At 48.8% G+C, this 57,215-nt stretch carries 63 protein-coding genes and 1 pseudogene (2 of these 64 only partly in view); 29 read left to right on the forward strand and 35 right to left on the reverse strand.

Annotated elements, in window-relative coordinates:
- From IPP66_21290 to IPP66_21320, 7 genes are all read left to right on the forward strand, one after another.
- A protein-coding gene (locus IPP66_21290; protein ID MBK9927815.1) for a nucleoside deaminase crosses the window boundary here: on the forward strand, positions 1-260 show its 3' portion. Its footprint begins 214 nt before the window's first position; only the last 260 of its 474 coding nucleotides appear in the window; its start codon lies beyond the left edge, outside the window; the stop codon is at positions 258-260.
- Between the two features lie 87 nt (positions 261-347).
- A complete protein-coding gene (locus tag IPP66_21295) occupies positions 348-764 on the forward strand; it encodes a nitroreductase family deazaflavin-dependent oxidoreductase (GenBank protein ID MBK9927816.1) in 417 nt (138 codons plus the stop codon).
- Positions 765-825: 61 nt separating this feature from the next.
- On the forward strand, positions 826-1,689 hold the full coding sequence (locus IPP66_21300) for a helix-turn-helix transcriptional regulator (GenBank protein ID MBK9927817.1): 864 nt from the start codon (positions 826-828) through the stop codon (positions 1,687-1,689).
- A 152-nt stretch (positions 1,690-1,841) separates the two neighbouring features.
- Complete coding sequence (locus tag IPP66_21305) at positions 1,842-2,315, forward strand: hypothetical protein (protein MBK9927818.1); 474 nt, start codon at positions 1,842-1,844, stop codon at positions 2,313-2,315.
- Between the two features lie 95 nt (positions 2,316-2,410).
- Positions 2,411-3,061 carry an HAD family phosphatase gene (locus IPP66_21310; protein ID MBK9927819.1) on the forward strand — a complete coding sequence of 217 codons (651 nt, stop codon included), beginning with the start codon at positions 2,411-2,413 and terminating at the stop codon, positions 3,059-3,061.
- Between the two features lie 21 nt (positions 3,062-3,082).
- On the forward strand, positions 3,083-4,165 hold the full coding sequence (locus IPP66_21315) for an AlkZ family DNA glycosylase (protein MBK9927820.1): 1,083 nt from the start codon (positions 3,083-3,085) through the stop codon (positions 4,163-4,165).
- Positions 4,162-4,737, forward strand: coding sequence for a DUF1211 domain-containing protein (locus IPP66_21320; protein ID MBK9927821.1), 576 nt, complete (start codon positions 4,162-4,164; stop codon positions 4,735-4,737). Before IPP66_21315 ends, IPP66_21320 begins: the two co-directional genes overlap by 4 nt.
- A 3-nt stretch (positions 4,738-4,740) precedes the next feature.
- On the opposite strand, the gene IPP66_21325 is transcribed toward IPP66_21320, so the two are convergent.
- A complete protein-coding gene (locus IPP66_21325) occupies positions 4,741-5,550 on the reverse strand; it encodes a tyrosine-protein phosphatase (GenBank protein ID MBK9927822.1) in 810 nt (269 codons plus the stop codon).
- Positions 5,551-5,678: 128 nt separating this feature from the next.
- Here IPP66_21325 and IPP66_21330 point away from each other — a divergent pair, with 128 nt between their 5' ends.
- Genes IPP66_21330 through IPP66_21340 form a run of 3 tightly spaced genes read left to right on the forward strand, consistent with a single transcriptional unit; the run spans position 5,679 to position 7,163 of the window.
- On the forward strand, positions 5,679-6,206 hold the full coding sequence (locus tag IPP66_21330) for a DUF1697 domain-containing protein (GenBank protein MBK9927823.1): 528 nt from the start codon (positions 5,679-5,681) through the stop codon (positions 6,204-6,206).
- Between the two features lie 21 nt (positions 6,207-6,227).
- Entirely contained in the window at positions 6,228-6,818 is a 591-nt protein-coding gene (locus IPP66_21335; protein MBK9927824.1) for a hypothetical protein, read from the forward strand.
- Positions 6,819-6,824: 6 nt separating this feature from the next.
- Positions 6,825-7,163: an STAS domain-containing protein gene (locus IPP66_21340; GenBank protein MBK9927825.1), complete on the forward strand. Its 339-nt coding sequence runs from the start codon at positions 6,825-6,827 to the stop codon at positions 7,161-7,163.
- 332 nt (positions 7,164-7,495) lie between these two features.
- Here the strand turns inward: IPP66_21340 and IPP66_21345 are convergent, their stop codons facing one another.
- Entirely contained in the window at positions 7,496-7,795 is a 300-nt protein-coding gene (locus IPP66_21345) for a hypothetical protein (GenBank protein MBK9927826.1), read from the reverse strand.
- Between the two features lie 310 nt (positions 7,796-8,105).
- Between IPP66_21345 and IPP66_21350 the strand changes: the two genes are divergently transcribed.
- A complete protein-coding gene (locus IPP66_21350; GenBank protein MBK9927827.1) occupies positions 8,106-8,636 on the forward strand; it encodes a transcriptional regulator in 531 nt (176 codons plus the stop codon).
- 130 nt (positions 8,637-8,766) lie between these two features.
- Positions 8,767-9,117, forward strand: a complete 351-nt coding sequence (locus tag IPP66_21355) for an STAS domain-containing protein (protein MBK9927828.1) — start codon at positions 8,767-8,769, stop codon at positions 9,115-9,117.
- Between the two features lie 108 nt (positions 9,118-9,225).
- Here IPP66_21355 and IPP66_21360 read toward each other — a convergent pair whose 3' ends face one another.
- Together IPP66_21360 and IPP66_21365 are read right to left on the reverse strand one after the other, a co-directional pair.
- On the reverse strand, positions 9,226-9,363 hold the full coding sequence (locus tag IPP66_21360; protein MBK9927829.1) for a hypothetical protein: 138 nt from the start codon (positions 9,361-9,363) through the stop codon (positions 9,226-9,228).
- A 105-nt stretch (positions 9,364-9,468) separates the two neighbouring features.
- Positions 9,469-9,723: a hypothetical protein gene (locus tag IPP66_21365; protein MBK9927830.1), complete on the reverse strand. Its 255-nt coding sequence runs from the start codon at positions 9,721-9,723 to the stop codon at positions 9,469-9,471.
- Positions 9,724-9,976: 253 nt separating this feature from the next.
- Between IPP66_21365 and IPP66_21370 the strand changes: the two genes are divergently transcribed.
- Complete coding sequence (locus IPP66_21370) at positions 9,977-10,486, forward strand: GNAT family N-acetyltransferase (GenBank protein MBK9927831.1); 510 nt, start codon at positions 9,977-9,979, stop codon at positions 10,484-10,486.
- A 54-nt stretch (positions 10,487-10,540) separates the two neighbouring features.
- Here IPP66_21370 and IPP66_21375 read toward each other — a convergent pair whose 3' ends face one another.
- The 13 genes from IPP66_21375 to IPP66_21435 all read right to left on the reverse strand — a co-directional run bounded on the left by IPP66_21375 (position 10,541) and on the right by IPP66_21435 (position 25,634).
- Positions 10,541-10,930, reverse strand: coding sequence for a DUF302 domain-containing protein (locus IPP66_21375; GenBank protein ID MBK9927832.1), 390 nt, complete (start codon positions 10,928-10,930; stop codon positions 10,541-10,543).
- Positions 10,931-11,052: 122 nt separating this feature from the next.
- Positions 11,053-12,552 carry a LysM peptidoglycan-binding domain-containing protein gene (locus IPP66_21380; protein ID MBK9927833.1) on the reverse strand — a complete coding sequence of 500 codons (1,500 nt, stop codon included), beginning with the start codon at positions 12,550-12,552 and terminating at the stop codon, positions 11,053-11,055.
- 218 nt (positions 12,553-12,770) lie between these two features.
- Positions 12,771-13,430: a DUF4276 family protein gene (locus IPP66_21385; GenBank protein ID MBK9927834.1), complete on the reverse strand. Its 660-nt coding sequence runs from the start codon at positions 13,428-13,430 to the stop codon at positions 12,771-12,773.
- Positions 13,427-14,530, reverse strand: coding sequence for an AAA family ATPase (locus IPP66_21390; protein ID MBK9927835.1), 1,104 nt, complete (start codon positions 14,528-14,530; stop codon positions 13,427-13,429). Before IPP66_21390 ends, IPP66_21385 begins: the two co-directional genes overlap by 4 nt.
- 68 nt (positions 14,531-14,598) lie before the next feature.
- A complete protein-coding gene (locus tag IPP66_21395; GenBank protein ID MBK9927836.1) occupies positions 14,599-16,956 on the reverse strand; it encodes an ATP-dependent helicase in 2,358 nt (785 codons plus the stop codon).
- A gap of 188 nt (positions 16,957-17,144) precedes the next feature.
- Positions 17,145-17,555 carry an IS200/IS605 family transposase gene (tnpA, locus tag IPP66_21400; protein MBK9927837.1) on the reverse strand — a complete coding sequence of 137 codons (411 nt, stop codon included), beginning with the start codon at positions 17,553-17,555 and terminating at the stop codon, positions 17,145-17,147.
- Between the two features lie 39 nt (positions 17,556-17,594).
- Positions 17,595-18,395: an ABC transporter permease gene (locus IPP66_21405; GenBank protein MBK9927838.1), complete on the reverse strand. Its 801-nt coding sequence runs from the start codon at positions 18,393-18,395 to the stop codon at positions 17,595-17,597.
- On the reverse strand, positions 18,392-19,183 hold the full coding sequence (locus tag IPP66_21410) for an ABC transporter permease (protein MBK9927839.1): 792 nt from the start codon (positions 19,181-19,183) through the stop codon (positions 18,392-18,394). Before IPP66_21410 ends, IPP66_21405 begins: the two co-directional genes overlap by 4 nt.
- The gene (locus tag IPP66_21415) at positions 19,180-20,070 is read right to left on the reverse strand and encodes an ABC transporter ATP-binding protein (protein ID MBK9927840.1); all 891 of its coding nucleotides are present in this window, start codon (positions 20,068-20,070) and stop codon (positions 19,180-19,182) included. The genes IPP66_21410 and IPP66_21415 overlap by 4 nt, the downstream gene beginning before the upstream one ends.
- 203 nt (positions 20,071-20,273) lie before the next feature.
- Positions 20,274-20,975: a hypothetical protein gene (locus IPP66_21420; protein ID MBK9927841.1), complete on the reverse strand. Its 702-nt coding sequence runs from the start codon at positions 20,973-20,975 to the stop codon at positions 20,274-20,276.
- A 116-nt stretch (positions 20,976-21,091) separates the two neighbouring features.
- Positions 21,092-22,456: a hypothetical protein gene (locus IPP66_21425; protein MBK9927842.1), complete on the reverse strand. Its 1,365-nt coding sequence runs from the start codon at positions 22,454-22,456 to the stop codon at positions 21,092-21,094.
- Positions 22,457-22,475: 19 nt separating this feature from the next.
- Positions 22,476-23,276 carry an alpha/beta hydrolase gene (locus IPP66_21430; protein MBK9927843.1) on the reverse strand — a complete coding sequence of 267 codons (801 nt, stop codon included), beginning with the start codon at positions 23,274-23,276 and terminating at the stop codon, positions 22,476-22,478.
- A 9-nt stretch (positions 23,277-23,285) separates the two neighbouring features.
- Positions 23,286-25,634, reverse strand: a complete 2,349-nt coding sequence (locus IPP66_21435; GenBank protein MBK9927844.1) for a hypothetical protein — start codon at positions 25,632-25,634, stop codon at positions 23,286-23,288.
- On the opposite strand from IPP66_21435, the gene rplU reads away from it, so the two are divergent.
- The 8 genes from rplU to IPP66_21475 all read left to right on the forward strand — a co-directional run bounded on the left by rplU (position 25,634) and on the right by IPP66_21475 (position 31,195).
- Positions 25,634-26,107, forward strand: a complete 474-nt coding sequence (gene rplU / locus IPP66_21440) for a 50S ribosomal protein L21 (GenBank protein MBK9927845.1) — start codon at positions 25,634-25,636, stop codon at positions 26,105-26,107. The two genes, IPP66_21435 and rplU, sit on opposite strands and share 1 nt — an antisense overlap.
- A gap of 11 nt (positions 26,108-26,118) precedes the next feature.
- Positions 26,119-26,379 (forward strand): 50S ribosomal protein L27, encoded by a 261-nt coding sequence (gene rpmA, locus IPP66_21445; GenBank protein ID MBK9927846.1) that lies wholly within the window; start codon positions 26,119-26,121, stop codon positions 26,377-26,379.
- A 4-nt stretch (positions 26,380-26,383) separates the two neighbouring features.
- Positions 26,384-26,851 (forward strand): 50S ribosomal protein L31, encoded by a 468-nt coding sequence (rpmE, locus tag IPP66_21450; GenBank protein MBK9927847.1) that lies wholly within the window; start codon positions 26,384-26,386, stop codon positions 26,849-26,851.
- A 158-nt stretch (positions 26,852-27,009) separates the two neighbouring features.
- The gene (locus IPP66_21455; GenBank protein MBK9927848.1) at positions 27,010-27,579 is read left to right on the forward strand and encodes a thymidine kinase; all 570 of its coding nucleotides are present in this window, start codon (positions 27,010-27,012) and stop codon (positions 27,577-27,579) included.
- A gap of 63 nt (positions 27,580-27,642) precedes the next feature.
- Positions 27,643-28,200: a hypoxanthine phosphoribosyltransferase gene (hpt, locus tag IPP66_21460; GenBank protein ID MBK9927849.1), complete on the forward strand. Its 558-nt coding sequence runs from the start codon at positions 27,643-27,645 to the stop codon at positions 28,198-28,200.
- Between the two features lie 9 nt (positions 28,201-28,209).
- A complete protein-coding gene (locus IPP66_21465) occupies positions 28,210-29,862 on the forward strand; it encodes an HD domain-containing protein (protein ID MBK9927850.1) in 1,653 nt (550 codons plus the stop codon).
- Complete coding sequence (locus IPP66_21470) at positions 29,859-30,392, forward strand: ribonuclease H-like domain-containing protein (protein MBK9927851.1); 534 nt, start codon at positions 29,859-29,861, stop codon at positions 30,390-30,392. The genes IPP66_21465 and IPP66_21470 overlap by 4 nt, the downstream gene beginning before the upstream one ends.
- Positions 30,393-30,430: 38 nt before the next feature.
- Entirely contained in the window at positions 30,431-31,195 is a 765-nt protein-coding gene (locus IPP66_21475) for an alpha/beta hydrolase (GenBank protein ID MBK9927852.1), read from the forward strand.
- Between the two features lie 99 nt (positions 31,196-31,294).
- Here the strand turns inward: IPP66_21475 and IPP66_21480 are convergent, their stop codons facing one another.
- On the reverse strand, positions 31,295-31,723 hold the full coding sequence (locus tag IPP66_21480) for a response regulator transcription factor (protein ID MBK9927853.1): 429 nt from the start codon (positions 31,721-31,723) through the stop codon (positions 31,295-31,297).
- Positions 31,724-32,035: 312 nt separating this feature from the next.
- On the opposite strand from IPP66_21480, the gene IPP66_21485 reads away from it, so the two are divergent.
- On the forward strand, positions 32,036-34,867 hold the full coding sequence (locus tag IPP66_21485; protein ID MBK9927854.1) for a pyruvate, phosphate dikinase: 2,832 nt from the start codon (positions 32,036-32,038) through the stop codon (positions 34,865-34,867).
- A 128-nt stretch (positions 34,868-34,995) separates the two neighbouring features.
- On the opposite strand, the gene IPP66_21490 is transcribed toward IPP66_21485, so the two are convergent.
- The 9 genes and pseudogenes from IPP66_21490 to IPP66_21530 form a co-directional block, all read right to left on the reverse strand.
- The gene (locus IPP66_21490; GenBank protein MBK9927855.1) at positions 34,996-35,421 is read right to left on the reverse strand and encodes a DUF1761 domain-containing protein; all 426 of its coding nucleotides are present in this window, start codon (positions 35,419-35,421) and stop codon (positions 34,996-34,998) included.
- An 80-nt stretch (positions 35,422-35,501) separates the two neighbouring features.
- Positions 35,502-36,911: a pyridoxal-phosphate dependent enzyme gene (locus tag IPP66_21495; protein MBK9927856.1), complete on the reverse strand. Its 1,410-nt coding sequence runs from the start codon at positions 36,909-36,911 to the stop codon at positions 35,502-35,504.
- Positions 36,912-37,008: 97 nt separating this feature from the next.
- Positions 37,009-38,526 (reverse strand): annotated as a pseudogene (moeB, locus tag IPP66_21500) (molybdopterin-synthase adenylyltransferase MoeB).
- Positions 38,527-38,627: 101 nt separating this feature from the next.
- Positions 38,628-39,152: a DsrE/DsrF/DrsH-like family protein gene (locus IPP66_21505; protein ID MBK9927857.1), complete on the reverse strand. Its 525-nt coding sequence runs from the start codon at positions 39,150-39,152 to the stop codon at positions 38,628-38,630.
- A 9-nt stretch (positions 39,153-39,161) separates the two neighbouring features.
- Positions 39,162-39,389 (reverse strand): sulfurtransferase TusA family protein, encoded by a 228-nt coding sequence (locus tag IPP66_21510; protein MBK9927858.1) that lies wholly within the window; start codon positions 39,387-39,389, stop codon positions 39,162-39,164.
- Between the two features lie 33 nt (positions 39,390-39,422).
- Entirely contained in the window at positions 39,423-39,833 is a 411-nt protein-coding gene (locus tag IPP66_21515) for a M67 family metallopeptidase (GenBank protein ID MBK9927859.1), read from the reverse strand.
- Entirely contained in the window at positions 39,833-40,783 is a 951-nt protein-coding gene (locus IPP66_21520; GenBank protein MBK9927860.1) for a cysteine synthase family protein, read from the reverse strand. The genes IPP66_21515 and IPP66_21520 overlap by 1 nt, the downstream gene beginning before the upstream one ends.
- A 275-nt stretch (positions 40,784-41,058) precedes the next feature.
- Positions 41,059-41,331: a MoaD/ThiS family protein gene (locus IPP66_21525; protein ID MBK9927861.1), complete on the reverse strand. Its 273-nt coding sequence runs from the start codon at positions 41,329-41,331 to the stop codon at positions 41,059-41,061.
- A 90-nt stretch (positions 41,332-41,421) separates the two neighbouring features.
- Complete coding sequence (locus IPP66_21530) at positions 41,422-43,503, reverse strand: elongation factor G (protein ID MBK9927862.1); 2,082 nt, start codon at positions 43,501-43,503, stop codon at positions 41,422-41,424.
- A gap of 132 nt (positions 43,504-43,635) precedes the next feature.
- On the opposite strand from IPP66_21530, the gene IPP66_21535 reads away from it, so the two are divergent.
- The 3 genes from IPP66_21535 (at position 43,636) to zwf (ending at position 46,503) form a co-directional block, all read left to right on the forward strand.
- A complete protein-coding gene (locus IPP66_21535) occupies positions 43,636-44,202 on the forward strand; it encodes a class I SAM-dependent methyltransferase (protein ID MBK9927863.1) in 567 nt (188 codons plus the stop codon).
- Between the two features lie 6 nt (positions 44,203-44,208).
- A complete protein-coding gene (gene pgl, locus IPP66_21540; protein MBK9927864.1) occupies positions 44,209-44,970 on the forward strand; it encodes a 6-phosphogluconolactonase in 762 nt (253 codons plus the stop codon).
- Between the two features lie 72 nt (positions 44,971-45,042).
- The gene (gene zwf, locus IPP66_21545) at positions 45,043-46,503 is read left to right on the forward strand and encodes a glucose-6-phosphate dehydrogenase (protein ID MBK9927865.1); all 1,461 of its coding nucleotides are present in this window, start codon (positions 45,043-45,045) and stop codon (positions 46,501-46,503) included.
- 48 nt (positions 46,504-46,551) lie between these two features.
- Here the strand turns inward: zwf and IPP66_21550 are convergent, their stop codons facing one another.
- The 8 genes from IPP66_21550 to IPP66_21585 all read right to left on the reverse strand — a co-directional run bounded on the left by IPP66_21550 (position 46,552) and on the right by IPP66_21585 (position 53,102).
- Positions 46,552-47,100: a methyltransferase domain-containing protein gene (locus tag IPP66_21550; GenBank protein ID MBK9927866.1), complete on the reverse strand. Its 549-nt coding sequence runs from the start codon at positions 47,098-47,100 to the stop codon at positions 46,552-46,554.
- A gap of 1 nt (position 47,101) precedes the next feature.
- Complete coding sequence (locus tag IPP66_21555) at positions 47,102-47,677, reverse strand: ComEA family DNA-binding protein (GenBank protein ID MBK9927867.1); 576 nt, start codon at positions 47,675-47,677, stop codon at positions 47,102-47,104.
- 10 nt (positions 47,678-47,687) lie between these two features.
- On the reverse strand, positions 47,688-48,062 hold the full coding sequence (locus IPP66_21560) for a GNAT family N-acetyltransferase (protein ID MBK9927868.1): 375 nt from the start codon (positions 48,060-48,062) through the stop codon (positions 47,688-47,690).
- Positions 48,063-48,171: 109 nt separating this feature from the next.
- Positions 48,172-48,786: a CPBP family intramembrane metalloprotease gene (locus IPP66_21565; protein MBK9927869.1), complete on the reverse strand. Its 615-nt coding sequence runs from the start codon at positions 48,784-48,786 to the stop codon at positions 48,172-48,174.
- A 26-nt stretch (positions 48,787-48,812) separates the two neighbouring features.
- On the reverse strand, positions 48,813-50,294 hold the full coding sequence (locus tag IPP66_21570) for a hypothetical protein (GenBank protein MBK9927870.1): 1,482 nt from the start codon (positions 50,292-50,294) through the stop codon (positions 48,813-48,815).
- A 49-nt stretch (positions 50,295-50,343) separates the two neighbouring features.
- Positions 50,344-50,874 carry an SET domain-containing protein-lysine N-methyltransferase gene (locus IPP66_21575; protein MBK9927871.1) on the reverse strand — a complete coding sequence of 177 codons (531 nt, stop codon included), beginning with the start codon at positions 50,872-50,874 and terminating at the stop codon, positions 50,344-50,346.
- Between the two features lie 473 nt (positions 50,875-51,347).
- Entirely contained in the window at positions 51,348-52,169 is an 822-nt protein-coding gene (locus tag IPP66_21580) for a M55 family metallopeptidase (GenBank protein ID MBK9927872.1), read from the reverse strand.
- An 18-nt stretch (positions 52,170-52,187) separates the two neighbouring features.
- Positions 52,188-53,102: a DUF4870 domain-containing protein gene (locus tag IPP66_21585; GenBank protein MBK9927873.1), complete on the reverse strand. Its 915-nt coding sequence runs from the start codon at positions 53,100-53,102 to the stop codon at positions 52,188-52,190.
- Positions 53,103-53,253: 151 nt separating this feature from the next.
- On the opposite strand from IPP66_21585, the gene IPP66_21590 reads away from it, so the two are divergent.
- The 4 genes in view from IPP66_21590 to IPP66_21605 are tightly spaced (at most 49 nt apart) and all read left to right on the forward strand, a layout consistent with a single transcriptional unit that may run on beyond the window.
- The gene (locus tag IPP66_21590; GenBank protein ID MBK9927874.1) at positions 53,254-54,381 is read left to right on the forward strand and encodes an acyl-CoA dehydrogenase family protein; all 1,128 of its coding nucleotides are present in this window, start codon (positions 53,254-53,256) and stop codon (positions 54,379-54,381) included.
- Between the two features lie 41 nt (positions 54,382-54,422).
- Positions 54,423-56,486, forward strand: a complete 2,064-nt coding sequence (locus tag IPP66_21595) for a hypothetical protein (protein ID MBK9927875.1) — start codon at positions 54,423-54,425, stop codon at positions 56,484-56,486.
- Between the two features lie 49 nt (positions 56,487-56,535).
- Positions 56,536-56,979, forward strand: a complete 444-nt coding sequence (locus IPP66_21600; protein MBK9927876.1) for a hypothetical protein — start codon at positions 56,536-56,538, stop codon at positions 56,977-56,979.
- Positions 56,945-57,215, forward strand: partial view of an acyl-CoA carboxylase subunit beta gene (locus tag IPP66_21605; GenBank protein ID MBK9927877.1) — the 5' end (the start) only. It continues 1,280 nt past the right edge of the window; the window shows 271 of its 1,551 coding nt (coding positions 1-271); the start codon lies at positions 56,945-56,947; the stop codon falls past the right edge of the window. The genes IPP66_21600 and IPP66_21605 overlap by 35 nt, the downstream gene beginning before the upstream one ends.

The following is a 57,215-nucleotide window of genomic DNA, read 5'->3' on the forward strand; positions in this document are numbered from 1 at the left end:
AATTGTCCGTGTGTACGCTGTACACCAGCACTGAACCTTGTGCCATGTGTGCAGGCGCGATCTATTGGGGAAATGTGGGTCGGGTCGTCTATGCCTTGAGCGAAGTAGACTTATATGAGATCGTCGGTCCCTCGCCCGATCAGTTGGTGCTTTCGAGCCGCGAGGTATTCAGTCACAGCCAGAGAAGTGTCGAGGTGGAGGGCCCTGCAACCGAACTCAATGCAGAGGCGCGCGCGGTCCATGCGGGGTTTTGGAGATAAACTCTGACAATCATCTAATCAATTGCCCGTAACAATCTCAGTGTATGCTTCGTCAATAGGGAGAAACTATCCATAAAGGAGAACTACATGAGCACACCCAACGATTGGAATCAAGCGATCATCGAGGAATTTCGAGCCAATGACGGCAAGGTCGGCGGTCGCTTTGAAGGTAGAACCTTACTTCTTTTACACACCACCGGGGCCAAGAGTCGCGAACCGCGCATCAATCCAGTAGCGTATACAACCGATGGAGACCGTTTTGTCGTCATTGCATCCAAAGGCGGCGCGCCGAACAACCCCGATTGGTATTACAACATCGTCGCCAACCCCCTGCTCACCGTGGAGGTGGGTACTGAAAAATTTCAAGTAAAAGCAACCGTCACAGAAGAACCAGAGCGGACTCGCTTGTACGATAAGATGGTGGAGGTCATGCCCGGCTTTGCTGAATATCGAGAAAAGACTTCGCGCGCCATCCCTGTGATCGCGTTGACTCGTGTGAACTAAACCGTACACATCTCCTCCGTCAGTAGGATGCAAACACAGACGATCTCGTTATACTTAATACATGAAAACTTTAGATACATTGAGCCAGCGTGAAAAGCAAGTCACCGACCTGTTAATGCAGGGCATGAGCAATAAACAGATCGCGCTCACGCTTGGCATCGCCGAACGGACCGTTGAATTCCACCTGAACAATATTTACGCAAAGCTCATGGTCGGCTCGCGTATGGAGTTGGCGCTTCAGCTATGGAAAGCTACAGGTGAAAGGAACAGCGGTCAGGTGGAATCCACAGTTGTTTCAACAGAGGAAAATCCCCATAATGACAGTCAGCCCGATGCAAAAGCGCGTTGGGCAAAAACCCTAAAGAGCACTGTATCGCTCATCAAAAAGGAGACTGTCATGACCATCAAGATCATTCTGGAAGACTTGGGCAGCTATTTCCGCAAGCGCCCGCTTTTGACCGGCGCGCTCACTGTCCTCGTCGCGAGCTTTGCCGTCTATTTACTTATATTCGAATATGGCTTGTACTTCCCCATCTCATATCTTCTCCTGAGTTTGTCCCTCGGGCTGGGAAGTTTATATCTCGGCCTTTCATGGAACAGAATAAAGAACGGCGAATACAAAGTGAGATTTGCCGTCGTACTCACGATCATCTTGATCCCTTTGTTCATCATGGCAGTGGACTCGATCCTGCTGTACACGGTCGGAAGAAATATGACGGAAATACAATTGGACTTGCCGGGTCTTTCCAACCGAGCGGTCTGGTTCACCTCAACCAACGGGGGTACATTCCTGAGCCTTCACCGCTCTACTACGAACGACGAACTTTGGCTGATCGGTTTCTTCCTTTATATCTTTCTACTGGCAATGGCCGGAAATCTCGCTGGCAGGTTGCGCACCAAAAAACAAAACCCATCGCCAGCGTGATACATGATGTAATCAAATCTCCCGCCCACTACGGCGGGAGATTTTTATTGACAGATTGCAGATAAAGCAGTGATACAATACAAACAGACTAAGGGGAGTCTGTAAACAAGCAACACGTTTCATAATAATTCATACTACAAAGAAAGAATCACATGCACTCAATCATGACCATCGCGATCATCAGCGATCGCAACACGAGGGCGGGCGAGCTCGTTGTCGCGGCTTCTACAATACTCACTATGACTTACCTCATGGTAAAACCTGTCTCATCTGATAAATCTTGCAGAGACGAATTCATCAATGCCTGCCGGGCTGTAGTTCCCAATGGGACGCCGAAAAAGTATGTGGCAAAGATCGCAAATCCAATATCTGTTAATGCCGAATTCGCAGACTTCTGGCTGGCCTTCGATAAAAAAGGCGAAAAACTCGCAAAGCAGATCATTACGGCTTCAGGCAGATCAATGGACGAAGGGACATATGATTTCCCTGGCATGGTCCACCTGTTTGAGCACGAAGTCCCTGATACCCCCAAGAGCGGTGACATCAAAGCATGGGTCAGCTTACTTGCTGAGCAATTAGAGCCCTGGCGGGAAAAGATCCAAAAGATGCATCTGGCTTACACCTAGCCCTCCATTTATCCAATTTTCACAATACCTAATGATGACTTCCGTTTTCGTTTTACAACGAGATGGGAGTTTCTTTCCTATAGAATCACGCACTTATGAATACAAAACCTTTTGACCTTGTCATTTTCGATTGTGACGGCGTGCTTGTGGATAGCGAGCCGATCACGAATACAGTCTACATGCAAATGTTACGTGAGTATGGACTGGAAGCGAATGCCGAAGAATACCTGCGTGAGTTTTGGGGTCAGGCCATGACCTACAGACTCGATGTCACGTCACGCCAGTTCAATTGGACACCGCCCGAGAATTTCCTATCCGTTTTTCATGAACGGCTTGTTGAAATGAATCTCAGAGAACTGAAACCCGTGGTAGGAATCCGCGAACTGATTCAAAGTCTGACCGCTCCCTACTGTGTGGCATCCAATGGGCATCAGGAGGAGATCGCCACACGCTTGAAAGCCACACATCTCACAGATCTATTTGTTGGCAAAAAGATATTCAGCGGCATGGAAATGCCTCATCCCAAACCTGCGCCCGATGTCTACCTCGCGGCGGCCAAAGCCTTCAACCTGCCGCCCGAACGATGCGTCGTCATCGAGGATAGCATTCCCGGTATCACAGCCGGCATCCGCGCGGGGATGAAAGTCTACGGGCATGCGGCCTTTACAGCAAAAGAAACATTACGTCAGGCAGGCGCAATTCCCTTCGGCTCGATGCCCGAACTACAGAGAATTCTTAGCGCATGAGAGTGTTACAATCTCGCACATATGGACGCTATTCACACAAGACTCTTCAATCAAGGACTGATCAGCACAAAGTTTCATACGATCGGTGAAGTGGTCAGCGCATTAGGCGCCGTGCAAGCACAGGACTACGCCGGTGCCAAATGGGCTTTGGGATTACGCCTTAAGGACTCCACCGATTCAAGCATTGACCAGGCCCTGGCAGACGGTTCTATCCTACGCACACACCTGCTCCGCCCCACCTGGCATTTTGTTTCGCCGACAGATATCCGCTGGCTCCTCATGTTGACGGCTCCGCGTGTTCATGCAGTCAATGCGTTCATGGCTCGCAAACTCGAAGTGGACAAACCCACGCTCAAGAAAAGTTATGCAGTGCTGGAGAAGTCGTTACAAGGAAATCAATACCTCACTCGCACAGACATTGGCTACGCGCTCGAAAAATCAGGTGTCAAAAAAGCGGATGGTCAACGCCTTGTCTACATTATGATGGCGGCTGAATTGGATGCTCTGATTTGCAGTGGGCCAAGAGAAGGCAAACAGTTCACATATGCTCTTTTAGATGAACGCGTACCCAAGGTCCCGGAAATGAAGCGTGAAGAAGCGTTGGCAGAACTCACGAAACGGTACTTCTCCGCGCGCGGACCAGCCACTTTGCAGGATTTCACATGGTGGTCAGGTTTGACACTCACGGATGCAAGGAATGGCATCGAGATGGTCAAATCACATTTGACGAGTGAAACAATCAATAATCAAGCCTATTGGTTTGCAGAAACAAAGTCACCCACCAGCAAGCGCTCCGAGACCGCCCACTTGCTACCGAATTACGATGAGTTCATTGTGGGATACACCGACCGAAGCTTCATCTACAACACGACGCACGATAAAAAATTGGACGACCGTGGAAATGTCCTTTTCCAAAACACCATTGCGGTTAACGGCCAGATCAAAGGTACATGGAAGCGCACCGTGAAGAAGAATGAAGTCCTTGTGGAACTTACTCCATTTATAAAATTTTCCAAGGCTGAGGTACAAGCTGTGGCAACTGCAACAAAAAAATACGGAGACTTTCTCGGCTTGCCAGTTAGAACTACAGGAGTAGATGCGTGAGTAAAGGAAGGCTCGAAGCGTTCAGTGATGGCGTGATGGCGATCATCATCACCATCATGGTATTAGAGTTGAAAGTCCCTAGTGAAGGGACTTTGTCTGCGTTGACGCCATTGGTGCCCAAAATATTGAGCTACATATTGAGCTTTGTCTTCCTCGCCATTTACTGGAACAATCATCATCATTTATGGCAGGCAGTGGAAAAGGTCAACGGCGCGATCCTTTGGGCGAACATGCATTTGTTGTTCTGGCTGTCGTTGATCCCTTTTGCAACAGGCTGGATGGGTGAAAATCATTTCGCCACCATGCCTGTTGCGTTATATGGGATCGTTCTATGGATGTCGGCATTGGCATATTTTTTGAAGGTACGCGCATTGATGGCTTACCACCCCAGCGACTCGGTATTAGCCGCCGCGATTGGCGAAGGCAAAAAGGAACGTGTTTCGCTCGCTCTTTATACGGCCGCCATCCCTCTCGCCTTCGTGGCATCGTGGATATCGCTTGGGTTGTATGTGACCGTCGCCGTCATGTGGCTCGTCCCCGATCAGCGCATCGAAAGAAAATTCACAGCTTAAGCGTTACTCCAAATACACCAGCTTAAGTCGTTCAATATCTTCCTCGCCAAGACCCAGTCCATCACGAATGTAATTGTCGAAAGACCCATACTCACGGTCAATGGCTTCAAATGCGGCAGAGAGATAGGATGGATCTGCGGCTAAAAATCCCTTTACTTTTTCGAGGAGCAACTTCCCCCACATCAATCGAACAAAGAGCAAATTCCATCGATACCCAGGGATCAGGTATTGGTTCGTCAACAGGTAATCTTCCATGATGGTCTCTTGTGAGACGCCCAACATCCGCAGAAGGATCGCTGAGGCAAACCCTGTGCGGTCCTTGCCCGCAGAACAATGGAACAGGACGGGTTTTCCTTGTGCAGAAAACACTTCCTGCATGAACTTCTTCATCTCGGGTGTGAAGCGTGTGCCCAGTTCGATATTCGTCTGGATCATATGCTTGTACGGATCGGTCTTCTTCAGGCCTTTCGCCATTTCCTTGTTTGAATTATGCCAGGCTTCTGTACTGCTATCCAAAATGGGAATCTCAACCTGACGGATGTTCATGCCAACAGGCAGACGGTCAGAACGATTTTCTTTCTCCCAACCCGCCCGGAAGTCTATGATCCGATCAAGAGACAGGGTTGATAGAAGCTTTTGGTCGGCATTGGTTAAGGTATGCAGCCCATCAGAACGATACAACATGCCCCAACGAAGAGTTTTTCCGTTCGCTGTTGGGTAACCGCCCAGATCGCGAAAGTTCTTTGCACCCGAAAACGGCAGGCGACGATTTTTGGTATTAACCGCTTTGGCGGTCATTTTTTTCTCAAACATCCTCATACACTCCAAAATAGTGATCGAGTAAAGCAGATTTCCTATTCTATATATCAAATTAACAGGGTATCATGTCGGGACAAAGATCGACAACAGACGGAACATTTTACCAATTTACAAGGCAAACAGTGAATCGGTATATTGCTTTTCTACGCGCCATCAACGTTGGCGGAAATACAATCGTCAAAATGGACGTCCTTCGGGGACAGTTCGAGGCGTTGGGATATACAAATGTCCAAACGTATATTCAAACAGGCAATGTGATCTTCGAGTCAGACGAGAAAGATACGTCCGTATTGGAGGGACAGATCGAACGTCAGTTGGAAAAAGGTTTGGGGAAGAGTATCCTGCTTTTCGTGAGAACGATGCGCGAACTTGAGCCGATCGCGAAGAAGCCTCCGTTCGATCCAAAAGAGAACGAGACGTTGCACATCGTCTTCTTAAAATCAAAGCCCACTAAAAAGTTGGAGCAGGCACTGGCATCCTTCAATAGCAAGGCCGATAAATTTCTCATCAAAGGCCGCGAGGTGTACAATTTGAGGCATGACCGTGATGCATCGGTATTCTCGAACAATTTTATCGAAAAGACTCTGGGCATTGCAGGCACCACACGAAATTTAACCACGGTTCAAAAGATCGTGGAAAAATATTACTAATTATCCAAGGAGATAAGAAATATGACTACTGAAAACACAAAAGGAAATTGGCTTGGCTCGAACCTGGCTCTTGGTTTACTTGTAACTCTGCTAAGCGTATTCACTGCCCTGACAAATTATTCAACCTACAAAGCGGGCAATGAGGCTTCAGACCTCAAAGCCGAAGGGGATAGGCAACTTGCCAATTCGAACACAGAATATATCAGCGCTTCACAATTCATTATTGTTGATTACAACATGTACGATAATTATTATGTAAACGTGGATGTAGATGACACCAAGGCCGAATATTACCAGTCACAGTTCTCAGATGACTTAACAGCCAGCGTGGGCCGCGATGACCCCTTCGACGATCAATATTACGATGCGATGTACAAGGATGCTGAGGACTTGTTCAACGAAGCATTTGCCACATTCGACCAGGCTCAAGTTCTTGATGATAAAGAAGGCGGCTTCCAATTCGCCATGTTGATCTCAGCGGTCGGCCTATCATTCGCCGCATACGCCTCCCTGCTGGAGGAAAAGAATCGCTTGCGAAGTGTCTTTGCTGTTCTTTCCATCGTCGCATTCGTTCTGAGCATTATTCAATATGTCACCATCGTGCTTGGATAAGCATCCATGAAGCTCGACTATACCGAACTAGAGAGTGGCATTCGCCTGATCAAACTCAGCGGCAGGCTCGATATGAACGGCACCTACAGCGTGGAGGTTCAATTTGTGAACCATTGCAGTGGTGGGAACGTCCGCATGATCGTGGATCTTTCGGATGTGAGCTTTCTCTCGTCGGTAGGAATCCCCATGCTGGTCAACAATGCCCAAGCGGTCACAAGTCGGGGCGGTAAATTCGTTCTCCTCCGCCCGCAGGAAAGTGTGGCCAGCGTGCTGGAATTGGTCGGCGTTACACAGGTCATCCCCATTTACAACGACCTCCATATGGCCGTTGCCAGCCTAAAATAGAGAGGTTCAACAGCCAAACAAAACTGTTGACAAATTATATATAATTTTGCGGTATAATGACGACATACAAATAGAAAGCGGATACCCCCGCTTTAGGAGCTCAACATGTATACCGCATTACTTTTCATTCTGCCCCTTGCTTTGATCTTGTGGGCTTTGTCCAAAACAACCGAAAAAGTCCTTGCAATTCGACAGGGTCAACGCGAAGAAGGCAAAGAACCGTTCGTTTACCTATAACTATAGGCAAATGCACAACCAAAAAGGCTTCGGATATTCTCCGGAGCCTTTTTCTGTTTAAAGTGAATGGGATGCGGAACTTGCCCGCCTCTTTCTTAACTGGCAGTTGATTTCGGCATGGACGGCTTACCGCCATCTGCCTGCCTGCTCAACATCTTTTGCGTCACCCGCATCTTGATCTCATGCTCCACCCAAAAGCGATTGATCTCCTCGCAGGCGCGTTGACGGGTATACCCGTACTTCACCTGGAGCATTGTGGCGAACCTGTCATACTTGACCTCGGCCTTATCCACACGAACAAGGTCGTGCTCGGCGATCAGATTCCATCGCGCAATAGACTGGCCGCGAATGACCTTTTTCCAGTTCTTATCGAATATTACTTTAGTAATTGCCATGGGAACCTCCTTCACGAATGGCACACGTACAACTTGATATATTATTAGGAGTTCTCATGATTTCGTTTCCGTACATTCGTGCAATTTCCCCAGCAACCAGGTAAAACAAAATTTTCAAACTCGAACTGCATTCATTGTACTACGTCCTGCGCACAAAAGCAGGATTCTCGTTCAGCGAATTACAAAACCGAAATTGACAAACTTGTTACGTCCACGATCCAAGCACATTGACCCGAAAGAATTGCACAAAATCACTCCCGTGCTATACTTGATTCAAGCTCAAGAGTGAACACAAGAAAAGGATTTAATCATGAACAAGAACATTGTCCTTACACTCACAGGACACGACCGGGTCGGGATCGTCAAAGAGATCGCCAATGTGCTGGTTAAACATGGAGGAAATGTAGAGAACAGCCGTATGGCACGCCTCGGCGGGGAATTTGCCATGCTGGCATTAATTGCTCTCGAAGAGAAGGACTTGCCCGCCCTTGAAGCAGATTTTCAAAAGCTACGCGGCGAGGGATTCCAGATCACGCTCCTCCCCACCGAGACTGAACACGCCAAGAAATATGCAGGTTGGCTCCCCTACCAGATCGAAGTGCTGGGCGCGGACCACGAAGGCATCATCTACGAGATCGCTCAACACCTCGCTCAACAAGGCATCAACTTCGAAGACGTGGAGACGACAACCGCTCCCGCCCCCATGAGCGGCACTCCCATCTTCAAGATGCAAGCCACTGTCCTTGTGCCGCCCAACCTACCCTTCAACAAATGGAGCGACGCACTCGAAGAGATCGGCGATAAACTGAATGTCACTGTCGAAGTGACGATGGTGAAGTAAACAGAATGGTCTCAAGGATACAGATCCAAGAGGCCATTTTTTATTCATCAAAACCATAACCTGTTGTTAACAACAAAATGCAGGGATATTAATATAATTGCCCAACATTTCTCAGCGAACAGGTATATACATGGACTTACAGTATAACGAAACGAATGGAACACGCATTATCAAACTGACTGGCAAGCTCGATATTATCGGCACGGGGGCCATCGAAACAAAGTTTGCAGGATACTCCGCAGGAGAACACACTCACATGCTCGTTGATCTTTCCGATGTAGATTTTCTTGCATCCATCGGCATTCGTCTGTTGGTGTTGACTGCCAAATCCATCGCGAGTCGTGGCGGCAAAATGGCGCTGGTCAACCCAACGTCTGATGTGAGAGGCGTGCTGGAAGTGACAGGTATCCCTGCCATCATCCCGATCTATTCCGACTTGGAATCAGCTCAAGCTGGCATTTCATCTGAAAAATTTGCTTAGAACCTTCATAAGCCTAAAGTTATTTTCGATTCGCTCGTAAAAATCAAAAACGGTCTCGCGGACAGTACGTCTCGAGACCGTTTTTGATTTCATTGTTTTGTTCAGCGATTATGCAGGGCGCTTACGCTTGTTCGCATCATTTCCAGGGACACTTGCCTTGCGGGCTTCCTGCTTTACCAAACGATTGTGTTTGCGCTGTCCCTTTGAGGGACGTTTGGGCTTGGTCTTGGTTATTGGTGTGTTCAATTGACTTGCTCCTTATGTATTTTGATTTCTAAATCCATATTCAACCGAAAGAAGGGCTCTCCAACTTTGGCTGGATTTCTTTTCTCTTTTTGAAAAACAACTCTCTCAGGCTTTTCTCCAATTATTGCTAGCCTGAATGGTCTCCACTAGAGTTTTTTGTTTTCCGTACATTGTGCTCGTTTCCAAAACCTGGATCTCTAGATTGCGGCAATCGAGGCAAAGAAAAGCCTCTGTTTGAAACAAAGCAGGGAAGTTATCCTCTGCGAGCATTTGAAGGACGACACCGTCCTGATGCCAATCATTGTTCGTGTTCTTATACACATTGACCGAGCCGCACTTGGAACATTTTCTTTCTTGCATGGGAATCTCCTTCAAACTACTTAAACCTGCTCGACCTGTCCAACATAGACAGGGTGGGTACCATACTGGTTTTTTGGAAAATAGTATGTGTTGCTTACAAGCGATGATCCAACTCCCCCACATGGATAGGCAAGTACCAACTAGTGACCTGATTTCATTGTACTACTTTAATTGAATAAAGATAGGATTTACATATAATCGCAAATGGAAATGAGTTGCGTTATCATTCGAACATCAGGAGCCAAACCCCAATATGAACCCGATCAAAACTGAAAGACTTACTCTTCGCCCTTTAACTTTAGACGATACAGAATTCATCATTGAATTGTTGAATGAACCATCCTTTATTCAAAACATCGGTGATCGTGGCGTGCGGACACTCGCAGACGCGGAGAAGTATCTCGAAAACGGACCCATCTCCAGTTACGCAAGAAACGGATTCGGATTGCTGGCTGTCACACTGAAAGATACGAGTCAGCCCATCGGCATGTGCGGATTGATCAAACGCGACTCTCTGGAAGATGTGGATATTGGCTACGCGTTTTTGCCAAAATTCTGGTCGAAAGGGTATGCGTTTGAATCCGCACAGGCTGTGATGAACTACGCAAAGGACGTTGTGGGATTGAAGCGCGTGGTTGCCATCGTTGACCCAGCGAATGCAGGCTCCATCCGTCTGCTTGAAAAGATCGGGATGACCTTTGAGAAAATGGTGAAACTGTCAGAGGATGATATCGATTTGAAGTTATTTTCAATTCGCTTATAAAACCAAAAACGGTCTCATGGACATCACATCCTGAGACCGTTTCTTTTTATAAGATCACAACGCGGCGATCACTCTCTGTAACTTGGCTTGGACTTCCACAGCGATCGGCTCCAAATCTGGATTTTCAACCTGTGACATCGCCACAAGCGGATCCACCGCCGCGACCTCTGTTTTTCCATCCCCAACATCCCGCACAATGACATTGCACGGCAGATAGAGACCAATATGCTCATCGGCCTGTACAGCCTTGTGTGCGAATGGCGGATTACATGCCCCAAGGATCTTATATGGCCGCATGTCAACATCCAGTTTCTTCTTGAGCGTTCCCGCCATATCGATCTCCGTCAAAACACCAAACCCCTCTTTCTTCAACTCTTCCGTTACTTTTGCAACTGCATCATTAAATGACAGTTCAATCGTTGTGTTGAAATAGTATTTAGACATTGTGCCCTCCACTTATGATTATACAAGAGTTAGAACAAAACGGTCTCGTGGACTTCACATCCCAAGACCGTCTTTCATCCTTCTGTCTTCATCATTATTCTACATATATCTCAATACCATTTTCACGGATACGGAACACAAAGCATCTGTCCAGTTTGGATATAGCGTGAATCGCTGAGCTTATTAGCGACAGTAATTTCTTTAACCGTTGTGGAATATCGCTCAGCCAACCTAAACACATTATCTTTTGGTTGAACAGTGTAGGAAAAACCGTTTTCGATTCCTATATGCTTGCAACACGGAACATTTATCCTCACTAATTGATTTACTACAAACATATCTTGATTGACACGTCTATCACTGTTTCGAATATCGGATTCTGAAACATAAAACCAAGATGCGACGCTCTGTACAGTATCACCTGATTGAATTACATATAAGCAATAATCTAGCGAATCACTCGCATTTGTTGAGTTTATTGGAACAAGTGTTGCAGTAGCGATATTTTCCGCAGGTGCCGCCACTGTTATAAGAGACATTGAAGTAATTGTGGGTGTTGGAATTAAATCCTGTAACAATGGCTCACCCAGCGAAGTTTGTATGAACGTAGGAGAGGGAGTTGGAAGTATTTTTGGTATAAACCACGTAGGTTTAAATACAGTTATCAAACAAACTATCATCAACAATAAAACAGCACCAAAAACAACAGGTTTATATATATCAGGAAGAACAGTTGGAGGAGCTTCCACGACTGCTTTTAGAATTGTTCCACCCGCTAACGTAACCAGACTAAGTCCGAGAGTGCCAGCTATAGTACCAGCCATCACACCAGCCACAGCAAGCTCTAAAGTTGCATCGAAAACCATTCCTTTCCACTCGTCTTTCATGTAAGCTAACGTAAACCATCTTAGAAACTCTCTACTAGATTGGATGATGTTGCTATCTGATTTCTCGTGAAGTGCAACATGTCCCTTCCAATCCGAAACGATTTTAAAGGTTTCTTCATCTAAAGACACAGACCTGCGGCGAGGGGTCGTAACATCTGCCACCCCAATCGATTGCGCATGAAATACTTGGGAGAAATATTGATCGTAAAGAGGATGGACAGGGAGATTTAACTCGCGAGTATAAATTTGCTGTAAGCGCAATTGTTCTTCATGCGAAAACGATCCAATAAAATCATATCGCCTAATTGGATATTCTGAATCATCGCTCTTATATTCTGGCTCATTTATATCTTCGGGCAGAGCAGATTTTGGCACAATATCAATCAGTGAAGAAAATTCTTCAAAAAGCTTTTGAGTGATTCTCCAAGCTTCACCTCTTACTTCATAGTCGCGACTATTAACCAATCTAACTATTCGCGAATCAGTAATCTGTTTTGCCCTATATTTATTAATTGTTTTTACCAGTAACGCATAAATAAACAAGAATAATATTGGACTACCTACCCTCGAATCTCGAAGCATTTGCACAAGTGCGCTCGGAACTTCAAGAATATGGTCGCGGATTGATGCGCTCTCCTTTATTTTGTTTGTATCAAGAAAATCAAGGATAAAAAGCGACAGGTCTAATAATATTGCTTGTCGTGGGGTATTGTTTGAAGTCTGACTTGGTTCCATTACACCTCTCCTAACCAGCCCTAATACGATGAAACAGTGAATTTATATTAAATTTATACTCCCAGCCCACAAAACCCAAGTAACAAGTGTAATAAACTTAACCTGACAAACTTTCTCAGCCTCCCATAAAACGGGTATTAATCAACGAGGCCATGTCACCAACCTCGGCATGGCTTTACAAAAACGGTCTCGCGGACATTACATCCTGAGACCGCTTTTCATCCTAGCCCTTCCAACCAAGTAAGCCACGAATCAAAATGTGGGCATTCTGCGCGTATTAAATCTAATCCAATTCCTAATACAGCAAGAGTACCGTACAAAGGTTTTTCATATTTTGGATATAGTTCAATTATTCGTTTTGATGGCGCAGTCTGCGGATTATCATTAATATCCTCTGGCGTAGGAAAACCATCTCGAATTCTTTGAATCTCGTTTGTTAAGTCCCTTTCTGGAAAAAGTTCTGCTGTTCGTACTGGTTCTACAAACAAGAAGGCTTCGAATTCATGAACCTGGAGATGAGGATAAAAACGTGGCGAGTTGATATCCTGCTGGAATGCTTGTTCAAGGTGTAATGCCTTATCTCGTCCGTTACTTTTCGGACGAGTATCTTGACCAGGAAAGTTTTTTGGTAAGTGATACAAATCATAAAGAGTGGTCACGGCTACTACATTTGTGTCTCGCAAGAGACGCATAACTTCGTTTTTTGTTTGTTCATACGACAAAACCCCACCTTTAAATTTCTGCCCTTGTTTCACACGATGAGTTGTAATAACTACTGGATTTAAATCAACATTGAAATTCCAAAGATGCTTGCGAAGAACTTCACGGACAAAGGTTTCTTCTGTTTGACCCTCTGCTGAAACCAATACACGATTCATCCTGGGCGTCCTCCAAGTACATTTTTCTCCCAGAGATCACCCATGCCATAATCATCTAGCCAACCTTCAAGGTCACTTTCCGCAAGCCGTCTAAACGTGGATTGCTGATTTAATCGATCTACGACAACAATATCATCTGGGTTAAATTGATTAACAAGTGGCACAGACTGCGTTGAGACAATTACCTGCGTTTCTGATGCTGCGCTTCGTAACAAGGAAGCCAACACAGTAATTGCATAAGGGTGTAATCCCAACTCAGGCTCATCAATCAAAATTGTGGATGGTAATTTAGGCTGTAGCAACAGTGTTGCTAAACACATAAAACGGAGTGTACCGTCAGATAATACGTTAGCATTAAAGTATTCATCTGATCCAATCTCACGCCATTCCAATTGAATTCTCTCGGGATTGAATGGATCAGGACGTAAATTAAAATCATCAAAAAATGGTGCTACTAAACGTATTGTTGAAACTATTTTTCTGTAGTAAGGCTCTTTGGTTTCTCGTAATAAATATAAAAAGGCAGCTAAATTAGAAGCATCTGACCTTAAGGCACTATTATCATTTAGGTTTCCGCTTTGTTTGACTTTTGCACCTGCGCTTGTATCGTGAAAGTGATAGACACGCCAACTCTGTAATGCACGTAGCACATGATCTGCAATTGTCATATGGTTAATTTCACGAGAAATTTCAAGCATTCGAGTTTCACGATGTCCACTTCCTAAACCTTGTCGATATGGCTGTAAGTACTTGGATTTATCGTGATACCAAACTTCTTCAGAACCAAAAATGAGTGTGTCGCCCGAAGCGGGAAGAAGATTGCAGTTATAGCCATTATTTCCAAATTTCAAATCGATCTGAAGAGATTCGCTTGTTTTACGACCAAAATAGAGCAAGCTATCAGCCCCACCCTGTTGGCTAATAAAAACTTGCAAATTTTCTTCAACAATCTGGTTAATAAGCTTAAAGGCGGAGATGAAATTGGTTTTTCCCGAACCATTTGCTCCAATAAGAATATTGAGAGCTGCGAGAGGAAAATCCTTCAACTCACGGATTGACTTATAGCCTTGAATACTTATAGTTTCCAGTGGCGTTTTCATATAATTTCTCTTTATCGTAGGTTATGTTAATTCTACCTGTATTCTACCTGCTTTCAAAAGAAAGATTGTTAGCCATTATTCCCTTCCCACCACCCCATCAACTCGCTCAGCGGCAAGGATGGTGTCGCATCACCCTGCCTGCCTGAATTCCACGTTACGATCAGATCCCTCTTCGCACGCGTGATGCCCACGTAGAAGAGGCGCAGGCGTTCCTTCACATAATCCAACCGCGAGCGCAATGTCGCTGTGCCTTCCTCGTACCAGTCATATTCACTCGACGACTCGAGCGCGGTCAACTGCGCCAGTGCCTCCGCTTCGAGATTCAAACCGCTCCGCACGAACCAACGCTCCGAAATAAAACGGTCATTCGGCATGTTCGACGGGAAGTCATAATTATTGACCGACATCAAATACACGCGGTCCCACTCCAGTCCCTTCGCCTTGTGCATCGTCGTCACCACCACCCGTCCGCGATGCCGTTCGGGGTCAAAGCCCGAATCGTCCGACGAGAAACCGATGAAGCGCCGTTCGTTCTTCGCGATCACCGCCAGTTCCGACGTCAACTCCGGCAGGCGCCAATCCGCGTGATCGTCCGCCACCTGTCTCAGCACCAGCGCCAGTTTATGCGCCAGCGCCAGATCCGACGCTTCGCTGAACACATCCTGCGCCAGCGTCAGCACCAACTGATCGATGGGCAGAGTCACCGCATTCAACCATCTCTGGACATTGACTCGGAACGCGCTTAATTCCTGGATGACTTGCGCCGCCTCTGACTCACCGATACCTGCCAGCCAATCATTAGCATTTTGTGGCGCGATGAAATTTTCCACATCAACGATCTTGCGCAACAGAGTCGATGTCATTGCGAGGAGCGCACTTTGCGACGAAGCAATCTCCTCATCGTTGGATGTCGTTGCGAGCGCACTTTGCGAAGCAACCCCCTCCTCGTTGAGATTCTCCTCACCGACAGGAGATTGCTTCGGGCTACGCCCTCGCAACGACATATCCTCACGCCAATCCCTGCGCCACACCTCATACGCCTTCGACAACTTCCGCGCCGATTGCGGGTCCGCCAGATACGACAACAACAAATTCAACGATCCCGCTGCCGCCCGCGTCTCAGACGTGGAAGAGATCAACTCGATCGGCTCGATGCCTTTCTGCCGCAGCGCATTGACCACTTCCACGCCACGGGCGTTGCGCGGAACAAGCACAGCGATGGTCGGTTTATCGTCATCAGGAAAATCCCAGATCGAATCGACATATCCCTTAATAGACTTGACCACTGCTTCCATTTCTTCATCGGGCGTATAGCGCTTGCTGATGAACTTGATCCCCTCTGGGTCATCAGGCGGATTCTGCTGCGGGTCACCTTCAGGCACAGGCACGATATGCGGCACCGATAACGCCGTCTGCACATTCGGGTCAGGATGCGAAGTCATCACCCAGTCAATGAGATGATTTGCAACAGCCAGCACCGAAGGCTGCGACCGCCCCGACTCGGGCATGTCCGCATGATTGTTGTTCTTGATGAAGTCACGCAACAGATCTGGGTTGGCGGTTGTGAATGTTTCAAAGATGGCTTGATTCGGATCTCCAACCCGCACCCAGTTATCTTCACCGCTTGAAATCAATTCAAGAATTCTTTGTTGGGTCATACTTGAATCTTGTGCTTCGTCCTCAAGAATAAATTTGTAGCGGTAACTCAATCTGGCGCGAAATTCTTCGTCGCTTTCGAGCAAGGTCAACGCCAAACGGATGAGGTCGTCGAAGTCCACGGCGCCGCGATAGGCGAGGGCGCGTTGATAGTCCGCGTAGATGCTGTAGCCGAGTTCCGCTAAAGGCAACGGGGCAGGAGAAGCGTCGAGTTTGGCACGCAGGCTTTCGGGAGTCAGGAGGCGATCTTTGGATGAACGGATAAAAGCTAAAGCGAGGGAATCCAACAAATTGGGAAGTTGATCACGTTTGACCCAATCCCTTTTGGATTGATCCATGGCAGGGTCGAGATAATCATCCAGCGAATGCGACGCCAGCCACGCATTGACCGACTCGCGGCGGATGAAGCCCGCCTCACGCTCGTCGATGATGCTGAAACGCTCCTCAAGCCCCACGCGCGCCGGCTTCTCGCGGACGATGTCATGCGCCAGCCCATGCAATGTGCGCACGCGATATTTGTACAGCGCCTGCAATGGGTTATCGAAGAAACGTTTGATGCGCGCTTCGAAATTATCCACCGCCGAGTTGACGAGCGTAACGATGAGCACTTCCTGATCGTCGCCAAGCGCGCCGCTTTGAATGATCTGCGCCGCCAACGCCGAGAGAATATGCGTCTTCCCCGCACCAGGGACCGCGGCAATACCGAGCCGCCCGCCGTTGTAGCGGAGGATGTTTTGTTGAGAGGGTCGAGGAGTGAAGGTAGGTGTCATGTGTTGGCTGCTTCTTCAATAGGGTGATTCTACCCTGCAAACCCGCACGGTGATAAACCACCGTGCTATTCGTACAAAGCCCGCTAAAGCGGACTGGATATGGGCGAGGCGACTTCAGTCGCCTTCGTATGGATAGCCGTGGGGTTTATCCCACGGCGGGCAATGCCGAGGCGAGAACAACGTCCACGCTAGGCCTCATCCATCCTCTCCATCGCCACGATCAACGTCCCGTCGGCGTGGTGATGTTTCTGATTATGAATATATCGTACCACTGAGGCGAGATTCCGTTCGCCGAAAGACAACACGCCATATTCATCCTGCCAATAAAATTCAAAATCAGGTTTGATCACATGATTGACGAAATGCGAGCTGTTTCCTTTTACGTCGCCGATAAATTTCGCGGGGGCTATCTTTGGCGGAACGGAAACAGCGAGATGCACATGATCTTCGATCCCACCGATGGCATGGACAAATCCACCCATATCGTGTGCCTTTGCCGCGATAACACGATAGAGTTCAGGCTCGAAAGCGGAATCAATGAGCGGCAATCGATTCTTTGTGCTCCAGATAAAGTGATAGTAGAGTTTCCAATACGGCATATGTTTGACTCTCCCTAATAACAATCCGCTTATAAATTGCTATAAATTATCCAATGTCCCATAGATCATACTTCTCCTTTCCAGGATGCGGAACATACCGTACCCTATCACAACATAAAGAAGCCCGATCAAGATCTCGCCCTGGAGCAAAGGTGCAACGGTAACCCAATCGGCACCGTTGAGAGCAGCGCGTGCCGCCGCGATACCACGCGTCATGGGCAAGCTATAGGAAATGACTTGCAGGAATCTCGGCAAAGAACTCACTGGGAAGTTGGCTCCCACAAGAACATACAACGAAAGTGCCAGCGTGGAAGTGATCATCCAACCATCGCGGCTGACGAGCGAGATACTGCCCATGATGAATCCCATGCCACTGGTTGCCAGGGTGGTTATCAATACGCAGAGTAACACTAACCAGAAGTTGGCCCCAGACATATCCAAGTGAAAGATCAGGATGGCGATAGGCAAGGCAAAGGCAACAGTGACGAAACTGTCCAGGATGTGAAACAGAGCGCGGCCAAGAAAAAGAGGCGCCCTCGGAGCGGGACTTCCTAAAAGATAAGATAAAGCTCCAAAGGCTTTCTCATTGCCGATCGTCATGGAAATCCCACTCAGGCCATTCGTGGAAGGGATCAACAGGATATTGCCAACAACGATATAGACTGGATCGTTCAATCCGACATAACGCCCCATATAAACAAAGAACACCATCGCAAAGAAGCCGAAGCCAAACTTGCTGACGAAATAATTGAAGGGCGCACTCCAGGCAAACAGAGCACGATAAGCAACCCATGCCTGAATGAAATACAAACGAATATAACGAGTGATCGTACGCATCATATCGAACTCATTTCCCCGGTCACACGGATACGATCATGGACCTTACCATCCAGCCAACGCGTAACAAGCCAGAGGATGAGCGTAGTAAAGAGAGAGAGCGCCCACTGAATGGAATAGGAATGCAAGTCACCCGTTCCTGTAAGGGCCGAATTCATCGCTTCCAAAGCCCAACGGATCGGGAAGATGACCGAGATGGATTGCATCCATTGCGGCAAAATTTGAATAGGGTACATGAAACCACATACGATAGCAACTGGCATCTCGAGAAACTCAACCATCGAACCTGAAAGCCGAGACCACACAAGAAAGTTCGCAAAGAAAATACCCAACGCCCACATTCCCAGCAAGATCAATAAAAAGGATACGATGGCTGCCAGCAAATTCGCGTCTGCCAATGAATAATGGAAGATCAACAGCGCGGCAATGAACGCGACAGACATACTCAACAATCCCGCCAGCACATTGGTCATCGTGCGAATGGATTCCACAGTTCCCAGCGAAGTTGGGCTGGCAACGATCAGTTCCAGCGTTCCATCGCGGCGATCACCACGGATATCAAAAGTGGAGGTAAAGACCAATCCGCTCCACATGCCCATGATGCCACCACCGATCACCGTGTAAACCAAATCTGGCTGACTATTGCCTGCCACACGTGAAAGCACCATTCCAACTGCACTGAAGATCGCAGGTTGAAAAACAAGTAGCGAGAGCGACAACATGTCAAAAGTTCGCACTCGCAACTGAACATTCATCTGTCGCCAAATCAAACGACCCGTATGCCCGTTCATTTCGTCTCCTTTTGGATTATAGAGACGTACACATCCTCCAATGTTTGATTACGGACTTCCAATCCCTGCACGTGTTGTGAGCTGATAAACGGCGTCAATACTTGCATCACATCTTCAGGTCGCACAGTGCGGATGGAGACCTTTTTATTGGGATGCGCCTCACCGATCTGCATATGCAAATAACCGTCTAACTTTTGCAATCCAGCCTGCAACTCGGCAAGATCATCGGCTCTCACCTCGACCTCGAACAGAGTCTCACCAGTGATCTGCTTCTTAAGGGATGCAGGGGTATCCAGTGCCACAATTCGCCCGTGATAGATAATGCCAATACGGTCACATAATTCTTCCGCCTCGGCCATGTAATGTGTGGTCAAAAGAATGGTCTTGCCAGCCTGAGAAAGTTGTTTGACCGTTTTGCGAAGTTCACGCGCACCCACCGGGTCAATTCCCACTGTCGGCTCATCGAGATATATAAGTTCAGGATCATGCAACAGAGCACGTGCAAGGTGGAGACGTTGTTGCATACCACTTGAAAAGGTTTCAACGCGATCATCCTTACGGTCGGCAAGGCCAACCAATTCCAATAATTCAGAAATACGTCTTTGGGATATGGATGGGTCAAGCGCATACAACTCAGCGAAGTATTTCAAGTTATCCCCCGCTGATAGGCGTCCATATAATCCGCGAGCCCCGCCGAAAGTAAAGCCAATGCGCTCCCGTACCTTTTGGGTTTCTTTTACTACATCAAAACCTAATACTGAGACTTGTCCGGTCGTAGGGAGAAGGATTGTCGCAAGCGTTTTGACCGTAGTGGTCTTGCCCGCTCCATTCGGCCCAAGCAATCCGAATAACTCTCCCTTTCGGACGCTGAACGAAACGTCATCCACCGCCACCGTTTTCTTTTTCTTGTTACTCCAAAACCCAACGCGGGTGATAAATTCTTTGTGTAGCGATTGAACGTTAATGGCATCGTCACTCATACATTATTCTCCTATTGCAAACCATGTCCACCATATTATGTATTTAAACTTACAACGATAACGTTACTGGAACTGCCCAAGTTCCCCACTACAGGTGTTCTACACCCATTTCACTCATAGCAATAAATCGAAAAGTATTTTATCAGCGTATTGTTCTCTCTATCCATCTCAGGGATGAAATTCTCACCAGGATTTGCAACCGCCTTAATACCAAAGTTCGTAATATCTTTCATATCCAGTGCGAGCGTAAACTTTCTATCCCAGTTGGGGTCAAGGTTAGAGATCGTCAGATTGGGACTCCCGATCACTCCGCCATACTTATCCGCCCATGCAGTGATGCGATAAGAACTCTTCCCCAAAAGTATGTACACCCCAACATCGAATGTGCCAAAAGAGTGCGTGGATGCATCACCAATGTTCCGAACGATCACAGTCAATGTCAGGTAACTCCTTGGGACTTCTTCATAGACATCGTGTTTACACACTGGCTCACCAATACTCGAAATGACCAAATCGGGCAGTGGCTTGCCAATAGGAGGCACATACTGCGGTGTAATTGTTGCTGTCCATGTAGGGACAGGCGTATCGGTCGGCATGACCGTTGATGTCCGTGTGGGGTTGGGAGTATAGGTTGAGAGAGGGATAACCTCAGGCTGAAATTGTTTTGAGGGAACTAAAGTTGCCTGTGTGACTGTCGGAGCTGGCTTCAAGGTCGGCGGAGAGATCACCAGTATGAAAGCTGTGATGACTGCAAAGATCGCAAGAATACCCAGGATCACACTACATGTGGCTAAATTTATTTTTTCAGCCATTGACCTATCAATTCCAACGTTTTCACAGGTTGATCCATATATCAGGCAATGCAACAATATCCAGTTGCCCGCCATTGTAGCAACTGAAGTTTTGTTGGAGCAGTCGAGAGGCGCATTTAAACATCAGTCCGTGTTACCTGATATTTCAACTTTATTAATGACGAAAGCGAAAAACCAACCAGCGCGAAACCATATAAAGTAAATGGCATTTGCCAGACAATGAAATCCAAAACCGCATGACCAAAAGCATGGTCGCGGAAAATCAATAACCACGACAAAGGCCCCAATATAGAATACCAAGTAGTAACGACTAATGCCAACCCTTTTCTGTCAGTATTCGCCTTTTTCGAAAAAGAATTCAACACAAAGATCATACATGTAGCAATTGCGAACAAAATCAGTAAATATGAATATCGACCATCGACTAGATCTTTTGCCCATAGCATGTTCGTAGGCAAGCGATTTGACAAAGAGAAAGCATACCCATCAATATAAATACGAATAACTTCCGTTGTCCTTTCGATTACATCCCCCATAGTTGCCGCCTTACCTGTAGCTATAAATTCACTACCATATGTTCGATTGTTCCAGGAAAAAATAATGTGATTCACTGCCTTTTGGAAACTTCCAAGGTCCATTTTGATCTGAATACAAAGGACCGCCAATCCAACAAGTACGGAGCCAACCAGACTAATGCTTAAGCTGATCATTCTGCCAATGAATATATCCTTTTTCCAACGATTTAACACGGCATAATAAACAAAAGGGACTGTAGTCATCAATAAAGCAGATGTGATAAATTCAAAGCCGCTAAACAGAATCTTTACTAGAGAAAGTACAAAAACGATAACAGAAAAGCGAAACATCCACCGGGCATTATCCAAACCTTCATTTGTTCTCAGCCAAATTGAGATCACTAAAAGAGGAAGGTAGAAAGACCACAGAGACCAAAAGAGGTTTCCCCCAAGCAAGGCAAGCCACTTGGAAATCAATATATAAATAGCAACACTTATAGATGCAAGCCATCCCAACTCAGATATGACCCACAAACAAAAAGCCGAAAGAATCATGGATAAAAACAATGAAATTCCCAACCGAAATACAAATAAATTCGTCGATGGAGCAAAGTTCGTCCATGCATCAAATGTGCTATAAATCACGCCCTGAAAGCCAGGGTGTGATTTATAAGTCCAAAACTTGGAGAAATCAGTACCCTTATTATATTTTCGGTTTTGGTTTTCAATTACTCGCCTCTCATATCCACCAACTGCAACATCACCAATGCCTAAAAGCCCACCTGCCGAAAATATTCCGGATTGACGGGATTTGACCAATCGCCCCATAATGTATATTTCAGAAACGTCCCGCCGATATACAACCTCATCATCGGAAATGGCCTGCCATTCATTTTGATAAAACCCAAGAACAAACAAGGAGGTAACAACTAAAAAATATACAATTTTTATTAATAGTTTCATCATAAAAAATATCTCTTCCTAGTCATTTTTTCAGCCATTGACCTATCAATTCCAGAGTCTTAACAGGTTGATCCATGTGGAACAAATGTCCCGTGTCCTTGATTTGAATGGCTGTGCCATTGTTGACATGAGTCTTGAAGAACTCAACATCACTCTCACGGACAAGGCCGCCTTTATCCACTTCACCGTAGATGAGCAAAGCAGGGCATGCAATCTTCTCCATTACGGTTTGCAAATCCACTCCATCCAGGTAGCCACCCACTATGGCTGTTTTGACATACCTGGGGTCCAGTCCGCTATAGGTCTCTTCAAAATAACGTCTCCCCGCTTCATCAATATTGGGAAACAACTCAGAGAACACTTCCTCTGCTGGGCGCTGATGAGTCAACAGATCGTAGAGGCGGAGGAAATACTGATTCGTGTTCTCAGAGCGAACACCCTGCTCGCGTAACAAGAGCGGTGGGTCAAGGACGATCAAAGCCTTGATCCATTCAGGAATCTGCGATGCAACAACCAAGGATGCAACCGCCCCCGCTGAATGCCCTAACAACACAACGGGTTCGCCCACATTACGCTTGATAAACTCCGCCATATCATTCGCAACCGCAGTGACAGTGTACGAGTCACTCCAGCCAGATTTGCCATGGCCGCGTGCATCACAGGCATACAGATGCCAATCGTTCTCCAAACCATTGAGCAGGTGGATCAGTTCCTGCCAACGGGCAGTCGCCCCGTGCAACAGAACAAACGGCTTTCCATTGAACGGTCCTTCTGCGTAATTAATCTTGATGGTACCAGTATCAAATATTTTTTCAGTGAACATATTTCATCCTCACAATACTTTTTGGAACGCGCGCAACAACTCGCCACGTTGTTCAAATCCACTCTCGCCGAGTTCAGAGAGACAGATGTAGATCCGTTCGCGACAACGATGCAAGAGACCCGAGACCAACCGTGCCAAAGCCTGTTTGCTATATTGAACATCATCAACGTCTGTCCACACGCGGCCTGGTTCCCATCCACGCGAAAGCACATGCGGATGTGTCAACGGCTGGGACAACCTCTCGTACCAACCATTCGAACCGATATCCAACCAAAATTGGACAGTCACCGGACGGTTCATCATCAGGAAGGTGTGGGCTGGTGCGACCAAAACAGCATTTTTCTCCTCTGATTGCCAGCCTTCGAGATACGATGCGGCAATGACTCCATCCTGCAACATGGCAATATATTCCCGCCCCATATCCCCTATTCCGCCAGTGGACTCCATCGCCATACGGAATTTCTTGACCGACTCTACCAAACTGGCCGCTACACGGACCGCGTCAAAGTTGGAGTGATAGCCAAAACCCGGTTGCGACAGCACCTCGCCAAACAGTTTACGGAAGAAATGATCCAAAGGTAGGACGTTCGATGCTCGGTATTCGTCCATCCATTCCCGAAGCCTTGCATAACGATTGCCTATGGAGAAAGTGACCCGTTCTTGCATCTCTGGCTTGATCTCATCGAAAGAAGAAAGCCGCAGATCACGCTGACGATAGACGATCTCGGTCAAAAGCTGTGCGCGGACAAGGTCAAGCCCTTCAATGGACTGCATCAATGCATACGCCACATCAAATTTCGGAGGGTGAACATTCCAATGTGGATGCGCCAATACAGCCAAAGTGATCAGTGCGTTCGAGGCTGGCTCATCGCGCAAAGAACGGGATGGTCTGTGGGAACGCCACGGGATATTCCGTGCTTCGAGTCTATGTGTGATGGAGAAGCGCAAGGCATCGGAGAGATAAGGGGCAAGGATCACAATATCAGAAGGACGAAGATCGAGAGATGAAGGTTGATTTAACAGTCCTTCGATTTCATCCACGACGGAATCCAACAATTCGGGATAAAAGTGTCTGGAAATAATTCCCAAGGCATCCCCTGACGATTGGTCATCAACGTTTGGAACTGTGTCCGGCAGGATCGCTTGGGCTAATCCATCATTCAACCCGTCTACGCCGTCCGACATGACAAAGCTATCTTGCAATTGGATATGCTCGTCGCACACTTCGCGCAACGCCCAACCTGTGTGAATGTCTGCGCCGAGGAAATAGCGGAAGCCTGCGCCCTCATCGTAGACTAACAAAGCCGATTCAAAGGAAGGAAGCCAATCGCGAATAATGTCATGCGCACGCGGACCATCCTCTTCGAGGTTATCGTAGATCAAGTGACGATACATGCGCGAAAGATAATCGCGGACAATATCCTGCGGCCACAAAATGTTCGCAAAAACATCGAGTTGTAGCGAGAAGTCCAACAGGTTATGAGCAAGGCAATACTGTCGAAACTGATTCGCACATTCTTGCGCATCTTGATACACACGTCGTTGGGCGGGATCACCAAAGTAGGATACATCAAGCCGCGAACCGATCTCGGTATGTGGGAAACCGATCACAGCCGCTTTGTTGAGATTATCGATGATCTGGGAATACAAGCGGTTGCGGTCAATGGTGACCGACTCAAAGAAACCTTGATCCAATAACGGGCGGACAAGATAAGCCATGTAATATTGCGCGGTTTCAAGCGTAAGAAACACAGGAGGCTGTTCGGGGTTCGCAAACCCTGCCGCTTCTGCCGCAACAGGCCAGAACAAGTCCACCATGCGGCGAGCCAAACCACCGATTGTCGCGGGAGTTACTTCTCCCCCAGCGCTTCGTTCGGGGCTGTAAAGCAGATCAAGATACGGCTCTTGCAACGTCCGTTGCGGGGTGAGCATCAAGATCGATTCGCCGGGCACGCCTTGCGAAAGCAGATAACGCATACGCTCCACACCGGCTGTGGTCTTACCGGTCCCTGCGGGGCCGGAGACGAAGAGTTTTAGGTCAAGGGGAGATTCAACAATTTGACGCTGAGGCAGGTTGAGGTCCGACATGAAGCGAGGGTACAGGAGAGCCGTTGTTTTGTCAACGTGAAAGCCCGCGTCTTTCCCAGCCGAGGCCTGCTCCTGTTCAAAAAACTTGTTTCGCCGTTGACACAATCCCCTCCCCACATGTATAATACCGTCCGCTTCTGCCTCAGCAGTAGGAATCGCTGAGGCGGTTGTTTGTCGAAAGGCAAAATACCCCCAGCTTCCCCGTCCACCGGCGATGAGTGCACGAACTCCGCAGGCAAACGGTGAAGTGAATGACTGGAGATCATACAATGAGATTTGCAATCGTGGAAAGCGGCGGTAAGCAGTTTCGTGCCGTCGAAGGGCGAACCATCGAAGTGGATCGCCTTCCCCTTGAAAAGGGAGAACAATTCAATATCGAACGTGTCCTGCTGATGGCAGATGGCGATGACATTCTAGTGGGAACCCCCACCGTGAGCGGCATCGAAGTCAAAGTCACAGTAGCCGACCACATCAAAGGCCCCAAGATCGACCGTTTCAAATACCGCCCGAAGAAACGCATCCGCGTACGCGGTGGGCATCGTCAGCAGTACACTCTGTTGATGGTGGACTTCATCGGCAAGCCCGGTGAGACTCGCAAGGTTGAGAAACCTGTTGTCGAAAAAAAGGCTGAAGCCGAAGTAGTAGTAGAAGCAGAGCCAAAGGCTAAGAAAGAAGCGAAGCCAAAGTCCGAAAAGAAGGCCACTGCACCCAAGTCTTCCGCGAAGAAGACCGATAAGAAGTAAAAGAGGTAACCATGGCACATAAAACTGGTGGCGGATCTACCCGCAACGGACGAGATTCAAATGCCCAACGTTTGGGCGTGAAACGCTATGCCGGTGAGTTCGTTCTCTCTGGCAACATCCTTGTGCGCCAACGCGGTACAAGGATCAAGCCGGGTTTGAACGTGAAAGTCGGCAAGGATGACACCCTGTTCGCAGTGGCTGATGGCATTGTGATGTACGATGTTGTTCGCGGCCAAAAGCGCGCAAACATCATCCCGCAGACAGAAGGATAATGAGATGAAGAAGGATATCCATCCCACATACTTCACAGAAGCAAAGGTTACCTGCGCTACCTGTGGCAAGACTTGGACGACCGGCTCCACCAAAAAGGAGATCCGTCTCGATACTTGCTCGAACTGCCATCCTTACTATACCGGCGAAGCCGCCCGCATCCTCGATATCGAAGGTCAGGTAGACCGCTTCTACAAGAAGCTCTCTGTCCGCCAGGACTATGTTGAGAAGCAGAAGGCCAAGGAAGAACTCAAGGGTTCTCCCGAACGCCCTATCGCTGACTTGGGCCTCCCTGCCCGCGCAGTGGAAGCTCTCAAGAGCGGCGGTATTGAAAACGTTGGCCAGCTCCTCGAGAAGTTGAGCGGTGGTAACGATGCCGTGCTCGCGATCTCTGGCTTTGGTCAAACATCCCTGACAGCCGCGAAGAAGAAACTGCGTTCGCTCGGTTACGAACTTCCCGAAGCAGCAGCTTAAGGGTTGCAGAATTAAGTTTCTCAGGTAAACTTACGGGCATGGTGCAAAATTCGCGCCATGCCCGTTTTATTACCCCCACCGCCCTACGGGCACCTCCCCCAAAATCCGACTGGGGTTCGTCGGATTTTGGGGGAGGCTGGGAGGGGGCTGGAGGATTAATGAAACACACTCACGGTTCCATCGAAGTAGTTTGCGGTTCAATGTTCAGCGGTAAGACAGATGAGTTAATTCGCCGCATCGTGCGCGCCAAAATTGCAAAACAAAAAGTGCAAGTATTCAAACCCGCCATTGACGTGCGCTACGCAGTGGAAAAAGTCACATCCCATGCTGGCGCCAACTACGAGGCGATCCCCGTAGAAAAATCCGCAGACATTCGCGAAAAACTCGAAGCGGATACAACTGTCGTTGGCTTTGATGAGGCGCAGTTCTTCGATGCAGAGATCGTCCAGATCGCACAGGAGTTTGCCAGCAAAGGCATCCGCGTTATCGTGGCAGGCTTGGATATGGACTTCCGTGGCGAACCGTTTGGGCCAATGCCGATCTTCATGTCGATGGCTGAGCATGTGGATAAGCTCCACGCTATTTGCATGGTCTGCGGAGATGAAGCCTCACGCACGCAGAGACTGGTCAATGGCAAACCCGCTCGTTTTGACGATCCCGTTGTGATCGTGGGCGCATCCGAGTTATACGAAGCACGTTGCCGTATTCATCACGAAGTGCCCCGCTAGGGTACGAAGTTCCACGTTAGTGGAGCTAACAAATTAAAACTACTAAACTATTGGACTAATCACATGCAAAACTATCAAGAATTCATCGCCGAAACCCTGATAGACGAAAAGACTCTTCAAGCACGCGTCAAAGAATTGGGCGCAGAGATCAGTGAAGATTACCCCGATGGCAACCTGCTCCTCATTTGTATCCTACGCGGCGGTGTGCCCTTCATGGTGGACCTCAGCCGTAGCATCTCCTCCCCACACATGATGGACTTCATGGCCGTCTCATCCTACGGAGTCGGCAGGCGTGAATCCAGCGGCACAGTGCGCTTGACGATGGATCTGCAAACCGATATTCACAACAAGGATGTGCTCCTAGTTGAAGATATCGTTGATAGCGGTCACACTATTGCATCGGTGCTCGAACTTTTGCAGGTACGTCAGCCCAACAGCCTGAAAGTATGTGCCCTGCTCGATAAAGCCGAACGACGCGAAGCAGTTGTCCCTATTCATTATCGCGGGTTCAACATCCCGAACAAATACGTTTTCGGCTACGGCCTCGATATTGATGACTACTATCGCAACCTACCCTTCATCGGCGTGGTAGATCTGGATAAATACCTGCCGCCAAAATAACGCAAAGTCATGCCCGACGATTCTCAATCCGCATCTGCATACGCCGGGCGCTGGGTCGCCCGTGTGCGCGGTCGGATCGTCGCACAAGGGGGAACGCCAGAACAAGCCCTTCATGCCGCACAACAAAGCAGGCATAAGGAAAAATTAGAGATCATGTATATGGCCATTCCATTTTCCCATTCGCCTTTAATAGACAAAGTCCGCGATGTATTGACCGGGCAAACAATTCACCTTGTCGGCGGTGCCGTGCGGGATATGTTACTTAACCGCGTCTCACACGACCTTGATTTTGCTCTGCCTTCGAATGGCATTTCCACAGCCCGAACCGTTTCCAATGCTCTCAACGCAGATTTCATGATATTAGATGATGAGCGCGATACCGGCCGTGTCATCTTTACAGACACAGATGGCACGCGCACCTTCCTTGATTTCGCCACCTACCGTGGAAGTGACCTCGAAGACGATCTCCGCAAACGCGATTTCACCGTCAACGCCATCGCGTTCGATATTCACGCACAAACCATCATTGATCCACTCAACGGTGCATCTGACCTGCGCGCGAAATTGATCCGCGCCTGCTCCCCTACCTCGTTGGCCGATGACCCCGTCCGCATTCTTCGCGCGATACGACAGGCCGCATCTTTCGAATTCAAGATCGAGCTCGAAACGCGCAAAGCCATGAAAGAAGCCGCGCATCTACTCCCCAACATCTCCCCCGAACGCAAAAGGGATGAGATCTTCAAGATTCTCGAAGGCCCTCAACCGAATGTCGCCATACGGGCATTGGAAATGCTAGGCGTGTTCCCGCATCTTTTACCTGAACTCTCTACGATGAAAGGCGTGACACAATCCAAGCCACATATCTATGATGTATGGGAGCATACACTCAGCGTGCTTGGGTATCTCGAAACGATCATTGCCTCATTGCGCATCGGCTATTCCGCTGATGAAACGAATGATATGTTTACTGGCCTTCTCACCCTGCGCATTGGGCGTTTTCGCGAACAATTTGCAAGACATTTCGCTACCACATTGAACACAGACCGCTCCGTCCGCGCGGTGTTGTTCTTCGCGGCGTTGTATCACGATGTCGAGAAACCAGCTACCAGGTCCGTGGATGAGACGGGACGCATCCGATTCTTTGATCACGATATGCAAGGCGCAGAAGCTGTGTCTCGTCGCGGACGGGATTTCAATCTCAGCAACGATGAGATCGAACGTCTCAAACAAGTTATCAAACATCATATGCGGTTTCATTTTTTCACGAGCCGTCTGGAAATCGACAAACAAGAACCTTCGCGCAAAGCCATTTATCGCTTCTTCCGTGATGCGGGTGAAGCAGGTCCTGACCTTGTTTTGCTGGGCCTTGCTGACCTGCGCGGCGTGTACGGTCATACACTCAAACAGGAAACCTGGGTAGCCGCGCTCGATATTGCGCGCATCCTACTCGAAAATTATTGGGAACGACCAGACGAAATCGTTGCGCCACCACGTCTACTGGACGGAAACGAATTGATAAAGGAGTTGAACCTTGCGCCCGGCCGTATCGTTGGCCAATTGCTGGAAGCCATCCGTGAGGGACAGGCAACAGGCAAGGTCTCAACACGCGAAGAAGCTATCGCGTATGCACGCGAAGAAATGAACAAACCGGAGACAGAATGAACATCGTTTACTTTGATCTTGAAAGCCAAAAACTATTTCAGGATGTTGGCGGGCGAGACGCATCTAAACTTTTGTTGGCATGCGGCGTCACATGGTCCACAGAACGGAATGATTTTGCAGTGTACTGGGAAAAGGATGCGGAAGCGCTGGTCGCTGAGTTAAAGTCAGCGGATAAGGTTGTAGGCTTCAATATCATTAGCTTCGATTATGAAGTTCTCAAGCCTTATGCACCGAATGTAAACTTCCGTGCCTTTCGCTCAGTGGACATGTTACAGGATATCTTCCGCACATTGAACTTCCGAATCAGCCTCGATTCAATTGCCAAAGCGACATTTGGTGCGGCCAAAACTGCAGACGGAATCCAATCTGTAGAATGGTTCCGCAATGGTGAGCTGGAGAAAGTCGCTGAGTACTGCAAAGCAGATGTGGATATTACGCGCCGCATCTATGAATTTGGGCGTGATAATGGCTTCGTGAATTACTACTCAAAATTGGGCAGTAAATTAAAGGTGGCGGTGAACTGGAAGTAGCCTTCATCGCCCCATCTCTTAAAGAGAAGAAAGAGATTATGAACAAGATTCTAATTAACGGTATCGAACTTGCTTACATCCGCGAGGGGAAAGGAACGCCGCTGGTGCTTTTGCATGGCTATCCGTTTGATCATCATGTATGGGATGATGTGGTTCCTCTCTTGAAAGATTCATTTGACCTTATTGTCCCTGACCTGCGCGGATTCGGAGAATCCACAACTGTTAACACCCCATACACTGTGGACGATTTCGCATCAGACATTGCCGGGTTGTTGGATCAACTTGGCATCAAAAAGACTGCCATTGCAGGCCACTCGATGGGCGGCTATATCGCTTTGGCATTCGCACGGCTTTACCCTGAACGCATGAGCGGGCTTGGTTTGGTCGCTACGCAAGTTTTGGCCGACCCGCCAGATCGCAAGGAAGGCCGCTACAAATCAGCGGCGGAAGTGGCAGAAAAAGGCATCAACGGTGTTGTAGAAACAATGGCTCCCAAGTTCACTCCTAACGAGCAATTACAAGGCTTTGCCCGCAAGTCCATGCAAGCGCAACAGCCTACGGCCTATATTGGGGCATTAAAGGCAATGGCTGAACGCCAAGATTCCACTCCCCTATTGGCTTCAATGAAGTACCCGGTCGTAGTCGTTCACGGAGACGCGGATGTATTAATCCCCATCGAACGCGCGCGTGAGGTGAAGGTCGCCTTGCCTGAAGCACACCTTGTGGAAATTACCGGTGCAGGTCATATGCCGATGATGGAAGATAGCAAGAAAACCGCAGATGCATTGAAACTTCTCGCGTAAGAGCTTTTCATCAGAAAATAAGAAATTCCCGTCACGGTTGAGGTGGCGGGAATTTCTGTTTAGTGGAACCAGTTTCCAGGTCCAAAAGTGAAGCGTTGCTTATGATGCTGTAAGAGGTTTTGGGGGCCTCGTCAGCATGTTACCGGACGCCGTTAAAGGGGCTGTCCCACTGCGGCGGGTAAGTCGGTTGATATGTGCCACCAGAATTCGACTGGGGGTCGGTTTGGTCAGATAGTCATCGGCCCCTGCGTCAAGAACACTCGCCACCATGGATGGATCGTTTAACGCAGAGAGCACAATGATGGGCACCTGGCTAAACGCACGGACTTCTTTACAGATCTCCCAACCGTCCATCTCTGGCATCATTAAATCCAGGATCACAAGGTCGAATTGTTCATCACGGATAAAGCCCAAGCCTTCAGTGCTATTATTTGTGACGCGAACATCGAAACCATGCGATCTGAGAAGAACAGACAAGAGGTCTGTTACTGCCGTGTCATCGTCAATTACAATGATCTTTGTTGTCATATGTTTGTTTCCTATCGTGTCGCAATTATCACCTAATAGCAAGGCTTTACACTTTGCAGGGTGTTTACAGAATAATACATAAGTGTAAATGTAAAAAAACACTGACAAATGAGTGCAAAAAACATCACTTTTATCCCGGAATGTTTGTGGTAAACTTCACGCTTGGTGAATAATTCACCTTATGCAGGCAAGGGTATTTACCTGATGTACATGGTAAACCGCAGAGATGATAAAAAATTAAACCAACTTTTGTGATCTCGACATGCATGCGTATGGTGGCTGAATAATTTTTTACATGTCTTGGAGGACAATATGGCAACAAAAGCAAAAAAAGCTGTGAAAGCAAAAAGCAGCGCAAAGGCTAAACCAGCTCAAAAAGCCGCCACTGGCAAGAAGTGGGTTTACCTGTTCGAGGAAGTCAAGCTCGCTGAAAAGTATGCAGGTAATTGGGAAGGCGTCCGTTCCCTGCTCGGCGGTAAGGGTGCTGGGTTGGCAGATATGACCCGCGCTGATGTCCCTGTTCCGCCCGGCTTTACAGTCACGACCGAAGCTTGTAACGAATATCGTAAGGCTGGCAAATTCCCCAAGGGACAGTGGGAACAGCAAGTTACCGCCATCAAATCAGTTGAGAAGAAGGCTGGTAAGAAGTTCGGTGACCCCACCAATCCTCTGCTCGTCTCCTGCCGCTCCGGCGCCAAATTCTCAATGCCCGGCATGATGAACACCATCCTCAACATTGGTCTCAATGACAAGGTTGTGGATGGCATGATCGCGACGACCAACAACCCCCGCTTCGTGTGGGACTTGTATCGCCGCCTCGTTGAAATGTTCGGCACCACCGTGTTCGACCTCGATGATGAAGTCTTTGAACACCCAATGGCTGAATACAAAGCCAGCAAGGGCTACAAAGTTGATACCGAAATGACCGGCGATGACTGGAAAGCTTTGGTCTCGACCTTCAAGGAAGTTTTCAAGAAGCACGTTGGTTACGATTTCCCCCAAGACGTTTACAAACAACTTGAGTTGGCAACAGAGGCAGTTTTCCGATCCTGGAGTGGAAAGCGCGCTGTGGACTATCGCCGCGCCACTGGCATCTCCGATAGCCTCGGAACCGCTGTCAACATCCAGACCATGGTGTTCGGTAACACTGGTAACGACTCCGGCACAGGCGTAGCGTTCACCCGCAACCCGTCCACCGGTGATCAGAAGATGATGGGCGAATACCTTTTGAATGCCCAAGGCGAAGACGTTGTGGCTGGTATCCGCAATGCTGACCCAATCGAACACCTCGTCAAGAGCATGCCCACCGTCTACAAGCAGTTCATGGGCATCACCAAGAAACTTGAGAAGCACTATCAGGACATGCAGGATGTTGAGTTCACCATTGAACGCGGCAAACTGTGGATGCTCCAGACCCGTAACGGAAAGCGCACCGCCAAGGCTACAGTGAAGATCGCTGTGGATATGGCCAAAGAAAAGCTCATTTCGAAGGAAGAAGCGATCCTACGTGTAACTCCTGAAAATGTAGACTCCCTGCTTCACCCGCAGTTCAACGAATCCGCGATGAAGAAGGCCGAGAATGAAGGTGCTTACTTTGCCAAGGGTGTGAATGCTTCCCCCGGCGCGGCCGTTGGTCAGGCTTATTTCGATGCCGACACCGCTGAAAGAATGGCAAAGGAAGAAAAGCAACAGACCATTATGGTGCGTCCATTCACCAAGCCCGATGATGTTCACGGTATGATCGCCTCACAAGGCGTGCTCACCAGTGAAGGTGGCGCCACCTCCCATGCGGCAGTGGTTGCCCGCCAGTTCGGTATCCCGTGCGTGGTTGGTGCCTCCGCGATCAAGATCGATCTTGAGAAACGCGTCATGGTTGCTGGCGATGTCACCATTCAGGAAGGCGAATGGATTTCTGTGGACGGCAACACCGGTAAAGTGTTCAAAGGCAAGATCCCCACATCTGCTCCTTCCCTCGAAGAACAGACCGACCTGCTCACCCTCTTGACTTGGGCTGATGAAATTTGCGCTCGCAAAGACATCCGCAAAGCCCCCAAGGGTTGGCCGACACGTGGTCTGCAAGTTTGGGCCAATGCCGATTACCCGAAGGATGCACAACGCGCCCGCTCCTATGGAGCCAAGGGTATCGGTCTCTGCCGCACCGAGCACATGTTCTTCGAACCCGAACGCTTGCCCATCGTTCAGCGCATGATCCTTGCCGGACCCGGCGAAGTGCGTAACAACGCCCTCAATGAACTGCTCCCCTACCAGCGCAAGGACTTCGACGGTCTCTTTGAAGCGATGGACGGCTACCCCGTTATCATCCGCTTGATCGACCCGCCTCTGCATGAGTTCATGCCCGATGAAGAGAAACTTCTCGAAGAAGTGATCACCATGCGCGTGAAGGGTGAAACCGCTGGCTTGGACGAAAAAGAACACCTTCTCGCCGCCATCAAGGGACTTCACGAATCGAACCCGATGATGGGTCTGCGTGGCGTCCGCTTGAGCATCTCCATCCCTGAGATCGTGGAAATGCAAGTCCGCGCCATCTTCGAAGCCGCGGCTGACTGCACACTGCGCAAGATCGTGGTCAAACCCGAAGTCATGATCCCGCTCACCGGCACCGTCAAGGAATTGGAATGGATCCAACCGAGACTCGAACGCATCGCCAAAGCGGTCATGGAAGAGAAGAAGGTTAAGTTTGAATACAAGTTCGGTACGATGGTCGAGATCCCGCGCGCGGCTGTGACAGCTGGTGAAGTTGCCACCCACGCCGAGTTCTTCTCCTTCGGTACGAATGACCTGACCCAGATGACCTACGGTTACTCACGCGATGATGCAGAACGCAACTTCTTGATCACCTATCAGGAACAGGGCATCCTCGAGAAGAATCCGTTCCAGACCCTCGACCGTGGTGGCGTTGGCAAGCTCATGCAAATGGCTATTGCCGATGGTCGCAAGACCCGCCCGAACCTCGAAGTGGGTATCTGTGGTGAACACGGTGGTGACCCCGACTCCATCGAGTGGTGTCACTTGATCGGTAACAACTACGTTTCCTGCTCGCCGTTCCGCGTACCCGTGGCTCGTCTCGCGGCCGCGCACTCCGCTTTGAAGCACAGCGGCAAGGCTATTGCAGAAGACAAGTAAAAGTTAGATAGAAGGTAATTAGAAAGCGGACACACAAATGTGTGTCCGCTTTTGATTCGGGGAGAAAAAAACAATTCGAAACAGAGTCAAGTATCGGTTAAGAATGAAGCGGGGCTTACATCCTTTTGCTATCCCAGTGCGCCGATGATCGCTCCCATAACAACGAAGGTGACGAGGTGATTTCCTGCCTCAAGCGCCCAAGCCAGCAAACGATCTGCAAATAATTTATTTGTCAAACTTGAAGTGGCAACAAATCCAAGCCAAAGCAAAAACCCTGCCGTTGCACCGGAGACAAGCGACACGCCTCCCGTCAGGCTACCCATCGCATGAATCAAGAGAGACAAAAAGACCGCCTGAACGAAAGAAGAAAATATAATGAGGCCCCAAACCAACCCCATGCTGAGGGATGACTTACTGGCATCTTCACCCTCTTTGCCGACAGCTTTCCACCAGATGGGAAAAAAGGTTTTCGGGTTAAACCAGACCGAACCGATCACCATGCTTGCAACCACGCTCAAAACAACAGCCAACCAATTGATAGAACTAAAGTCCATTTCAGCCTCCATTGATAAAGTTAGTTGATATTCTTCAACTCTCGAGACATTATAACAGAACACTTGTTCTAGTAAAAGGACTATATTTTCCCGGCGACATAATCGAGCACATCGATCTTTGTCAGGATGCCGGTCGGTTTGCTGTTTTCTACAACAACAAGCGCGTACCCTGATTTCAAAGAATTCATCGCATCTTCAAGGGACGTTTCAGGCGGAAAGACCGAGTCCGCGTTTTGGACAAGCGGGTCAATGGACTCGTCGTTGCTATGATCGTGTTCTTCAAGCATATGATTGAGCATGTCCACTTCCTCGATCAGGCCGACCAGCGTGCCGTCTTTGCCGACGACGGGCATTTGCGAGACACTGTATTGATGCATCATCGAAACGACCTTGCGCATCGAGTCGCCGAGTTGGGCGGTGTATAACATTTTGTTGGGCTTGGCGATCAAGAGGTCGCTGAGGGTCATCTCGCCAAACTCCATCGAGAGGAAACCGAACTCGCGCATCCATTTATCGTCATAGAATTTTGAGAGGTAACGCGAGCCCGAATCGGGAAGGATGACAACGGGCAAACGATCTGCGGGCAACCTGCGGCAATACTTGATCGCGCCCGCAATCGCGGATCCTGATGAACCGCCTGCGAAGATACCCTCCTGCCGCACGAGTTGACGCGCCCACAAAAAGGACTCGCGGTCACTCGCACGCTCAATCGCATCTACAACGGAAAGGTCAGTCGCCGTCGGCAGAAAGTCCTCGCCAATACCTTCGACCTTATATGTTTTCGGGTATGCACCATCGGGGATCTTGCCCTTGTTCTGCCAGATCTCGGTCAGGATCGAACCTTCGATATCCACGCCCACGATCTTGATATTCGGATTTTTGGACTTGAGATACCGCCCCACCCCAGAGATCGTCCCGCCGGTGCCCATGCCGATGATGACATCGGTCAGACGCCCATCGGTCTGGTCCCACAACTCAGGGCCGGTCGTCAGCTCATGCGTTTTTGGGTTATCGGGGTTGTGATATTGATTCGCCAGTATGGCATTTGGCACTTCACGAGCGAACTTCTTTGCCACTTCATAATAAGAACGTGGATCATCAGGCTCGACAGCCGTCGGTGTGATGACAACCTTTGCCCCATAGGCGCGCAATAACAAAATCTTCTCATTGCTCATCTTATCAGGCATGACGAAGATGGTCTTGTATCCTTTGAGCGCCGCCGCAATGGCAAGACCTACGCCCGTGTTGCCCGATGTCGCTTCAACAATTGTCCCGCCCGGTTTGAGTTCTCCCCGCTTCTCAGCCTGTTCAATAATAAACGCCCCTACCCGGTCCTTGACCGAACCGCCCGGGTTCATCAACTCCAATTTTGCATACAGTGGACAAGGCAGGTCGCGCCCAATTCGTTTCAGCCGCACGAGCGGCGTATTCCCCATCGCACCCAACACGTTATCGTACACACGCTTTTCGGAAGATACTGGTAATCCCATTCTCTCTCCTTTTGGTGAAGTAGAGATATTGTACCGCCAATAAAAAGAACTCCGAGTTTTTGAAAAACTCGGAGTTCTCGTCATACAAAATACAGGCCTAATATAGCGGCAAACTCGTATCCACTTCTTCGGCCCATGCATTGATTCCGCCTTTGAGGTTCTTCATCTTCTTAAAGCCTGCGCTTGAAAGGATCTCGATCGCGCGGGCGGAACGGGAACCACGTTTACAGAAGACGATCATCTCTTCGGCCGAGTCCAGTTCGGACATGCGTTGGGCAACTTCACCGAGAGGGATGTTCTTCGCACCTTTGATGGCGGAGATCTCCAATTCGTGAGGTTCACGCACATCGAGCAGGAACAGGTTCGGGGTCCGTTCGAGGCGGGCTTGCATCTCCTGTGGCGTGATATCCCAGCCAACACCAGCGGAGGTATCATCCGCATTGTGACCGGGGACTCCACAGAACTCTTCGTAATCGATCAACTCTTTGATATCGGCGTTGGGTCCGCATACACGGCAGTTGGGATTCTTCTTGAGTTTGACAAAGTCAAAGCTCATGTCGAGCGCATTGTATAACAACAGTTTGCCGATGAGCGGTTCACCGATGCCCAGCAGAACCTTGATGGCTTCCGTGGCTTGGAGCGTGCCAACCGTGCCGGGCAGAACGCCAAGCACACCACCCTCCGCGCACGAAGGAACGAGGCCCGGAGGAGGCGGTTCGGGGAAGAGACAGCGATAGCACGGACCTTCCTTGGCGTAGAAGACGCTCACCTGCCCATCGAAGCGGAAGATGGATCCGTAGATGTTGGGCTTGCCAAGAAAAACAGCGACATCGTTGGTGAGGTAACGGGTCGGAAAGTTATCGGTGCCGTCAATGATGATGTCATAATCCTTCGCGAGACGAAGCGCATTTTCGGAAGTGTACGGTTCGTTGTAAACGTCAACTTGAATATCGGGGTTGAGGTCGGTGAGACGTTCGCGAGCGCTATCCACTTTCAACTTGCCGATGGTGGATGTACCGTGAATGACCTGTCGTTGCAAGTTGGATGCGTCAACAGTATCGAAATCCACCAAGCCAATGCGGCCGATGCCCGCCGCAGCGAGATAGAGCGCCACGGGAGAACCAAGTCCGCCGGTGCCGATGACGAGCACAGAGGAGTTCTTGAGTTTGATCTGTCCCTGCAAACCAACTTCGGGCATGAGCAGGTGGCGCGAGTAGCGCAGGATCTGTTTATGTGAGAGTTCTTCGATCATAATTTACCTTTTTAACCACAAAGGACATCAAGTACACTAAGGAAAGCTTTTACACCTTCGTGACCGTTGTGTCCTTTGTGTTTAAGAATTTTTTCCGCCCGCAATGGACGGGATCAACATGATGCGGTCACCATCCTTGATGGGTGTATCCACGCCCTGCAGGTCTTTGATGTTGCTTTCGCCGACGAACAAGTTCACGAACGGACGCAGGTCGCCGCCTTCGTTGAATAGGTGCGGCTTGATGGCCGGGTATTGGGTTGTCAGGTCGTTCAGGGCTTCTGAAATTTTTGCGCCGCTCACAGTCACTTCGCTTTTGCCGCTGGTGTAGGGGCGCAACGGGGTTGGGATTCTCAACGTGGTCATGGATTCTATTTTCTCTCGTTTCGTTATTTAATTAGCCACAGAGTTCACAAAGACCTTTGAGAAAAAACGCAGAGAACTCTGTGGTCTCTGTGGCTGGAGTTCTAGATAAACAATTGTACATCAGCATCAGCGGCATATTCAAGGAACGTTGCCGCGCCACCAATCTCAGCCTGCGGGATGAAATCTTCCTTTTTGAAGCCGAAGACATCCATCGTCATCTGGCATCCGATCAAACGAACACCCAGGTCAAGAGATGCTTCACGAAGTTCCTCAATGGTGGCAACGCCTTTGTTCTCAAAGGTCTGCTTCATCAAGGTTGTAGCCAGACTTTCAAAACCAGGCACATTCGCCATCAGCAAGTTGGGCATCGCCCAATTGATATTTTGAAAACTTTCGGGGCCAAAGGGCATCTTCATCGGCATGGCCGGGTTACCCAACGGCGAAACCATGGCAGTCAGTTCAGGCTTAAGCAAGGTCAAACCATAAAAGGTAAAGAAGATACCCACTTCCCAACCCATTGCAGCAGCAGCACTGCCAAGGATAAATGGCGGATACGCCCAGTCCAGAGTCCCTTTGCTGGAGATGAGAGCAAGTCTCTTCGGCCCATTCGGATTCGATTTAGACATACATCTCTCCTAGGCCTTCTTCAAAAAGAAAATGAACTTTTCGCCTTCAGTGGTCGAAAGCAACAATTCGTTGCCGGTCTGGCGACTCCACGCGGCGATATCCGGTGGCGAGCCTGCATCTGTGGCGATCATCTTCAAGATCTGCCCCGATTGCATCTCTCTCATGGCTTTTGTTGTTTTTACGATCGGCATTGGGCAAAGCAAGTCTGTGCAATCCAACAAGACGTCTTCTTTGATCACTTCAACATCATTCATTGTATATCTCCTGAATTAAATAATTTCTATTTTTTCTTCTTCATACGTGGTGCGGTCTTCCACCAACCGCCACGAACGGTGACTGACTGAACGACCCTCATCCACGCGTGTAATAATGTACGAGAAAAATGGTTGTGCCCACTCACGGTCATATTCAGATGGCACATTCGGACAATCAGGATGGGAATGAAACACACCGATCAAGTCCACGCCCAACTCCATCGCTTTCATTTCAGCCTTCATGTAATCTTCGGGCGTCAGCAAAAAGCGGTTATAGCGCGCTTCTTCTTCACGCGCATTCTCCAATGGCAAAATGTCCTTCACTTCACCTTCCACGCCGAGCAAAAACCCCGCCCCTTCACCCGGGTATGCACGCTCCACGTGTGCGTTGATCTGTTCGACCAACTGTTTCGATACAACAAGCATTACTTAGCCTCCCACAAAGATTTATCGCTCAGATACTTATAACCAGCATCTGGGAATACCGTAACCACAACACCTTCATCCAATTCACTTGCAACTTGAAGCGCAGCGACAGCCGCCGCACCGGACGAGATCCCCACGAACAGACCTTCCTCACGCGCCAGCCTTTTCACCATCCCATGCGCCGCCTCAGTCTGGACCTCGAGGTTGGTCCCCGCCAATGACTCATCATAAATCCCCGGCTTGATCGCACTAGGCATATGCTTGAGCCCTTCGAGACCGTGGAACGGCGCATCGGGTTGGAAGGAAATGATCTTCACGTTGGGTACATTCTCAAGCAAATATCGTCCGGTACCGGTCAACGTACCCGAGGTACCGAGGCCCGCAACGAAATGCGTTACCTGTCCATTCGTTTGATAGACGATCTCAGGTCCTGTGGACTTGTAATGCGCGCCCCAATTGGCCGGATTGTTATATTGATTGGCATACCAATACACATCAGGCTCTGCGGCCGCAATTTCACGCGCCTTGAGGATTGCACCATCCGAGCCATCCAGTGGGTCGGTCAATATCAACTCCGCACCCAACGCCCGGAGAATAGACATCCGCTCGGGGCTGGCGTTGCCCGGTATCGTGATCGTGACCGGGATTCCCAACACCGCGCCGAATGTGGCATACGAAATGCCCATGTTGCCGGAGGTTGAGTCAAGCAAACGCTTACCGTTTCCAAGTTCGCCGTTGGCAAGCGCAGTTTGAATGATGTTAAGTGCAGGCCGGTCCTTGACGGAGCCGCCCGGGTTGAACCATTCAGCTTTGGCAAAGACCCTTACACGAGGAGACAGGCCTGAGGTCACGCGGCGAAGCGGGAGAAGAGGCGTCTCCCCCACATGAGAGGCGAGTCCATCCAGAGGAAATGATTTTGATTCAGTGATTCGATAATCCAGTAAAGTCATAGTGTCTCTATTTAAAATAAGCAGTCAACAGATAAACAAAAAGACGGCGAACGAGCGCCACACGTTGCGATTTCTGCACGCGGGGGTCGTCCTACCGTCTGATGAGTCCGTTGACTGCGGGAAAGTATCTCAGGCGGTGGTTACGAACCCCGCCGTCGACACGAGCAATACGTAAAAGTGACCATGGTCATGTTCATAAGATGACGGCAATTTTACTGTTCTTACCTGAATTGTCAAGGAAAATATACCGCACTGGGTATTATATGTCTGACGTATTAACCGCCAGCCGCCGCCGCCAGAATGCGGACAATATCCTTCTCCCCCACTGGCGTTTCGTTTCCGCTCAGCTCTTTCACATGCACATCGTTCACGAATAAACTGATGTGTCTGCGCAGGTTGCCGTTCCCATCAAATACATGGAATTTGAGTTGCGGATATTTTTCCACGGCATTTTGTACAGCTTCCAACGCAGTAGTGCCCGATACCTCGAAATGAGTTTGCTTATCGGTGTAATAACTGATGACGCTCGAAACACGAATCATTGGCATGGAGGTATTGTACTGTAGGCACGTAAACATGAAAACAGGTACACAAGCCTTTCAACTTGTGTACCTGTCTGCTTTAGGCTTGCTAACGAACTACTCTTCTTTCTTCGCTTCCATTTCCTTCTTATGGGCTTCGATGATCTGGTTCGCAATGTGAGTCGGCACTACATCATAGTGGTCGAACTCCATTGTGAAATAACCGCGTCCACCTGTGATCGAACGGACCTGTGTGGTGTAGCGCGTCATCTCAGACATCGGCACATGAGCAATGACAACTGTTGTACCACGTTCTGATTCTGTGCCTTGCACACGTCCACGGCGGGTGTTGAGGTCACTCATCACATCGCCCATGTTCGCATCTGGGACAAAGACACGCACGGTCATGATCGGCTCGAACAATACCGGTCCAGCTGCTTCTACAGCTAACTTGAAGGCCTCACGTCCTGCAATTTCAAAGGCTACGGGCTTGGAATCCACTTCATGTTCCTTGCCGTCATATACGATCACCTTTACATTGCTCATCGGGTAACCAGCAAACGCACCGCGCTCCATGGTAGCCTTGATGCCCTTTTCAATTGGAGGCAGGTAAGACTTGGAGAGGTTCATACCTACAAGTTCATCGTCAAACGCAAAGTCACCTTCGGGATAAGGTTCAATGCGTAAATGCACTTCACCAAATTGGCCTGCACCGCCTGATTGTTTCTTGTGACGATATTGGGCACTGGCTTTTCTAGTAATGCCTTCACGGTATGGGATCTTCGGTTCGTGAGTGCTCAAACCTACCTGGAATTTCGCCTGCGCACGATGGATCGCCACGTCAATGTGCTGATCGCCCATGCCCTGTAAAACAGTTTCATGTGTGATCAGGTCGCTCTGCCACGAGAGAGTCATATCTTCTTCGCACAGACGGGTCAACGTCGGCGAGATCTTGGCCGCATCGGCCTGTGTCTTGGGCGTGATCGCCACGCGGTACAAAGCCGCAGGGAATTTCGGCGGCACAATGGTCAATGGATGACCTTTATCGCAGAATGTATCGCCCGTTACAGTTGCGGTCAGTTTGGAAACGACAGCAATATCACCGGCATGGACAGTCTTGGCCGGGAACGATTCCTTGCCGCGCTGGAAGTGCAAACCAGAGACGCGTTCATCAACACCCTTGGTTTGATTCCACACATGGGCATCGCCCTGCATGGTACCGGAGAATACACGGAAGTACGTCATCTTTCCAACGAACGGATCAGCCGTGGTCTTCCAAACATACGCCGCCAATGGACCGGAGTCTGAAGGTTTTAATTCTTCTTCCCCATCTTTGCCCTGTGCCATGCGTTTGGGGCCCTGAGCAGGAGGTGGCATCAAGTCAATAATGTCGTTCAATAACGCAAGCGAACCAATTTCACGTCCACCTGCCGCACAAAAGACCGGGACAAACTCACCAGCGTAAACAACATCCTCGAGACCGCGAACCATCTCGGCGTCCGTGAGAGAACCGTTCTCGAGGTATTTCTCCATCAATTCATCTTCACCCTCGGCCGCGTCTTCCACCATCGCAAAGTGCGCCGCTTCCGCCGCTTCTTTCAACTCCGCAGGGATCTCGGTGGTGGTCTTGCCATCACCCATGTAACACTTCATACCGATCACATCCACCACACCTTTGAAATCCTGCTTCTCACCGATAGGGATATGAACCTGTACAACACGTTTGCCATGCGCCTGTATAAATTCCGTCACAGCTTCGTATGTCTTTTGAAAATCAGCATTATCGCGATCCATCTTGTTGATCACAATAAAACGTGGCAGATTGAATTCGTCGGCGTAGCGCCATGCAAGTTCAGTGCCGACCTCAATACCCGCAACAGCATCTACTAAAATAATCGCGCCGTCAGCCACACTCATGGCAGAGATCATCTCGCCAACAAAGTCTGTGTAGCCCGGCGCGTCAATGATATTGATCTTATGATCGCGATGCTCTATGGGAATTATGCTTGAATAAATGGAAATTTTTCGACGGTGTTCCTCATCATCATAATCTGAAACTGTTGTCCCGTCCTCGACCTTGCCTAACCTTGTCGTAGCCCCCGTTACATGAAGAAATGCCTCCGCCAACATTGTTTTACCCGCGCCGCCATGCGATACCAGCGCAACGTTGCGAAGAAACTCGGTGGTATACTCTTTCATAAATAAAGCCCTTCCTATTCAGTTGGGAATATGTAGCAAGTTGCATGATTGTAAAAGAACTCAAATGAATTGTCAAAGTGACAACCATCTTTATTTAAAGTGACATTGTGAGCCTCGCAAATCGCATCAAGCATGTTCCGCCGCCTAACCTTTAACCTTTGGTATTTCCGCAAACCGCCCTGGGATAGCGGCATCTCTCCTCCCGAACTTCTACAATTTATTCACACCCATCCTCCCGGCAAAGCTATTGACCTCGGTTGTGGCACCGGCACAAATCTCATCACGCTTGCACATGCCGGTTGGCAGGTCACAGGGGTGGATTTTGCCTCGCGTGCCATTCGCATGGCCAAAGACAAACTCAAACGCGAAAATCTCACAGCCGAACTGCACGTGGGCGATGTAACCAAGCTCGATCATATCCCCGACTCTTTTGATCTTGCTCTCGATATCGGGTGCTTTCATAGTCTTTCCTCCGAAAGCAAACTGGACTATCTAACTCAACTGGATCGACTCCTCGCCCCAAACGGATTCTGGCTCCTATACAGTTTCATCAACCCAAACCCGCTTCAACCTACCATTGGACTTGTTGATGCCGAAATTGACCTTCTCTCCTCCCGGTTCTCTCTCCTCTCCCGCCAAAACGGATTCGATAGGCGCGAACGATACTCAGCATGGTTCTTATTCCAATCAGGAAAATAATTTCGTATGAAATCTGACATCCGCATCTTCAAAGATTTAGAAACACTAAGCCACGAAGCGGCCAATCTCTTTACCGAACAAGCCGCACATGCCATAACAGAACACGGACGATTTCTCGTTGCATTGAATGGTGGTAGCACACCGAATCGTCTCTTTCAGCTACTGGCAACAGAATATCGAGACAAGGTCGAATGGGACAAAGTCCACGTATTCTGGGGCGACGAACGATGTGTCCCACCCGATGACCCAGGCTCCAGTTACGGACAGGCGCGCGACGCACTCTTTGTCCACGTGCCAATACCTGAGACGAACATCCATCGTGTCATTGGGGAACACGAACCTGTCAAAGCCGCGCAAGAATATGCAGTGACGCTGAAAGAGTTTGCATCTCCTCCATTGGACTTTCCACGCTTCGATCTGGTGTACCTCGGTATGGGTGAAGATGGACACACCGCATCCCTGTTCCCTAATTCTCTCTTGGATGTGACAGAGCCAACTCTGCCAGTTACTGCGCAGTATCAGGATCGTCCCGCCAATCGTGTAACGCTTACACAGCTCGTGCTCAATCAAGCACACATGGTCACCTTTATGGCAACGGGTGAAAAGAAAGCAAATACGCTGGCAGAAGTGCTAAGCGACAGATATAATCCAGCACTATTGCCTGCCCAACGGATCGAACCCAGGGATGGCAGATTGATCTGGTTGATAGATGAGACCGCGGCAAGTAGATTGCCAAAACAATTAACTAAAAAATTTTGTGAAGGATAAATAGTTTGTTTGGAGTTGGCGAGCTTCCTCTCGCACATGAACCAACAAACTGGCTAACTCCAAAGGATAAATATGGAAAATGGTTTACCAACATCAATTGTGATCTTCGGCGCATCAGGTGACCTGACACAGCGCAAACTTGTGCCATCGCTTTTCAACTTGTTCCTCAAGGGACGCATGCCCAAGCAATTCCGCATCATCGGGTACGGCAACACAGCATTTTCCGATGACCAGTTCCGCGCACACATCGAAGAAGGCATGAAACAATTTGCGCCCTATAAATATAAGGATGAAGATTGGAGTGCATTTGCAACCAATATCGTCTACCAACAAGGGCGCTATACAGACCTTGAGGACTTCAAAAAACTTGCGACCATCATCACGAAATGGGAAGTCAACTCAGGTAACCGTGTCTACTACATGGCAACACCGCCCGGCGTCTTCCCCAACATCATTGACCTGCTCGGTCTCACAGAACAGCTGGCAGAAAACGGCGGTTGGAGACGTGTTGTCATTGAAAAGCCGTTCGGCACAGATTTCAAATCTGCTCGAAGTCTAAATGACCAGATCCATAAAACGCTCAACGAGAATCAGATCTATCGCATTGATCATTATCTTGGCAAAGAAACCGTGCAAAACATTTTGGTCACCCGCTTTGCCAATACCATCTTTGAGCCGCTTTGGAATCGAAACTATATTGATCATGTAGAGATCACCGTGGCCGAGGAAGTTGGCGTGGAACATCGTGCCCGTTTCTATGATGGCATCGGCGTAGTACGTGACATGTTCCAAAACCACCTCTTGCAACTGCTGACCCTCGTGGCCATGGAACCGCCCGCATCGTTTGACGCGACAGCCTTACGCAACGAAAAAGTGAAAGTATTATCTTCCATCCGACCGATGAAGGAAGAAGAAGTTGCGTTGAACACTGTCCGCGCACAATATAAAGGATATCGCGAAGAGAACGGCGTAGACCCGCAATCGACTACGCCTACCTTTGCGGCGATCCGCATGCAGGTGGATAACTGGCGCTGGCAAGGTGTACCATTCTATTTGCGCTCCGGTAAACGCCTGAAAGAAAAACTTTCGCAGATCACCATTCAATTCAAAGAGCCGCCGCACCTGCTTTTCCCGAACAAAAGCGGAAAGCTCACGCCAAACATGCTCGTGCTTTACCTCCAACCTGATGAAGGTGTACATTGGCGCTTTGAAGCAAAGACTCCCGATACCATCTCTGACTTACACTCTGTAGACATGGAATTCCATTATGCCGACTCTTTCGGCAAGATCGCGATCCCTGAGGCCTATGAACGCCTCCTGTTGGACACGTTAACAGGAGATGCATCTCTATTCACTCGCGCAGACGAAGTGGAAACCGCCTGGAGATTAATAGACCCCATCATCACGGGCTGGGAAGCACGCAAACAGCCCATCGCTAGTTACGAGAATGGCTCATGGGGACCCGCCGAAGCAGATGAACTGCTTGCACGAGATGGCAGGAAATGGTCAACTTGGGATGGTAGAAACGAATAACAAAACAAAAGCCCGACTTTTACAGTCGGGCTTTGAATTTAATATTTCCTATTTAGTAATTACCACCCACGCGCTTGAATCTTCTGCAACAACTCTTGTCCCTCCGGACGGAAACAACGAAGCGATCTGCAACGGGGCCAGAAAGTGACTTCGCATCAACAATAACTTCTCTGCCAGTGCGATCAACTTCACACCAAAAGTGCGGATATCTGGTTCTTCGATGATGATCCGCCCGCCGGGTTTGACAACACGAAGCATTTCTTTTGCAGACGCAGATTGATCAACGACATGGTGTAAGGCATCCACCATGATAATACGTTCGAAAGAGTTGTCAGAGAAAGGTAAAGATTCTGAATACGAGCAAACAGGCCGAAACGACGAACGATGCGTTTGTTTCAACATCCCCATCGAAACATCAGCAATTACCACTTCATCTACATCTTTCAACAAGGCCGATACAACTCGCCCTGTGCCACCACCGATATCAAGTAATCTCCCATTTACGGGCAGGCCAGCCAACTCACGCATTTTATCCAACGATGAATAGGTAGCCCGCGCATAGATCGGAGCAATGACATCAAAATGATCAAAGGGCATATCACGAGTCCACAGTGATCAGGTCTTTTATACGCTCATAAGTGCCGGGGCCAATACCCGATACATTGACGATATCTTCAGTGGAAAGGAACGGTCCATTCGTTTCGCGATAGTCAACGATCTTTTGTGCAGTTGTGGGGCCAATGCCCGGCAAAGCTTCAAGCTCAACAGAAGAGGCGGTGTTGATGTTGACCAGATCGTTCGTTATTTCGATCTCTTGAATGCGCGTTTCTGCTGTGGGAATCACCGGCGAAAAACCTTCGCCATAAGGAATATCCAACATCTCGCCATCTTCAAGTGGACGCGCTAGATTGATCGTCTCTTTATCGGCTTCTGCAAGGAAACCACCTGCGGCAGAGATCACATCTTGCACACGCGCGCCTTCAGGCAAAGCATACACACCGGGGCGCGGTACAGCACCGGTAACGTGGACAACGATCGGTTTCTCGGTCGGCGGCGGGCGGAGCGTGACCGCCTCCCCACTTGGGTTGCGCGCCACCACCCACACAAGAGCGGCCACGAACAAACCAAACAAAATCCCCGAGATCATGTAAAGAACAGATTTTATATTTTGCATCGCATTGATTTTACTGCAACTTCATGATGAGCAGACGTTCCTCTCTCTGCGCCAATGTGGTCACCAACCCCGCCAGTTTGCTCATGCGCTGAAAATAGCGCGGCATCTCTTCATAGGTCAGCACACGAAAGCCGAACTTTTCATAAAGTGACCCGTTCGATGACTCACACATCAAATACAAAGGGCGCGGACTTTCCTTCAACAGATATTCAATGATCGCGCGTGCAACACCCTGCCCGCGATATTCAGGATACACAGCAATCGAAGCCAATTCAAGGATATCTGTCCCATGAGGCTTCAGCTGGCCGCATCCGATCATTACATCTTGAGCATCTACCGCCACGACAAAACGCTTCCAATCCAAACCCATCGGGTTGATCCCCACTAAATTAATAATTCTCGTATTCGAGCGGATTCTGATTCCTTCGCAGGACGTAAAGTGTAATGAGTCATATAGTTTGATCCGTAAAGGCAGGGTTCCCTGCCCAATGAGATTAAATCAGGCCCGCCGCGACAATGATAATAAACGTCGCGATGAACCAATGGATTAAGAACGGCCACACAAAGGATTTTGTTCTGTAGGCCACCCAACCAAACGCGAAACCGCCAAAGATCGTGGAGAGAGTCTCCACTTCGGGCTTGCCATTATGCATCAACGCAAACGGGACAGCCTGCACCCACAACGACTCTGGCCCAAATTTGCGGGCGTACCCGAACAAGATCCAGCCACGGAAGATGAACTCCCAACCAATGAGGTCAAGGAAAGTCGTCCATGGCAGACCTTTGACATACGGCTTGTAATAACCTTGCATAGACGCATCACCGTGCCCCAGATAATAAATAATGGGCGCCATCAGCAAAATCCCAATGGCCGTGATGATAAGTCCTGCCTTCCAGTCCCCGAGGGAGAAGCCATACTCTTTCGGGTTCTCCCGGAAGAAGACCAGAATAATAAGCAGTGGGATGACAAGATACAGGATTACCCTATCCCAATACTTATACGGGGTCAGGCGATGGTAATAATCCACCATCAACAACAAAGTAGAGACAATAGTGATGGTGACGATCTTCCAATCAAATTTTAGTTTTTCGCCAAGGAGATATTTCATAGTAGTCGGTAATCAGTTTCCATTTATCAGTATGGGAAGTAGGATTGATTTCCCTTGGGGCCAAGTAATTGCGCTATTTTATCCCAGTCACGGTGAAGTTCAAGTCCCCAATTGAGTAGGAGCAGAACAGCACAAATCACCCCCACCATGACAAGGATTTTTCCAGTCTGCGATTCATGCCATCGGGCGGATAAAGTGTTAAGTCCATTTACCCAAAATTGCGAGGCAAGAATGGCAATATAAGGGACAAGCGCCAAATGGAAGCGGTCTTCTGCAAGGATGAAGACATGCGGGAGAATATATGCGCCAAATAAAAGCAAAAGCAATTCCGTTTGTGATGTCCGCTTGAGGAGAGCCAAGCCAAGTGAAGCAGAGACACTAATCACTACAAATGGCAAAAGCAAAATTGCGGAGATGGTCAACAATATCGGAAGTGGAATGTATCCCAGAATATCGTTTGCATAGAAATACATCAACACACGTTTCTCAAGGCCAAAGAAAAAGCCCAAGCGATTGACTGCCAGCGGCACAAATCTTTCAGGTTGTGTTTTGATGAACTCAACAGCTTTTTGTGTGCCAACTTTGTCGCGGACAGCATCATCAAGAATAGGAAGCAGGTCTAAAGATGGGCCAAAGACAAAAGAGCCGTTCCCCTTTGGGTGATAGCCAAGATATAGGTTATATCCCATCGAGGTTTCAATGCCAGTCAAATTGTGATGGAGCAATGAGTTACGAACCATCCATGGGGTGATCGTCAACGCAAAGGCGAGAGCTACAAATACTGCGCCGCGTTTTTGTTTGAGAGAGAACCACATCCACAAAACGACAAGCCCGGCAAATGGAAGAATGACAGAGCGAGTGAGAGCGGTGAGACCGAGGAAGAAGCCAGAAAGGATAAAGGATGAAGGATGAAGGATGAATTTCTCACCAGCTTTAGGTTCCTCTATTGTTTTCAAAAGAAAGAGGAAAGAAGCAAGGAGAAGAACAAAGAAAGGATTTTCGGTACCAAGGCCGAGAGGATAAACAAGAAGAAGAGGATATGTAGCAACGATCCAAGCAGATATCTTTGCGGCACGTTCTACCTTCTCGTCTAATAGGAGAGACGAAAATAGTTTCTTTGCCGCCCAATATGTCAAAGGCGCGAGTGGCGCTCCAAGAAGAACAACTTGCGCAATGCGCGCGGCGAGGAAGCGCGAGAAACCTGTCCCGCTGAAAAAGTAGACGATGGCGAGAAAGGCCGGGTACAACGGCGCGCGGAACGAAGTGGGAATGCCGAGGCTGGGATCATAGTCCTTAACGCTGGTCAGGTCGAAGTCCACGAAAGAGGCGAGTTGTTTTAAGTCCACCTCGGCATACCAGCGGAAACCATGTCCACCCGCGAGACTGCGTGCCAGCATGTCATACTGAAACATGTCATCGAGGCCGATGCCCAATCCACGCGTGAGCAGGATAGGGATCAGGCGAAAGACAAGTGCAACGATAAAAATTTTGAGGGGAAATGATCTCATATTAAACATAAAACGGATTGCACCATTGTACCGTGCAATCCGTTTTATCTTACGCTACGATGTGCATCTTGGCTTTAAGGGCTTCGATACGTCTTGCGAGGTACGGCATGAAGTAGCCGTTATATTTTTCCCATAATTCGGGGAGCGACCAATCGGTGCCTTTGACCTGCCCACGGCAATTGGGACTGCCACAATAGCAGTCGAACTCATCGTAATTCGAACCATCACACATGGCGTAATCGAAGTTAAGTTCCTCCCCAGCTTCGATATTGCGCATGGCGATCAAACCGATCTGCCCTGTAAACCCAACATTGGGATCACAGGAATGGTTGAAGCAATCGGTAGGCTCTAAAGGAAGCGGGGCTTCCAAATACAAGCCTTCCTCGATCTGGAGGATGCGTTGCGTGAAGAACTGCATCTTGGGGTTGAGCTCTTCATGAGCCACGATACGGCCTCCCCACAGGCATATCAACTCGCCTTTCTTGATCGGTTCGCGAGCAAATACGCCGCACCCGCCTTTCTCTTCAAATACACCCGAGTCACATTTCGGGTTCAGATGGGAATAAAACTGTCCGGTCATTCTATCCTTTCGTTTTTGGTGTAGGCATTTCGCCCAAAATGATCTTTGGCAGAGCCAAAGTACAGCACAAATTTCGTAACCACAGAATCAAAAACAGCCAATACAACAGCTCTTAACCACTGTGTTGACTGCATGACGTTAAGCAGTCCCGCCGCCTCACCAAGTCTGAGTTGGAGGGCGGCGGAAGCCAGATTTTATTCGTGGCGTAATTTAGATGAGGGGCACAAGCATCTGTTCATTCACACTCGTGCGAGTCGTTAGAATATAAACTCTCCTTTTAGAATTATCTGCAATTGTAATTGTTCCTGACGTGATGTCAATCTTTTGGTTTGAGGAGTTTTGGGGGATGAAGAACACGCTTCACTCTTAAGGGAAGTCTGATTCTGTTTCACTCAACTTTATACAAGCTGACAGTTTAATAAAAAACATCGCTTCCCATTCCCCCAAGCTTGCTTCCGTTAAATCAGCCTTAACTACCCTGAGGCCAGCCCTACCAACGCCCGAAACCCGCTATACGCCTCAGCCATCTCCCTCGCCGAAAAAGAGACGCGCGTCCCATCTCGCTGAGTGAATGGAATCCGCGAAACTTTGTCGGCCATATCCGAAGTAAAGAATTCCACAGTCACACGTACAGGCACGTCCAATATAAATGGATCCGGCACGTCACCATCCAACAATCTCTCCACCGCACGCGAAGCAGAAACGAAGATCATTTGCTTTGTCATTGCAGGAGCCAAACATTCTGCCGCAAACCGTCCTACCGCCTGTTTGACTACTGCTGTTTCCATATCACCCAATGCTTCTACAATTTGTGCACAAGCTGTTTGGTCACCAGATGTCATAATCACAGGCACTCCAAAATGGCCGGCCAGCGCCGCATTCAAACCGTATTCCCCGGTCAAAATATCATTTAGCCATACATTGGCAACCGTTGCCGATGACCAGGTGTGATCAAGGACTGCATTTGGTGTTCCATTACGTGCGTGATACCCAATAAAGAAAACCCCATCTACTGTTTCATCAATTCCTTGCATCATCGAAAAGGGAGCAGGCGACCCTGTATTCAGTCGCGCACGCGGGTCAAGCTCTTCGATCAAGATATTGGAACCGTCCCAATGTCCATCTGCAACAATGATCTCATCCGCACCCGCTTCCATCGCCCCACGGATCGCGGCATTCACATCCTGTGTCATCAACTTACGAAATCGCGCATATTCTGCATGGCCCGGCGTGACTTGCTCCCATGTGGTCACGCCCGTAATTCCCTCCATGTCTGCGGCAACAAGGATCTTCATTTCATTCTCCAATCCACATTACTGTTTCGCCAAGCGTTTCTCCAACAACCGTCCGATCCATGGATAGCGATATTCATCACCTTTGAGCACACGGTAGCCAGCCCACTGACCCATGATATGCAACAAAGGCACGATCAACATGACAACCGAGGCACAAAGCATGGAAACCAAAAACACGATCATGCTCGTCATTACAGCAGGCGATTCAAAGTCCAGCGCACCGGATGTTCCTATGGATGCCAGAAAAAATAATGCCCCACCGAAGCATATGATTCCCGCTCCAAAATAAAGGAGCAGAGTCCCTGCCTGAAACACAAATGCTTGCACAGCCTGAAACTTCAGGAACCAACTACGCTTCCCCTGCATCATCCACGCTATGACAGGTGTCAGCATTCCCCAAAAAATGATGATGACGCTGAAATGTCCCATTGCGGCAACCCAACGGTCTTCATGATCTTCGATTAACCATGTTTGTTCTTCATTTGAAGTTATCGTGTCATATCCCAGATAACGAGCAAGTTTATTCCCCATCAACGGATAGCGGAAATCTTTCCCCAAAGCACAAGTGATTGCCGCAATGATTGGCAATGCAAAATAAAGGCCCATCAAACCGAACATGACCGCGAAATGTCCACCCATCCCCATGGCAGTCAATGATCCAAAGTCCGCGCCATTATTGGCCGCCGCAACCATCTTCGAGAGTGTACTGAGAGACTGCACAACAACGATCACCAATGCGACCAGGATCCAGATCGTATATCCCAACGACTGATACCCAAGTGCCTGCAAACTTTGGAAGGCTACATAATTTGATTTCCGCCTGTAACTCGACCAACCTACAATGGGAAGCACCAGTCCTACCCCCATCGTTAGGGCAGAAAGATGAGCGATAGCTGACCAGATGCGATCTTCCGTTGTAGGCGTGTTATTCATGGAATGGTCTCGATATTAGAGTAGGATGTGAAAATATACAACGCTATTCCTCGATTTTATCAGACAGTCCCCTAGCGGGTATAATCCCCTCATCAACCCGGAGAATTGGATGACTAACCTTGCACTTTTCCCTCTAAGTGACGAACACAAAATGATCCGTGATGCCGCCAATGATTTTGCGCAGAACGAGATCGTGCCGATTGCCGCCGAGTTTGATGAAAGCGGCGAATTCCCACATGCAACGATCAAGAAGATGGGAGCTATGGGCTTTATGGGCATTGAGGTCCCTGAAGAATATGGCGGCGCTGGCATGGACACGCTTGCCTATGTTCTCGCTCTTGAGGAGATCAGCAAAGCGGATGCATCGCACGGTGTCATTATGTCGGTGAACAACTCACTATACTGTCATGGCATTCTCAAGTTTGGGACGGAAGAGCAAAAGAAAAAATTCATCACCCCCATCGCGTCCGGTAAATGTATCGGTGCATACTCATTGACCGAGCCGCAATCCGGCTCCGATGCAGGGACAATGAAATCCCGTGCCACGCTAGACGGCGATCATTACATCCTGAATGGACGCAAATCCTGGGTCACAAGCGGGCCTGTCGCTGATTATTATGTTGTCTTCATGATGACGGCCCCAGAGAAAAAGCAAAAAGGCGTGAGTGCATTTCTTGTGGAAGCAAACACGCCCGGCTTGATACGCGGAAAGAAAGAACCAAAGCTTGGCATCCGTGCATCGGCGACGAGTGAATTGATCTTTGAAAACTGTCATGTCCCTGTGGGAAACCGTTTAGGCGAGGAAGGCGACGGATTCAAGATCGCCATGACCGTACTGGACGCCGGCCGGATTGGCATTGCGACACAAGCGCTTGGGATCGCAGAAGCGGCTTATGAAGCGGCACGCAGGTATACGGTCGAGAGAGAAGCGTTTGGTCAACCTATAGGAGCATTTCAGGGAACAGGATTCAAGATCGCGGATATGAAAACACGCATCGAAGCATCCCGCTTATTGATTTATAATGCTGCGCTTGCAAAGATAAAGTCGAAAGAAACAGGCGCTCGCTATTCGCTGGAAGCGTCCATGGCAAAACTGTTCGCATCAGAGACTGCGATGTATGTCACGCATCAAGCTGTGCAGATCCATGGCGGCATGGGCTACAGCAAAGAATTACCAGTGGAACGTTACTTCCGCGATGCCAAGATCACAGAGATATACGAGGGAACAAGCGAGATACAAAGACTCGTTATATCAAGAAGTGAAATGGGGTTGAAATAACCTCGTACCAAAACAGAAAGATGATTTGAGATATTTTGTAAATGAAACGAATTCATTGGTTTGAGATTCTATTGATCGTTGTTGTCATGTCGATCAGCCTGTATGCGGCTTTGTCAGACGCGCAAAATTTGTCGATGCGTTGGTTCACACGCGATGATGCATATTATTACTTCAAGGTCGCTCAAAACATTAGCGAGGGACATGGCTCCACGTTTGACGGCATCAACCCCACAAACGGATATCACCCTCTCTGGCTTTGGATCTGCGTCCCCATCTTCGCTCTTGCACGCTTCGACCTGATCCTGCCTCTCCGAATCCTTCTCCTTGTACTGGGCGGGTTCTCAGCCGGAACGGCTATCCTACTCTTTCGCCTGCTTGGAAAGGTATTCACCCCAGCCATCGGGGCTATCGCCGCCATCTATTGGGTGTTCAGCCTTGATGTTCTGGACCGGGTTTACAAGCAAGGATTGGAAACCGGTGTTGCGGCTTTCTTCATCATGTTATTTGTGTATAAATTATTTGAATTTGAAATCACATGGAGAAAAGAACCTGTATCTACAAAACAACTGGCAATATTGGGTTTGATCGCAGTGCTTGTCATGTTCAGTCGGCTCGACCTGGTGTTCCTGGTCGGATTGGCGGGTATTACGGTCGTCTTTCGCAAGCACCCGCTTCGATACCTGCTTCCTCTTGATATAGCTTTTATCTTTATCTCCGTCTTGCTTTCCATGATCCTGCGCGTGACTTTTGATAAATACTATAAATTTTCCGATGCGGCTGTTGTCATGATCGCCTTAAGTTTGATCATCAAAATTCCCGCCGCATATTTGTCAGGGTTATATCAACACACAACGATCACAAACGTCCGTAGCCTTTTGAAACAGCTAATCCTCTTTGGCGTATCATCATCCGCAATCGTTGGGGCGCTCATGATCGTCATTACGCCAATTGGCCACTTTGAAGGATTCCCACGTGCCGTCATTTTTTACGACCTGGCAATAACACTTCTCTTCTTCGGGGGGATCAGGTTGGGTATCTTGGGAGTGCGAACCAATACAACCAAAGTCACCGCTGAAGAATCTCCGCTTAAACAAATAGCCTCAAATTGGAAAACCTGGCTAACCGAGAGTTCGATCTATTATGGCGTTGTATTGGGTGCGCTTGCTGTTTACATGCTATGGAATAAGCTCGCCTTCGGGACATCTTCACCGGTGAGCGGGCAGATCAAGCGTTGGTGGGGTTCTCTAAGCGGCCAAGTCTATGGTGGGCATGTACGCGAAGTACTCGGCTTCTTCGGCATAGATTATTCCAGCAGCGCCAACGCCTGGCATCCAGTCTCAACTATTCTCGGCGCATGGATCGAACGTTTTTATAAAATAGGCATCTCTGATGTTTATCGCTATCTAATCGTTCTCAGCGTCTTTGCGTTGGTTTTCTATATCAGACTTCTGATGGATAAACAAAAGGGGAAAAGCACCCTTATCCAATTGAGCATCATTCCGCTCTTAGCCGGGGCATGGTTACAAGTACTCTCATATCATATGACAGGGTATTCGGCCTATAAAGAGTGGTACTGGACCAGCCAACTGCTGATCAATGTGCTTGTGCTCAGCATGATCGCAGGTATGGTATTCCAAACCTTTCGTAAATACCCGGCTTCTGTAATTACTCTTTGGATAGCCGCTGGCGTCATTGGACTTAGCATGGGCTCATCGTACTGGACATATGTTGCGCGTGTGATGCCCTACAATGAAACATCAGCAAACACACCCTACAACGATATCGCGACCTTTCTCGAAGAACATACCGAACCCGGAAGCATTATCGGCATGACCGGCGGCGGTAACGCAGGGTACTTCATCCATGACCGTACCGTCGTCAACATGGATGGCTTGATCAACAGCTACGCGTACTTTCATCTTTTACAAAAACGGGAGGCCGGAAAGTATTTTATGGATATGGGCATGGATTACATCCTTGCCAACATCGAGATCCTTGGCGACCTGCCCTATAAACGTCAATTTGAACCCTATTATCAGTGGACAAATCAACGGTATGGCGGCAAGGAACTTATCCGCTATAACCCAAACCTGCCCGGGGACTGAACGGCTCATCCCCCGGGTAAGCCTGATTCTGTTTCGAAAAACCTGATCCATGCCTATAAAACAACGATCTTTCGGTGTAACCCTGCTCCTATGGATGGTGTTAATCCTGTCAGCGTGGGGCGTGATTCGTGTTGTCACGGCCCTGCGCGCATGGGACGTGTTGAACGAATTCGACGCAAGCCTCAGCCCGCTATATCTATCCATAACGGGAGCAGGCTGGGTTGCGGTAGGATGCGCGCTTCTCGCGGGCATATGGAATTCGAAGGCATGGACACGTCCAACAATCGCCATATCCGCATTGCTTTGGCTGATAGAATATTGGATCGAACGTGTCTTCTTTCAAGCACCCAGGGCAAATCTGCCGTTTGCATTGACGTGTTCGATAGTGGTCATCTTTATTACATGGATTTTAATAGTACTTCCAGGAACGATATCTTTTTTTACAAAAAGCGAGGAACATGAGCACCCAGTCGAAAAACCAACTTCTGAATGAGAAAAAAGCGCGATCGCGTTTAGGCGGCGGCGCAGAACGAATTGAAACCCAACACAAAAAGGGACGGCTGACCGCACGCGAACGCATCGACCTTTTGCTCGACAAAGGTTCGTTCCGTGAGGTGGATGCATTCGTCCAGCATCGTACGTATGATTTCGATCTTGACCAGCAGAAATTTATGAGTGACTCGGTGGTGACCGGCTGGGGAACCATTGAGGGACGTTTGATCTATATCT

Origin of the sequence: Candidatus Defluviilinea proxima, from assembly GCA_016721115.1 — a bacterium.
In the GTDB taxonomy this organism is placed as follows: Bacteria; Chloroflexota; Anaerolineae; order Anaerolineales; family Villigracilaceae; genus Defluviilinea; species Defluviilinea proxima.

What these genes read in the sequence shown, in the direction of transcription:
- IPP66_21295 (MBK9927816.1), top strand. Translation starts at nt 348, where the DNA reads ATGAGCACACCCAACGATTGGAATCAAGCGATCATCGAGGAATTTCGA.
- IPP66_21390 (MBK9927835.1), bottom strand. Translation starts at nt 14,530, where the DNA reads ATGAAAACGCCACTGGAAACTATAAGTATTCAAGGCTATAAGTCAATC.
- IPP66_21580 (MBK9927872.1), bottom strand. Translation starts at nt 52,169, where the DNA reads ATGAAGATCCTTGTTGCCGCAGACATGGAGGGAATTACGGGCGTGACC.
- IPP66_21355 (MBK9927828.1), top strand. Translation starts at nt 8,767, where the DNA reads ATGGACTTACAGTATAACGAAACGAATGGAACACGCATTATCAAACTG.
- IPP66_21385 (MBK9927834.1), bottom strand. Translation starts at nt 13,430, where the DNA reads ATGAATCGTGTATTGGTTTCAGCAGAGGGTCAAACAGAAGAAACCTTT.
- hpt (MBK9927849.1), top strand. Translation starts at nt 27,643, where the DNA reads ATGCAAAACTATCAAGAATTCATCGCCGAAACCCTGATAGACGAAAAG.
- IPP66_21375 (MBK9927832.1), bottom strand. Translation starts at nt 10,930, where the DNA reads ATGTCTAAATACTATTTCAACACAACGATTGAACTGTCATTTAATGAT.
- IPP66_21550 (MBK9927866.1), bottom strand. Translation starts at nt 47,100, where the DNA reads ATGCCCTTTGATCATTTTGATGTCATTGCTCCGATCTATGCGCGGGCT.
- IPP66_21350 (MBK9927827.1), top strand. Translation starts at nt 8,106, where the DNA reads ATGAACAAGAACATTGTCCTTACACTCACAGGACACGACCGGGTCGGG.
- IPP66_21380 (MBK9927833.1), bottom strand. Translation starts at nt 12,552, where the DNA reads ATGGAACCAAGTCAGACTTCAAACAATACCCCACGACAAGCAATATTA.
- IPP66_21305 (MBK9927818.1), top strand. Translation starts at nt 1,842, where the DNA reads ATGCACTCAATCATGACCATCGCGATCATCAGCGATCGCAACACGAGG.
- IPP66_21570 (MBK9927870.1), bottom strand. Translation starts at nt 50,294, where the DNA reads ATGAGATCATTTCCCCTCAAAATTTTTATCGTTGCACTTGTCTTTCGC.
- IPP66_21340 (MBK9927825.1), top strand. Translation starts at nt 6,825, where the DNA reads ATGAAGCTCGACTATACCGAACTAGAGAGTGGCATTCGCCTGATCAAA.
- IPP66_21395 (MBK9927836.1), bottom strand. Translation starts at nt 16,956, where the DNA reads ATGACACCTACCTTCACTCCTCGACCCTCTCAACAAAACATCCTCCGC.
- zwf (MBK9927865.1), top strand. Translation starts at nt 45,043, where the DNA reads ATGGAAAATGGTTTACCAACATCAATTGTGATCTTCGGCGCATCAGGT.
- IPP66_21595 (MBK9927875.1), top strand. Translation starts at nt 54,423, where the DNA reads ATGAAACGAATTCATTGGTTTGAGATTCTATTGATCGTTGTTGTCATG.
- IPP66_21470 (MBK9927851.1), top strand. Translation starts at nt 29,859, where the DNA reads ATGAACATCGTTTACTTTGATCTTGAAAGCCAAAAACTATTTCAGGAT.
- IPP66_21505 (MBK9927857.1), bottom strand. Translation starts at nt 39,152, where the DNA reads ATGTCTAAATCGAATCCGAATGGGCCGAAGAGACTTGCTCTCATCTCC.
- IPP66_21370 (MBK9927831.1), top strand. Translation starts at nt 9,977, where the DNA reads ATGAACCCGATCAAAACTGAAAGACTTACTCTTCGCCCTTTAACTTTA.
- IPP66_21300 (MBK9927817.1), top strand. Translation starts at nt 826, where the DNA reads ATGAAAACTTTAGATACATTGAGCCAGCGTGAAAAGCAAGTCACCGAC.
- IPP66_21405 (MBK9927838.1), bottom strand. Translation starts at nt 18,395, where the DNA reads ATGATGCGTACGATCACTCGTTATATTCGTTTGTATTTCATTCAGGCA.
- IPP66_21420 (MBK9927841.1), bottom strand. Translation starts at nt 20,975, where the DNA reads ATGGCTGAAAAAATAAATTTAGCCACATGTAGTGTGATCCTGGGTATT.
- IPP66_21335 (MBK9927824.1), top strand. Translation starts at nt 6,228, where the DNA reads ATGACTACTGAAAACACAAAAGGAAATTGGCTTGGCTCGAACCTGGCT.
- IPP66_21410 (MBK9927839.1), bottom strand. Translation starts at nt 19,183, where the DNA reads ATGAACGGGCATACGGGTCGTTTGATTTGGCGACAGATGAATGTTCAG.
- IPP66_21365 (MBK9927830.1), bottom strand. Translation starts at nt 9,723, where the DNA reads ATGCAAGAAAGAAAATGTTCCAAGTGCGGCTCGGTCAATGTGTATAAG.
- IPP66_21475 (MBK9927852.1), top strand. Translation starts at nt 30,431, where the DNA reads ATGAACAAGATTCTAATTAACGGTATCGAACTTGCTTACATCCGCGAG.
- IPP66_21485 (MBK9927854.1), top strand. Translation starts at nt 32,036, where the DNA reads ATGGCAACAAAAGCAAAAAAAGCTGTGAAAGCAAAAAGCAGCGCAAAG.
- tnpA (MBK9927837.1), bottom strand. Translation starts at nt 17,555, where the DNA reads ATGCCGTATTGGAAACTCTACTATCACTTTATCTGGAGCACAAAGAAT.
- IPP66_21310 (MBK9927819.1), top strand. Translation starts at nt 2,411, where the DNA reads ATGAATACAAAACCTTTTGACCTTGTCATTTTCGATTGTGACGGCGTG.
- IPP66_21530 (MBK9927862.1), bottom strand. Translation starts at nt 43,503, where the DNA reads ATGAAAGAGTATACCACCGAGTTTCTTCGCAACGTTGCGCTGGTATCG.
- IPP66_21525 (MBK9927861.1), bottom strand. Translation starts at nt 41,331, where the DNA reads ATGCCAATGATTCGTGTTTCGAGCGTCATCAGTTATTACACCGATAAG.
- IPP66_21555 (MBK9927867.1), bottom strand. Translation starts at nt 47,677, where the DNA reads ATGCAAAATATAAAATCTGTTCTTTACATGATCTCGGGGATTTTGTTT.
- IPP66_21515 (MBK9927859.1), bottom strand. Translation starts at nt 39,833, where the DNA reads ATGCTTGTTGTATCGAAACAGTTGGTCGAACAGATCAACGCACACGTG.
- pgl (MBK9927864.1), top strand. Translation starts at nt 44,209, where the DNA reads ATGAAATCTGACATCCGCATCTTCAAAGATTTAGAAACACTAAGCCAC.
- IPP66_21490 (MBK9927855.1), bottom strand. Translation starts at nt 35,421, where the DNA reads ATGGACTTTAGTTCTATCAATTGGTTGGCTGTTGTTTTGAGCGTGGTT.
- IPP66_21520 (MBK9927860.1), bottom strand. Translation starts at nt 40,783, where the DNA reads ATGACTTTACTGGATTATCGAATCACTGAATCAAAATCATTTCCTCTG.
- IPP66_21465 (MBK9927850.1), top strand. Translation starts at nt 28,210, where the DNA reads ATGCCCGACGATTCTCAATCCGCATCTGCATACGCCGGGCGCTGGGTC.
- IPP66_21315 (MBK9927820.1), top strand. Translation starts at nt 3,083, where the DNA reads ATGGACGCTATTCACACAAGACTCTTCAATCAAGGACTGATCAGCACA.
- IPP66_21575 (MBK9927871.1), bottom strand. Translation starts at nt 50,874, where the DNA reads ATGACCGGACAGTTTTATTCCCATCTGAACCCGAAATGTGACTCGGGT.
- IPP66_21430 (MBK9927843.1), bottom strand. Translation starts at nt 23,276, where the DNA reads ATGTTCACTGAAAAAATATTTGATACTGGTACCATCAAGATTAATTAC.
- IPP66_21425 (MBK9927842.1), bottom strand. Translation starts at nt 22,456, where the DNA reads ATGATGAAACTATTAATAAAAATTGTATATTTTTTAGTTGTTACCTCC.
- rplU (MBK9927845.1), top strand. Translation starts at nt 25,634, where the DNA reads ATGAGATTTGCAATCGTGGAAAGCGGCGGTAAGCAGTTTCGTGCCGTC.
- IPP66_21495 (MBK9927856.1), bottom strand. Translation starts at nt 36,911, where the DNA reads ATGGGATTACCAGTATCTTCCGAAAAGCGTGTGTACGATAACGTGTTG.
- IPP66_21480 (MBK9927853.1), bottom strand. Translation starts at nt 31,723, where the DNA reads ATGACAACAAAGATCATTGTAATTGACGATGACACGGCAGTAACAGAC.
- IPP66_21325 (MBK9927822.1), bottom strand. Translation starts at nt 5,550, where the DNA reads ATGTTTGAGAAAAAAATGACCGCCAAAGCGGTTAATACCAAAAATCGT.
- IPP66_21345 (MBK9927826.1), bottom strand. Translation starts at nt 7,795, where the DNA reads ATGGCAATTACTAAAGTAATATTCGATAAGAACTGGAAAAAGGTCATT.
- IPP66_21535 (MBK9927863.1), top strand. Translation starts at nt 43,636, where the DNA reads ATGTTCCGCCGCCTAACCTTTAACCTTTGGTATTTCCGCAAACCGCCC.
- IPP66_21455 (MBK9927848.1), top strand. Translation starts at nt 27,010, where the DNA reads ATGAAACACACTCACGGTTCCATCGAAGTAGTTTGCGGTTCAATGTTC.
- IPP66_21600 (MBK9927876.1), top strand. Translation starts at nt 56,536, where the DNA reads ATGCCTATAAAACAACGATCTTTCGGTGTAACCCTGCTCCTATGGATG.
- rpmE (MBK9927847.1), top strand. Translation starts at nt 26,384, where the DNA reads ATGAAGAAGGATATCCATCCCACATACTTCACAGAAGCAAAGGTTACC.
- rpmA (MBK9927846.1), top strand. Translation starts at nt 26,119, where the DNA reads ATGGCACATAAAACTGGTGGCGGATCTACCCGCAACGGACGAGATTCA.
- IPP66_21565 (MBK9927869.1), bottom strand. Translation starts at nt 48,786, where the DNA reads ATGAAATATCTCCTTGGCGAAAAACTAAAATTTGATTGGAAGATCGTC.
- IPP66_21590 (MBK9927874.1), top strand. Translation starts at nt 53,254, where the DNA reads ATGATCCGTGATGCCGCCAATGATTTTGCGCAGAACGAGATCGTGCCG.
- IPP66_21585 (MBK9927873.1), bottom strand. Translation starts at nt 53,102, where the DNA reads ATGAATAACACGCCTACAACGGAAGATCGCATCTGGTCAGCTATCGCT.